This is a genomic window from Pectobacterium aroidearum, from assembly GCF_041228105.1.
Taxonomy (GTDB): domain Bacteria; phylum Pseudomonadota; class Gammaproteobacteria; order Enterobacterales; family Enterobacteriaceae; genus Pectobacterium; species Pectobacterium aroidearum.
The window spans coordinates 2,536,790-2,594,460 of record NZ_CP166097.1 but is presented as its reverse complement, the minus strand read 5'-3'; the positions used below and the strand labels follow the sequence as shown (position 1 = coordinate 2,594,460).

The following is a 57,671-nucleotide window of genomic DNA, read 5'->3' as shown; positions in this document are numbered from 1 at the left end:
TCGGGGAAGAGAGGTGATTTCAGCAATGGTTTTATATATGGCAGGATTCAGGCGCTTGAATGCTGGAAGCTGATTCTCTCCAGTGAAAATCCTGACAGGTGGGCTGGAAATAGCATGAGTGCCAGCGATTCATTAAATGTCCTGCATCAGTTATTAACGCATATAAATGATTACGACGTTCATGAGGATACTGGAACTTACTTTGTAAAGAATGCCATTCAAACCGCCAGAGATGATTTCAAGTTTAAATTGTATCGGGCGCATAAGATATTTTGCAGTGGGAAGAATATCGCCAGTTATGTCAGTGCGTATGAAAGAGACACCGGTTTTTCTGTAGAAGCTTACGTTAATGTAATTTTCGCTATAGTTCTTCGGATCCGGATGATGCGTAACTCCGAAGACTTCAGGGTACTGGAATTTTCAGAGTGGGTTATAGATCTGCACCAGTTCAGTCATGACACGGGCGTTGAGCTTAGTTTACTGACATCCATCATGGAGTCGGTATCCTTCGACCTTCGGGAAGGGGCTGAATTTTCTGTCTCCACTCTCAATAACCTGAATGACTATAGTCTTTTCAGAAATAAACCTTTTCTGAGGCTTTCGCCAACAGAATATTTACCCGTTGAAGGGCGCCTTGTTGAAGAACTGGTTTTCGATAATCTCTTTCATAAGGTTCATCTTCACTCAGGGAAAAACGAAGGGTTCATGAAGGACTTCGGGGCTGATTTTGAACATTACGTTCAGGGATTATGTAGAGATGCCTGCGCTATAAAAGGGGATGGTCGGTATGAATACATTCCTGAGTTTTCGTATGGTAAATCTAAATCAAAATCACCGGATGCAATGATCCTGTGTCCTAAGAATAAAACGCTTCTTGCCCTTGAGGTGAAATCGGCAAGATATTTAGATGTAATACTTACTGGTGATAATCAAACTGAAGCTATAGAGAAAAGTTTAGATAAACTATTATTTACACCGTGGGAGCAAGTTTATAAATCTATAGGCAAGATAGTAAAGCAAAAGCGTCATCCTAAAATAACACAAGGCAATGCCTATATGTTTGCCATCATAACAATGAATGAAATCCCGCTGTCTTACATAACGCCTAGAATGATTTTTAATAGTGTAGATAGTAGTAGAAGCTTTTATTCTCTTGGCATTCATACCTTTGAGTTGCTTTTAGCAATTTTGACTCAGTCGCACGATTATAATATATATGATCTTTTACTTTACGCTTACGATCAAAGGTTCAAAGATAAAGAGAAAGTATCCATAAAAACAACGTTATTGAGAATTTACAGATCTTATGACGACTCAAGCTTACTTGACGCTGCTGTTGCAAAGTTTATAGTCGAAAAACAAGAAGAATTTTTTGACAGCTACAGGCCATAAGGGTTCTGTTGCATTAAGGCTTCGTCTGGTGCCACTGCTGGACGAGCGTCACCGCTTCGCGGTTCCGGGGGTTTGCATGTCCCGAGCCCGACTTTATACTCTGCGGCATGTATATTCCCCGCCCTGCCAAACTGCTCTTCACCGTCGATGACGGCTGGAACAGGTATCTCGGTTCGAATGGCGACAGCATAACGCCCTGGACCCGACTCTGCGTAGAGCGCATGCTCGCCTGCGGCACCGCCGCCATGGGCGTTCGCCGCTACTGCTGCGCATCGGCAGACTGCACCCACTCCCGCTTTTTCTGCCAGAGCTGCAAGTCAAAGGCCTGCAGCTCCTGCGGCTTCAAAGCCACGGAGCAGTGGGTGTCGCAGCAGAGCCACATCCTCCCCGACTGCGACTGGCAGCACATTACCTTTACCATGCCCCATCTGCTATGGCCGTTTTTTAACAACCACTGGCCCCTGCTCAACCAGCTTTTTCAGGCCGCCACCCGGGCCATGCTCCGCTGGGCACGTAAGCAGGGCGTGGAAGTCGGCATCTTCTGCGCCCTGCATACCTACGGCCGCCAGCTCAACCAGCATCCGCACATTCATGTCTCCGTCACACGCGGCGGACTTGATGTAAAACACGGCGTCTGGCGAGACCTCTTCTTTAAAAAGCATGCCGTGGAGGAGATCTGGCGCGGTGCCGTCATCCGCCTGCTGCGGGAAAGTTATGACCAGATCAACCCCGCCAGCCTGCCCGGCTATGGTCACCTCCGGGATGAAAAACAGTGGCGCCGCTATCTGGATGCGCAGTACGGGCGCTACTGGAAGGTCCACTTCGCGAAAAAGACCCGGGGTGCCTGGCGGAGCGTCAAATATCTCGGGCGGTATCTGAAGCGGCCACCGGTATCGGCGGCGAAGCTGAGACACTACAGCGGCGGCGCCGTGGTGCACCACTATTACGATCACCGCACGCAGCAGCACCGGAAACAGACGCTGACCCAGGAAGAGATGCTCAGGCGCTACATCAGCCACGTGCCGGCGAAGCATTTTAAAATGGTGCGCTACTACGGCTTTTTGTCCAACCGGAAACGGGGCGAGCTGCTGCCGAAGGTGTATGACGCCCTGCAGATGGAAGCGCGGGAAAAACCAGAGCAGCCGGGCTTCGCCGCGCTGATGAAGGAATTTCTGCGCACAGATCCCTACAAATGCATTCTGTGCGGTAACCGGCTGCGCTTCAGCGGCGCAGAGGCTGGTAGGCATGCGACCGAATTAGTGGCAGAAAGGCTGCACGGCATCGACCGGAAACGATGGCTTCTGGCACAGGCTGCAGGATAAGTGCGCCTGAAAAATGGGTGTCAGGTCAAAAAGTCACCGAAAACCGCATTTTATCGCCATAAGTGGCATTATCGCCCGCTATCACTGCTCTCCAGAATACTATGTTCATGGTCAGGATATTTTTAAAACGCTTTTCCAGTCTCCTAACCATGGACCGATGAAACACTGGGTTGGATTGGCGTTAAGGTATGATTAAAGCCCAGTTCCCCATACTTGGCTGGTATTCTCTCAAAGTTTTATTTGTCGATTTTTTATTTAGGGGGGCGTGATTACCCGCCCCAAATTTTTAAGTGATAAAGCCTGATTTTTGTTGTTGCCGGTTAATGCAATTGAACGTAGTGATTATTATCGCATAAAGAACTCAGTGATTGATCCTTACTCAGTATACAGTTGCAGCAACATGAAAGGCTTTTAAAGCCTAACCCAACCACCGCCGTAACTTGGCCCAAATGGTGGTCGGCTTGCCCTTCGTCCCCGCAGACTCCTTAGTAGAATCTGTCTTCAACTCTCCAGGATCTGTGGTCGGTTCAGTTTGTGAGTAGTAACGCGCCTTAGCTGCCTTGTCGCGACGCTTCTCCGCCTCGATCTTAGCTTTGTCCCAAGGCCCAGCGGCTATCACCCTGTTACCTTGAATAACATAGTGAGATCGACAGGGCAAATTCCAATTGCCGACCGATGGCCAAAGCGAAATTGTCTCGCCGTCAAAGGTTAGTTTCCAGTCTGTTGGAGTCAGTGGTGTCACTACTTCAAGGCCACAGCCGCAACAACAACTATGGACCACGGTGCCGTACTCCATTGAAACATACAAAATACCAGGTTCAAGTTCACGCGGAATCCCCTTTACGAAGCGAGGAGTAAGCTGGTTATGACGTATCATAGCGAATCACCATTCAGCAGCATATTTCCGTCAGTCGTATAGGAACAGTGGTGCTCATTTTCAAGGTCACGATAAAAACCAAGGAGTTTCTTCCATTTAATTACGGCAAGTGCCGCATTCATCATATTTAATTCAGCGACTTGGATATTTGATGCATAAATATTTTCTGCGCCCCCCCCTTCGAAAGACACTCGCTTACGAATGTGATCACGCTTGTTTGGGGTACTAACCGTCACACGAAGGATGCCACCAAGCGAACCGTTTACTAGTTCGAGGCCCATTCCCACATCCACAAAGGACACTCCCATATCTTCTAGCTTCTGTACCACCAAGCGCTTCGACTCACCAGAGTCCATGCAAAGGAAGGCGAAGGTGATTCCGTCCAGAAGGTTGAGATTACCAGCGTCGATTTGCACTGCATGAGGCACGATATGACGGTGCATCTTACCGTAGATGCCTGCCAAGTAATCTACTTTCTTAGGTACCTCGCGGAGAATGTCGATTGAAGGTGCTCCTGGGGCGCGGAAAGCGTTATGTTGAAGAAAATCATCACCGTCAATTAGACGTATCTCGCTCACTGGTGTTTTCGCCACCTGGTCCAGAACATAGGAACCGGTGCCACCAACACCGAGGATAGCGATGCGCTGACCTTCAAGCCGTGCGGTCAACGCACCAATGCCTACTCGGTCCGATGCAGTTTCCAGATAGTTGAATACGCAGCCCTCTTCATCGTCGGGATTTTTAAATACTCGCGGAGTAACGCCAGGTTTGAGGGTAGCCGCGTGGCCAGAAATGATTGTCGCATACGTAGTCATCTTCTGGTGGTAATCGCGGTAACCCTCTGGCCCAGGTTTGCTGGAGAACATGTGCTGAGCACTCAGCCCATGTCCCAGATTCACCGCTAAGCTCTGATTAGCAATAGCCTGGATGGGTGCACCTTGGGCTGTGCACGGAAAATCTCCATCGAAGTGAATCGTGTGCGGCTCGGGCTTTTGCGTAACGTTTCCAGACATGCAAAGGCTCGATATGAGCGTGCCAGTCTTAACCTCCAACTGTGCGTTAACGTACGGCACTTCACGCATAACCAAGAAACCCCCTACGATTTGTACGTAGTACCCTTCCTCGCGCAAGCGCTTAAGATCACTATTAAGACTGAATGGTGCGGCTGACATTGATCACGCTCCCATTCTTTACTTCAACAAAGGCACCAGTAGCCAATTCACCACTGTGTGGTTTTGAGCTCACCCCGCGATACGTAATTGAGTACACGATCTCAGGTGTTGGAGCTTCCCCCGGGTAAGCGATAGCGACTAACTGATCGAATGTTTGGTGACTATCACATACCTGGACTTCGCGACCATTGACTACGATGTCAATTTTCGGTTTGCGCTTTGGTGCAGTGATGAAGTGCTCAACCCCCGGGGCGGTAAGATCTACGGCTTCGTTCAGTTCAATCTGACGATCGTTTCCACCACGAATAACCATGAAAACGGCATCTCCGTCACTGGGTTTCGCCAGGTCGTATAACGCGGAACCTGAAATTGCGGGCTTACCCCATGATACTTGGCTCTCATTGATAGTCAGTTTGAAATCGCGATCGGTCTGGAAGGCTACAAAGCGCTCTGCGCCTCGACCGCGTAAATCGAAGGGTTCATCAAGGCGCAAGTCTTCGAAATCCCCCGTTTCAAGAATAGCAAACAGGCTATAATCATCATTTGCACGTAGGCCAGCAGCAATCAGGATCTGACGACCCAGTGGTACAGGATCATTGACTTCGATTGCGCGAAAATCCAGGTTTTCCTGTGCGAAGAGGATTCGGAATGCGCGTGCCGAACGCAGATCGCGGCCTTCGCGAATTGCCTCTCCTACATCGTCAATATCGTTTATATTTTCAGTATTCATTTTGCATCACCTTTTGAGTTTGGCCAGACGATGTCTGGCTCTACTACTCAATCGATGCAGGTCAATCAAACCGGTAAATTTTTTTTAGATTTTTTTTAGCACGCCTGAAGGAGTCAATCCGCAGACGAAAAATGCCGGACAGGAGGGACATACTCGAGATGATGGCTCTGCTGGAAAGGCTCCTTTAACTATTGAGTCAAGGGTGTTAAGGATTTTTTTATGCCTATTATCCAACTGCTTAGCGGACAGGACGATTGGGGTCACAGTTTGGTCAGAAAGGTGTACTAACTCCACTATTGCATCTGGAAAAGCCTGTCGTGCTGCGAGTACAAAGGCCGCCGCGCCTAAGTCAGATTCTTCTTTATCTCTTTTATGTCCTGTTCTAACCCGGCGAAATGTTTTGCGTCCATCTGGATGAACCAATACATCGTCAGGCTGTACGGTGATAGACGTTTCCCCAAGCTTCATTGTAAAGGCACAAGTTGCTTCAGAGTTGTGGCCTTCCCTAATCGAAGCGAAATAACTAACCATACCAATAGCTAGTGACTTAAATTCAGGAGCGTAACCGTGTTCAGCTAGGCCTTCGACAGCAAATGCCTGCGTGACCCTATCTTCTATGTCCGTTATTTGTACGGGCACAGTGTTGGCCAACTCCTGGAATACATTGCGAACAGCATCGTGCATCTTTAGGAATGGCGTTGGAGTACGCCGTCCTCCAATTTGGAGAATGTGCGTATAGAAGAAACGGCGAGGGCAGGACTCATACAGGGAAATCTGAGCACCACTTAGAACTAGGTCTCCGCTGATAACCCAATCCACAGGTAATGACTCGGGCTTTTCGATTACCGCATGTAGAGGCTTTACGTTATTTTGAACTAAGCTGGACCCTATACGGTTTAAAAAGTCAGATAACTTTCGGGTGCTGCCAGCAGCATTCCGCGTAGTAGCATAGAGAAATAGCCGATCTTCAGCTCTGGACAAGGCAACGTAGAATAAGCATTCTCTCTCCGCCTTATACTCCAGATTAAATTGCTCCTTGGCGTTGGACCCACCCCCTGCAATCATGCCATTGGGTGGTGGGCAAACCTGCTTCTGCGGATTACCTGGTAAAGTATCTGCGTTCATGCCGGGTAAGTGAATCACGGGGAATTCGAGTCCCTTTGCCCCATGAATGGTCATGAGACGCACTGCATCAATGCTTTGTGCTGCCGTCGGAAGCTGCCGAAGATCGCGATCATCCCCTAGCCGAACCAAACGGCGGATGCGATCTAATGTGCGAGTGATAAATACCCCTTCCCCGCTAAGGGGTTGTGCTCGTAAAAAATTGAGCAACTGCCAAGTTGCGATACATTGGGAGCGGACACTGCAGTCTGTTGATGTTGCCATACGGGCCGTGATTCGTGTCCTGTCTAAAAGTACAGTTGCCAGCACGCTCCAGGGGGAGTCATTTGCACTAAAACCGCTAAGTGTTTTAACAAGCTGATTTAAGGCTGTGCGCCCATTGTCTGAGATCTGAAAGTCATCGATTTTGGTTTTCCAATCACTTCCGGTTTCATCTTCACGCAGATGTGTAAGGATACTGCCAACATCATCCAGTGACATCGTAAACTCAGGCAGGCAAGCTATTCGCACCAAGCCCATTGCACGACGATCTACTAAGAGGGAGAGCAGTGTCAGCCAATCCTTAATCTCGGGGCGCTCAAATACACTACCCAAGTAAAGTACAGGGATGCCTAAGAGCTCGAGTTGTTGCCCGATTTCTGAAAGCTTCTCATTGCCTGTGCACAGGATTGCCTGATCACTGTATTTGTAACCGGAGTTCTGCATCTCCTTTATCGCGTCCGCAATAGAGGGCGCTTGAAGAAATCCTTGATCTACGCAACGCAGCTCAGGTTTCTGGGCATCACTTGTCCGTTCTGCGTTTAAACCACTGTCAGCATCCCCTACAGCCATATTCAGCGCAAAATTTGAAAATGCCGACACTATTTCGGGTACGGACCGGTAGTTCGTTTTTAAACGATATCGCAACCCGCCGGGGAAATCCTCATTCCCAAAACGAGTCATGTTGAACGACGAAGCGCCTCTGAAGCGATAGATTGACTGCTTAGCGTCTCCAACCACCCACAAGTTTTCGCCATCGCCACAAAGGGCTTTTAGCAGTCGTACGCTACTATGGTTCACATCCTGATATTCATCGACTAGAACGTGCTCATAAGTGGATTGGATGTGAGATCGAATGGCTTCATTTTCTTCAAGAAGCGTCACTGGCAATGAAACCAAGTCCCCAAAGTCAATGCATCGAGCCTGCTTTTTGATGGTTTCGTAAGTGGCGTATACTTTGGCGACTTCAATGGCTTTTTCTGCCGTTGCTATATCTTCAATACCAACAGCTCTATCGCGCATGGCCTGTGCCAACGCGAGGTAGGTATTTGCATCGACTACCTCGTCCTTGGCACGAGAGATGCCGGTGAGGATGTCAGCAATCATCCGGGTTGGATCGTAAAGATTGCGATAATGAACCAGATCTAATACAGGAAACTCATGTTCCAGCAGTTCTACTGCTTCCGTCCGGTCCAGCAGTCGAGGGTCGAGCGGCAAATTCAGTTCGTCGTGAAATCGACGAATCAGATCGAGGCCGAATGAGTGGAAAGTGCCAATCCACATTGCAGCTGCAGCTTGCGTGTCAACGCGAGCGATCCTTTCAGCCATTTCTCCCGCAGCTTTGTTAGAGAACGTCAGCAAAAGAATTTTTCGTGGATCTACGCCATCGGAAAGCAATCCTTTTACCCGTCCCACTAGAGTCTGAGTCTTGCCCGTACCAGGCCCGGCCTCAAGCAGAAAGGCCGGGCCTCGATGGGCGGCGGCTTTATCCTGCTCTGCGTTCAATGGGTATTCAATCGCGGGCTCTATATCTTCAGGTAAAGGTGGGGGTAGTAACAATGCATCAAAGATCTGTTGAGCAACCACATCGAATGGAGCACCAAGCTTCTCTGCAATACTTAACGCACTCATCCCATCCAGATAAAGCGCTTTTACTACATGCCGGGGAAGCAGAAACTCACGAGCAAATAGATCCATTTGGACCTCTCGACGCTGCCTGCGACTATAGTCTACAACCCGCTCAACTCCCATCGGAGAAGCTTCTGAGGTTCTTGTTGGGTCTATAATATAGCCTTGGTCATCCTCTTCAATGCCGTCGCCAAGTTCAGCGTGACCAATTTCATGGGCAACTAGGAACGCTTGTTCAAAAAGGGTTGTGCATTTTTCGTGGAGAATGAACTTCTCATTTGGGAAAAAACGTGCTCGCGCGCCTCTCAGACTAGGTGAGCCTTTATTTGTGCTCTCTACGTCAAAGCCCCGCCTCTTTGCCTCAGCAACAGCAAATTCGTAGGAGGTCCACGGGTCATGTCCAGCAGCAACAGCCTGGTCATGTAGGGCAGCAGCGGCCTTACGGGCCAATTCCACTGCTTGCACGTTAGATGTCCCCGTCCATTAAGATCGTGATTTCTTCCTCAGACAAATCAGCATCTCGGAGGAGTTGTTCGAAAGTAATCTTCTCTACATCACCCGGTTTAAAGTCGGACTTATAACTTCCTGAGACCGCCATGGCTGGCTGTTCAAGTGAGGCAAAGAGTTGCTGCACGCTGGTCTGCAGCAATTCAGCAAACCTAATCAGAAGTCGCTGGGGAACGGATTCGGCAACTACGTTTCGCTCCTTAAATGCCATGATCACCTGTCGAGGCAGGTTCAGATCTTTTGAGATATCGCGCATTTTTTGAACCGACAGATCAGCGAATGGATCTGCAATCGTTTTTCCCGGTGCAATTTGAATGCGTGTGACGGCCGAGTTGATTAAACGTCGATCAGACTCTGAGAGCGGGGTTTCATCCTCGGTTAATGTTCTGGACATTTCGCGAGATAGATCAATAATATCAGAGGAAAATGCTGGATAGGCCAGAAGGTACTTTTGCAGAGTGGCTTTACCCACGTCATGCTCTATCGAAAATGACTCCAGTACCTCTTCCAGGGATGCCTGAGGTGAAAGTCCCGTCATCATATTCCCCCTTGAAGTAATATACGAAGATGTGAGAGTGCCTTCTTTTTATGATTACGAATAGTCTTTTCAGCCTTATCGAGTGCCTTAGAAATGGTTATCTCATTCGGGTCCGTCGAGTCTATTGGAATATCTAACCGGGTCATCTCAATGATTCTCTGCTGCAGTTCGGGTAGAGACTCAATCGCCGCATCTAGATTACAACGGTAACGATAATTATCGAATGCTGTTTTTTCAAAAGGATCATAACCTTCTAACGCAGCCTCAACCTCTGGTGCAATGTCTGCCGAATCATCGTCAAACCCCAAATCAGTATTTCTGTTCTCGGATCGATAAGACCTCTTTAGAGCGTCGTTTTTTAAACTCAACAAAGCCAGATCAAAACGTATTTCGAACATGTCCAACCGCTCCTCGTAGCCTGCTTTGTCAAGCATAAGCATCTCAACGAAGCGGTCAAACACCCCCTCTCGAATGTCGCTATTCGTCATTGATATAGTATTTCTGCCTAGACTTTCGGCTCTAGGAAGCGTCCTAAGCACTCGTTCCGACAGAACCCTGAAGAGCTGTTCAAAAAGAGATGGGTTAGTTGATACGCTTCGTCGAACGAAATAAAGAAGACATTCGCTGGGTATGTATTGAGAATGTGTCCTACTCTGCTTACACAGAGCTACCAGATCTCTGTCAGTAAGAATACTAAGTTCCGATAATCTGGATTCATTTATAGGTATGCGTGTGTACGGCTTTCCAGCCTCGGTTTTTTTTTGAAGAGGAACGATCAATGCAACCTCCATCAGATTATTCGAGCATAGAGTAGGTGCCTTGTACTTGCATTAGCACAGCTGAGCTCAACCATTTTCAATGCTATGAGTACATTAGCGCCATCAATGTGCGTACGCAAAAAAGTGCCGAAAAGCTACCACTGCATCTGGTTTAGGTTTTTGATGAATCGAGACATCACATTTTTATGTGGCTTTGGTCACAAGATCATCTCCACACTATTGACAACGATGTCTGCTTTGGCACTGGCTATGTGAAAAACCTGACCAAGAACTGAAATGCATGTGTAATATGTAAAATCTGAAATTGATCGACTGGTTAGGCACCGGATTTTACGCATGGGCGCGGTTATCAGCACTATTTTATTTGTGGCAGTATCCGTGACAAAAAAGATTTCATACAGCCTAGGCACTGAGCCGACTGCCAACCCTACTCAAATGCAGAGTAACCACAATTTATGGCCCACGTCTAAATCAATAGATTTATCAAACCGCAAGACGAAGATGAGCAAACTTCTTACGAATTGCCTCAAGTGAGGCTTCAATTTTGGTCGAGGACTGACCTGTCTCTACCGCTGTTGAGGTAGCGACTGAACGGGCAATATCAGCGCGGGAAGGCTTAGCATAAGAAACTCGCGTTTTTTTGTCGTTGCTCATCATGGCTCCTGAAAGTCTGAATTTTTAGGCTCAAAACCACCCTGTAAACATTATACCAAGTTTTCCGCGCAACTTCACATAATCAAACGAGTAGATACCCTACTAATGGCTTATAGTGCCAGCCCTTTTAGCAAGACATCCAGTACGAAACACTCTGCTGAATACACAGCATTATAGGCGGCTGGTTGCCTCCCCGTGCCCAGCCGCCCTATTCACGAAAGAGTCTTTAGTGCTTCTTAGTCAATTCAAGATAAGGATGCTTCCATTTTATCGGTTTACTGCTCACCATCCCATCATGCTCAATCGAACCACAAACGCCGGGATTAGCCAAAATTGCCTCATAGACGGCTTTGCTTTCAACGCCCTGAATCATGTGGGACAAGATGCGCCGACGCACGGCCGCAGTGATCTTCTCAGGTTTCACCATATAAGTCTGGCGAACGGCATTACGTATGGCCCAACCACGGCCAGGGCAGTTAACATGCTCGTTCAAATAACGGTTCACTAACCGCTTAAGCGCCCTTCTCACTGGCCGGACAAATGCAACCCATTCATCGGCCTTAACAACCGCTTGATCATATCCATAAATCTCACACAATGCTTTGAATGCATTGCTGTCCTGATGCTTGCGAAACTCGCCAAGCGAGTAGATTAGCGTATAGATAAACAGTTTGGCGGTTTTATCATCAACATTGAATCGGCTCATGATTTTCTTTTTGGTGATCTTCGTCAGGCGTTTGCAACTGATACCATATCGCTCAAGTTCATGCCGGATAATGGTTAGCTGACTACTTTTGATATCGTAGTTATACCCCTCAAACACAGCCCATTTGATGACGGATTTTAGCGCCTGAAAACCCCCATTCTTCTCGAAGGAACGTGTCCCCCGGTTTGCTAGCTTATACTCAGGAAAATACTCGACGACCAGCGGAACGCTGGAAACCATTCGACATCCGCGATCGACAAGATGATGCAGGAAATGAGTCTTTTGCAGCACTTCCCTTTCGTTCTTTGGCTGATACGCTTGTAGCTTATCCAGATTAATACGCAAACCGCCCATATTGGCATAAACCTGGCGCATATAGTCGTGAGTTTCGCGCGATGCATGCCGGGTAGCATGCCTGGGCTTTTTACAGTGAGACAGCGCCTGTTGTATCAGTTGCTCTTCTGACATGAGTTTAGTGTCTCGCTGGCGTTTTCCTGTAGACAGGTAAATATAACGATCGTCTCGCTGTTTATACTCACGCGGAGACACATTAAACCAGCGTTTGAGATGGGCTTTAGATAAAGAAAACGTACGGCACTTATGTTTTTCGAATGAGTGCGGATTAATATCAATAATCCCCGCATCTTTAAGTAACTCAAGCGCTCTGTTACAACACAGATTTCTTGATTGCTCAAATACAAAAGGCAGTTTCTTTTTCCCTAATACACTGGGTATTGGCGAGTATTGCGTCCATGGGGTATCCGCAGGCGTTTCTTTCGCATAAAGGAAGTTATTGCAAATCAAGTGTTGAAGGATTCTTTGTATATCCAAATAGAATGATGGCGATTGCCTTTTATCTTGTCCCTGAAAGGGAATGGTATATACATCTTCAATGAATCTGTCGTAGGTTTGCTGTGTAACTAGAATACCACGCTTAATGATGTAGCCCATAATACCGCCTCGTAGTTTGACCGTTGCATAACACAGAAAGCACTAGTGTTTTTTTACAACTTCAATTACGACGGCTAATTTTTTGTCTCATGCTACTCAATACTCATTTTACTAACGCTCCGCTCCTCCCCGCTCTATTTCGCTCTTTCGCATATCACTATTAATATGGTAAGTCATACACACACTATATACTGGTAAATACAACGTTAGACCGTCAAACAACTTCACGGCCGTTAGTAACTTACTCTTTTGGTAGAATAGCGGTCAGCAAGTAGGAATAACAATTCTGTGTTATGTGTGAAAAGCTTATTCCCTGATACCTGAGCAACAAACAGGGCAATGAATTAACATGGCTTCCCTGCCATGAGACTCTGTTTTTTTATTTCCTGCGTGATTCAAGCCATTTCCGGCGATGGTCGCGCTCCCAGTACTTTGGCTGAGCCAGAATACCGAGCTTTTTCAATACCTGCGGCAGGTAAGCCCAAACAGCATTCGCGTCGATCAACTCCACACGATACTCTTTCATGACTTTATCCACGCGTTTCTTTGCCGCCTTTTTGCTTGGACTAACAGCCTTCCCGTTCAATGTATCGGCTGGCAAGAACGTTGCTCGGGCCTTTGGAACCGGCATATGTTTCAGACGTTGCACAAAGTCAGGGTCCAGCCTGCAATCCTGTAGCAGTTTCCTGTCATAGAACGCTAATCGGGATACAAGATTATCCAACTGTGACAGGCTTCTCAGCATTAGTTCCTGTTTACCCGGAGATAAACGCAGCTCCATACGTAGAAAATCTTCAAATTGGTGTTTTTTCAACACTATCTGCGCAGTTGCATACCGTTTCTTGTCACTCAGCGTAGGCGCGTTTGCTTTCTCGTAGGCGGAGAGAACCAGAGTTGTTGAACCCAGCCGCAGACCCTCCTGCTCTCCATGCAGATCATTGAATTTGCCATCATGTACCTTCGAAAGGCTGATTAGGTAGTCATGCAGCTTCAACCCAATGACATCCAGCGCATAATGAATGGTCGTGACCCATGCGCCTCGTAATCCTTTGTAGAGATATTCTCCCAACCGTCCTTCACGTCCCAACCAAATGAATAGGTCTGTAATCTCAGTGGCTGCGCAGTGCTGAGGACTGAGCTCCATGCGAACAACACCGCGATCCTTGCCCGTCGGAGCAAAGTGAATTACCAACATCAACGGATGATTGGCCACTTTATTCGCAAGGCGGATCTCTACAACGGAGCGATACAGTCCACCACACTCCTCACGACCAGCAGGACGGCACTTAACCGTGTATTTACTACTGGACTGGAGCCCGAATAAGCATTCAACCAACTTTTTATTTTGTCGACGGCTGTGCAGGTCAATGACCAGTGCCAGTTTATCCAAACGAGCTAAGCAGGAATGACCGATACAGCTATGCCCCAGAGAAACTGAATGAGTCAGGTTGTCCACACGTTCACGATTAAATATTTTTTTCATTGCCAACTCCCGGTATTTCAATGACCGGCTGATAGGCAATAGCAGTTACCCACGGATAAGGGGATTATCACCACTATTGCTCTGTGAATACGTAGCCTCATATAGCTTCTTTACCCAGGGGCTATATGAGGCTTACAGATGCAAGTTAGTGGCGATCAGATAGCGCTACTTTTTGCAGGTTATCGATGCGTTCCTGGATCTCATCCATGCGCCAAGCGACACGACGGGCACCAATCTGCACGGGTTCAGGAAAGAACCCTGCTTTGATCTGGCGATACAGTGTTGCTCGTGATACCGGATAGATTTCCAAAACCATTTTTAGGGGAATAAGTTGTACGTTTTTCATATCGATAAGTGTCTTTGGTTACGTGCGAAGCGTGCACGTAGCGCCTTTACAACTTTCGTTTTCTTATTCACTTCCGGCGTTTTAGCGGCACATTCGACCTAAAATTGGTATTTCTCTGATGGTATGACGGTCATAACAATCAAAAGCGTCTTTTCCCAGATATAGACATGTGTTATGACGGTCATAGATATGTTTTTGAAACCACATTTATGACGGTCATAAAACCTCATGAGGAACACTATCGAGAAACGTATGAATAAATCTGATGACAAGAAAAAAAAACGACCTGACAACGCAATGGTCAAGCGTAAGAGCCGAAGTAGCCTTTCAGGGGAGTTTGGCCCCAGGCTTGCATTCAACATGCATGAAGATGATCAAGGCAGGCTGCTTGAAATCGCTCAATGGCTAGATGAGAGCGACTACCGCACTATTAAGCGTGGGAAAGGGAAAATCTATCGTGAAGCGGTGAGTCACCTTATCAATATGTTCTATATAGACACTATCTGTTCCCCGAGGACAAAAGCAGCCAAAAAACTGGCAGAGTTATATCGAGAGCACTATAAGCTTCACAGGCTAGATAACATGACCAAAATGAAACGAAAGGCACAATTATCTAAACTATTCCCGACTCCTGATGCGATTGCTAAAGGCAAACTCACAGTAAATACGGCCCAATGGAACACTAAGCACCTTGACCAATTATCGGATTACTGTTGGGTTGCTAATACTTTGGTGCAACTTGATAAATCCAAGAAATAGTGGGTACGCTAACTTGTCCCACATGACGTCATAGCCGAATCGTTGACGATATCCGCGCTATCAAATGTGATGGACGTCTGTCATACAGCACCGTCGTGCTGATATCACTATGCCCCGCCAACTGGCGCACAATGTTGATATCAGCGCCCTGCTCCAGTAAGCGAGTAATGAACGTCCGACGAAGGTCGTGAGGGGTAAAACCGTTGATGCCAGCGCTCCCCCCTAATTGCTGAAGTATGCTGGTCAATCCCGCAGTGGTCAGTAAATGGGGCTCCGGTTTACCAGTGCGATGTATCCGCGTGAACAGTGTTTCACCATTCCCCTTAACGGCGATCCATGCCTGAATAGCTTTAGCGACTACCGGAGCCAGGGCGATTTGCCGGAACTTGCGCCCTTTTCCCTGCCGGACAGTCAGTGTCCGGCTAGCGGCATCATAGTCTAGGGAGTTTAGCGCCACTAACTCACCGGCACGTAATCCTGCGCCACACAGCGTCAGGAGAATAGCTCGGTCCCGTTTTTGGCGAGTTGCGTACCGGTGCTGTTTTGCGGCAGCGAGCAGCAATTTGATCTCTTCCCGGCTGAGAGCCCTTCCTTTGTTACAACTATCGCCCCGGACACGTTTTACCGTTTTGATACGTGCAAGGGCGTCCGCGTCTAATAATTGCAAGTTGAAGGCGGTTTGGCCCACGCCCTTCAATGCCGCCAGTGCCATGTTGATCGTCGCCACCGCATACCCATTATCCAGCAGGGAAGCCCGGACCTTCGCAACGTGAAGATAGCGCAGCCCTGCCCAGTCATAATGTTCGGCCTCAACACCACATTTAAGGATGCCCGCACTCAAATTCAGTAATGAGCGCATACTGCGCCGCCCACTGGGTGCCAAACTGCCTAACCAGACATTCAGCACCGTAGCGGATGAAAGCACTTCCGGCTGACGTGCGCTTAACGTTCCTGATTTCTTATTCTGACCCATAACAGCCTCATTAATGCACATTAACACAAGCCAGCATTACAGCAGGCCCCGTTCAGCCATCGAGACAGTGCAGTCTCCTGCAACGATAAAGTGATCCAGTACCCGCACATCAACCAGCGCCAGCGCCTGCTGGAGCGATTGCGTGATCTTGATATCCTGCTGGCTGACTTCGGTGCTGCCCGATGGGTGGTTATGCACCAAGATGACTGCTGCGGCGTTATGATATAGAGCCTGTTTTACCACCTCACGCGGATAGACCGGAGTATGGCTTATCGTGCCCTGGAACAGCTCACGCCACAGCAATACGCGATTCTGGTTATCCAGCAGCACCACACCAAAAACCTCCTGTTCGCGTAGTGCCAGCGTAAATAATAGAAAGTCTCTAACCGCATCCGGTGACGTTAATTGGCGTCCACGGCGCACCGTTGCGCTGAGCAGCTTTCTTGCTTGTTCAATCAGCGAGCGTTCAGCAGTCGTCATTGTGCGGTTCCTCCCGTGTGATGAAGAAAATAGCGTCGAGGAACAATTGGTGCATACCTGCCCGTTCTCGCAGAGAACAGCGTCTGCGGCGGATACGAGTGTAAGTACTGCTATCGAAGAAATACAGCCATTCGTCATCGATATGGATCAGCACCGTCCAATGATATTGGTCGCTGATCAAGATCACGCGTCCGGGGTGTTGAGATAGCCACCGTTGACACCGTACCAACGTAGACCGTGCTGTACGTGCAGGTTTATGTATAAAGGGACGCTGAACAGTAATGGGATAGCGCCGATAGCGACTGGATTGCAGGAAACGCAGCATTGAGACTATCGCAGGGGTTTCCATGCCATAAGCCAGGTAATCCACTACATCATGGCGTTGATGGAGGTGATCAACGAGTGCCCTAAATAGCGGAGTCCGTTTGATTCGAGGTCCATAAAGCCAGTACAGCGAATTAACAACACTGTATATTCCGCATAAGCTGTCTAGTGTTCCTTGCACAGCGGGAGTGAGTTTTTTGAATTGTTTCATTTTAAGAGCCACATTATTGTTGCTCATGACGTCATGAATATATTTTTTGCGCGCGCGTTATTAACTTGGAAATTAGCGTTTTTGATGAACAGAAACCGTGTAAATTTTCATTTTCCAATAGCGGATAAAGTTACGTTGCCAGAGTTCAAATAGCGCGCCGCCCTCCTCTACATCAATATCGCCCATTAAATAGTGCCAGACATAAGACTGACTCCAGCTAATATCCAATTCCTTTTCCAGTTCAGGCCATGGCCCCCCCATATAACTAAAATCTGTCAGATAGTCAAAATGCCATCCATTCGGTCGGGAATACAGACGAATCTCTATGGGGTGAAAGCCGCCCTGTTCCGCCGTATATTGGGGATCATGAAAATGAATAATAGTTGCTGAAGGAATATCTGGATACGTCGGTAATACGTCGCACATGATATTAAGAAATGCCTGGCTAACAGGCAAGCGTAGCCCTGACTGGTGTATTGTCATTTTCCGTTTCATCATTAATTCCGAATTCTCTATTACAATATAAACGGCACACATCATCCGCCCGGATAGCAGGGAATAAATAAAACATGGATGCTGGTGGTGTATGTTAGCCCATACATATATATGAGCCAGTGTTGGTATTATATCAAAATTGTAGTTTCAAGTAAAATAATCGCAACATGAAACTATTTATTAATCAGATGGTTACGACCACATCACTCATCATCAACTGCATTCGGTTGAGTCGTTGCCAAATCCTCTGCCACTTGGTTCAATGCCTGTTGCAGCAATTTGTCACGTGATGACGGACTCATGGTTTTGAAAAGTTGTATCCAAAGATTCAGCTTTTCATCCACTGTCAACTGAACAGCCTCACGCTCACTTTTCAGCGACATTCCCGCCGCACTAATATGGTACACGAACCCCTTTCCCCGGGTCCGTTTGCGTTTGATTTCGGGATGCAGATCAGCCAGTTTTTCCAGGCGCAGACGAGCACCTTTAGCCGTTCCTGGCATACCTTCCATACCGACGAACTCTTCTGCTGTCAGCCATGCCTGCCCGTCATTCACCTGCTCTGCGGGTAGCTGGGATTCCGAGTTACTGATCATGTTTTTAGTCATAAAAATCTCACCAGATATCAATGCGTTGTAAAAAAGAACAAAAAACCAATTAAAAGGAACTTGATAAGTCCTCTTTATTCGCTTTTAATATCCATGTACTGATTCAATGGAGTTAATACAGTGAATAACTCATCAGCATCGCAAAAAAAGCGAAGCAAGGGAAGTCCACAGGACTGGCACCGTGCCGATATCGTGGCAGCGCTGCATAAACGTGGTCTGACACTTTCGCAGCTTTCCCGTGAACAGGGGCTTGCGGCGCGAACACTCAATAACGCCTTTGAACGGCACTATCCACGTGCTGAAGGATTGATTGCCCAAGCATTAGGCATGAGGCCGGAAGAACTCTGGCCGAGCCGTTACCTTGATAAAAAGTCAAAAGGGAAGCAGGAATGAGTACTACGGTGACTCAGGTGGTTGAGAGTTTTGAATACCTGTTCTCGTCACTCTACCGGAAGGATTTTGTCAGGACATTACGCCTGAACGAATGCAGCGAAAGGGAATTATTACCACTGGTACGTTGCTACCTACTTGGGTGGTTTGCCGATCAGGTAACGCCGGAAGTTAAAAGCAAGTTGCCGGGCACGGTGCGCGGCAATGGTTACATTGATTTCATCATCGACGATGTGGCGGTGGAATTTGCAGTAAGACGCCCCACTGCTGCTCGGTCAGTGATCTCGGCGACCGTGAACAGCACAGAAATCAAGAAATTGATGAAGTATGACGGTAAGTCACTGCTGGTGCTGTTTGATTTCTCCAGCACGCCATGGACCGAAGAACAACTGGACTCATTTCGTGACTGGCCCTCACTGGGTAAAGGGAACCATAAAAAGTCGGCGTTTAATGTGGCCTATTTCTACACCACGAGACGACCACTGACGTTTCACAAAATCACTAAAAATATCCGGGTGCAGTAGCCGCTAAAGCTAGCACCCAGTTCCATCATGGCCGCGCAAATAACGTCCATGACGCTTTGATATCACGATTAATATAAAGGAGCTTCGTTTATGAAACCTCTGCTATTGGCTGCTGCCTTGTTCTCACCGCTGGCAATGTCTACCACGTTCCATCTGGCCAGCAAAACCGCCACCATGACCATTGAAATGAGCGATCAGTCAAAGTCGCCAATTAAATTTGGAATCATGGGTAACGGACCTGCTATTAACGGTATGCCCGGAGTCTGTGAAATCAGTGGTGAAGCCACATTTTGGGCAGGAACTGACTCTGGTTTAGCGTGGATGTATCTGTCGCAAGATAAAAAGACCATGGTGCTGATTAAAGGCCGTTCAGACGACAATTGGGCGGTACTCAGTCTGCTCCCACTCGGGTTTTGTGGCGTAGGCGCAGAGAACTCTATTGATGGCGTTTATACCGCCAGAAAAAAATAAAACAGCACCCTTTATGCTCAAGGTGAGGATTGGATATGGCACAGATCACGACATGGCAACACTGCCAGAAAAAACAACATGTCGCCAAACTCTTTAAACCGACGCCGCTATGCAGAAACTTTACGGCCAACGCAGGGAAAATCTCAATGTCTTCTGTACACAAAATGCTTATTGCCATGACTACCGGAATACTTCTGACTGGATGCAACACCGGAACGCCAGAATGCAACAGCGATGATGCCAAAAATCTGGTGGTCAGCATCGCAACGGAACAACTGGCAAAACAAACCGCGATGCTGAAAAAATCACAATTATCTGGTTTAGCCCCCAAGAATATCGAACAGATTAGATTCTCGGTGAACACCGTCAGGACAATGCAACACCAAAAATCACCGGAAATTTATGAGTGCGCGGCAAATTTACTGATGACGGGGCCGGAACAATCAACAACACTCCCTATCACCTACACTGTGCAACAAACTGATGACCGCAAACAGTTTCTCGTCAACGTTGTCGGCTTATAACCATTATTCACACAGGGACACGGCACACCAATAAAATAGAACTCCACTGGATAATCCATGCGAAAAAATACACCTAACAAGCGCTCTGCATTCTTTGCGTATCTTGATGCGAAAGGTATCCAGTGGAAAAGAAACGGAAAAACGACAGCAGTTTTCGGTAGTCTTCATTTACACCAACACCAGGGCAATCGCTTCAAGGTTCCTACCAACCTCTGTGTTCACGGCGATGTTCACTTTGCTGAATACAGCAAAATCCCGAAAAACATCGAGGTAACGGGAAGCCTGTATATTCATGGCTCCCCACTTTGCCGTTATAACTCGAAAATCACTATACCGGCATCATTGAAAGTCGGTTCAAACGTATACCTGTACCACTACAACGGGCGGTGGCCGATCAATATCAGCGCCATTAATGGGCATTTTTTCTGGATATACTCAGACATCAAAAGCCTTCCTGAGATCTTCGTAGTTAAAGGGGTAATGGATGTTACCGGTTCAATACTTAGAACCCCACCGTCAGATCTGACGGTGGGTGGTGATTTGAAAATGCTGGGCACTCGGGCAACTCACTTGCCAGAGCGGATGATACTGGGGGGAATATTGAATCTTGCGTTTTCGAATATTCCGTATTTTCAGGCAGGACCGGTTAAATCCAATAATGACTAAAATGGGTATAGATTTACATATCACATAATTCCTCTTTTAAAGTCTTTATATCATTTCCATATTTTTTCCCTAGCCATACGAATCGCCACGGATAATCTAGGCAGTTTCGAGCCGTTAATGACTCTAAGGTGTCTGTTAAATCTGTGGCGATTCACGCCACGATGCAAATTAAACCTTTTAAGTCAAGGTCTTACAAGATGTACAAGAGGGGAAATCACTAGTTTTATAATTCTTTTGAGCCATATCAATGGAAAAGAAAGGATTTTTTATTATGCTGGTATTCATCAGCGTACTGCAAAGAGTAAAATCAAGGGATTAAATATCACCATTCAAGGTTGAGCTTATGAGATTCCATTCCGAAGGCCCTGCCATACCGGACATCCTTTTAGAACGCTGTGATGCTGGACGAGTAGTATTCCTGTGTGGTGCTGGGGTTTCGTTACCTTCAGGGATGCCAACCTTTGTAGACCTTACTCGGTACGTAATTGAATACTTTGACCCACCACACGACTCAGAAATCATGGCTGCATTTCACCCATGGCTTCATGATCAATCTTCAGCGAATGTCCCTCTCGACCAAATTTTCAACCTTCTTCATCTGGAATATGGCAAAGATGAGGTAAATGCTTTGGTTACAAAGCGTCTGGAGGCTTCAAGGACTGACATAGAGATTGGGCGTGAGCATGCCCTGATTAAAAGAATTTCCTCAAATCAGAGTGGAATTCCACAGATTGTCACGACGAACTTTGACCGACTGTTCGAGGTTAACCAAGAGCAAGATAGCCTAACTCGATATGTGCCGCCTGCTTTCCCCAATCTGAATTTCGGTTCGACAATTGAGGGAATTACTTATCTTCACGGTCGTTTGGTCGACGAGAACGCTGTAAACCATCCTTATGTGCTGAGCAGTGCTGACTTTGGACGAGCTTACCTTTCAGATGGATGGGCGACCAACTTTATCAAGCTTCTTCTGGAACGATACATCGTTGTTTTGGTCGGTTACCAGGCAGAAGACCCTCCAGTTAAATACCTCCTTCAAGGTCTCAATCATGATGGCCAGTATGATCGTTCCAGACTTTATGCATTTGATCGTGGCCTTGCCGAGGATATCGAAGCCAAATGGCGTGACAAAGGAGTCACTGCAATAGCCTATTCAGATCATCCGGTCCTTTGGAAGAGTTTGGAAGCATGGGCTGAGCGAGCAGATGATCCGCGTCGATGGCGAGCTTCTGTTATCGCTAAAAGCCAGCAAGACCCGAAAGCTCTAGCTCCGTATGAACGTGGTCAAGTTGCCCATATACTTCGCACTGTACAAGGCGCGAAATTGTTCTCTGAAGCTATTCCCCACCCCCATCCAGAATGGCTTTGTGTAATGGATGCGAATATTCGGTCAGCCAAACAGAAGAAAAGGTATTACGAGCTTAATGACAGCAATACAGAGACCTTCAATCCGCAAGAAGTTTATGGACTTGATGACGATCAACAAGATATCTCTGACGATGAACGTAAACGTGGGGTGAGTAACGATAATCTCCTTGAATGGCGTAACAAAGATGATAATCCGTCAGATTACCATCGCTTGGCTGGGGGGATTGAGCAACCAAACAAGAAAACCGCAGAAGTCTCTGCATCTGAGTTGGCTCATATTGCTGAACGAATGCACGATCAGCTACTTTCGTTGGATGAGGAAGTTACCCTCAAATGGAAAGCTGGACATATCCTACATCGCCAGATCACCAATATATTGCATGCCTTACTTGTCACAACGTCGGGTAGTACTGGCCGACTGGCTTCACCGAAATCTTCGGACCGTCCATTGGGAGAAGCACTGAAGCGTGCGGCGGAAAGAGAGGCTTGTGCTTTTCATCCTCTCGCCGCAATCGTACTTTCATGCCCCCTAGTTTGGGCTTTCCTGAATCCAAAAGAGGATTACAAAGCCAGTGGATCTACCGTCGAAAAACTACGTACTCAGGCGGAAGAAGCCCTCAATGTATTCCAAGCCAAATACGGGACAGAAGAAGCGTGTTTCGATGTTGCATGGTTAAATCCACCTGAGCTATCCATCGTAGTAGGACGCTTAAATGTTGCAAACCCACGAACAGTCAAACAAGAAGGCTTTTTTGACCTACTTAACGTTGTTCCTCGATACTATCCTAATTCCGGTAGTACAAAATGATGGAGGAAACTACAGAAGAGCGATTTCAGATTCGTGCTCAAGTGGCGCTTGTAAAGGCCATTTTCACAAATATAGATCTGCTATCTCATCTAGAACTAGCAGCAACTAATAGTTCTGCAGACCTGCATCTAAAGATGCTCTATGGTACTACTGAAGGTCGAGCCTCAATCGTAAACGCCTATGTCACCGGTCGATTTCTGCAGTTTCGTAAGTTGTTTCCCTATCTTACTGATGAAGCGCTGGAAAATAAGATTGCCTGGAGTTTGACTGGTGCAAACCAACAACTATCGGAACAAGAAAAGAAAAACCTGGATGATCCTTCACGTTGTCTTGTACTTTTACTTACTCGCCTTGCGGAGGCTTTTCTATGCGAGGCTAATGATGGCTCATTGCGCGTAAAGTCGCGATTTTTAGATGAATGGCAGGACCTTATTCTTGTCATTCCGCCAATGCTAGTTTCCACTGCCTGGATAGCTGCCCAATCGAACATAGAGAGGAAAACTGTCTCAGAACGCAGATATTTTCAACGGAAAGTTCAGAGCTGGCTTTGCGACAGCACGTTGCCTGTAGACGATGATCCACTGCTCGATCAACTTTGTAGAGTAGAGGGATTAGATGAAACTCATATGCATCTCAACGGAACCACAGAGGCTGAAAAAGTTTGGATAGATGCTCTTAGAAATACGTCTCAGGTGGTGGGAGCAATCAGCGGAGTTATCAAGCGCGAAGATGGGATTCATGCTGCGATTGGGAACGGTGTCAACCGACTCTTGCGTCAGGAAGAGTCGACACTAACACCAAAAATCCTGAAAGAGAGGGTTGAGAAAGCCGTTGTACTAAAAACTTTCTTGCTTGAAGCCTGTAACCAAACTGGATTACATGTTTCAAGGGATCTAAGCTTGGAAGAACGATATGCTATCGCGGTTCGAAGCAGACCTGCAGAGAGTGGGTTATCCGTGATTACTGCCGAAGCGCTGCAATTAGTTGATATAATCACTAACCTAAGAGACTGCCATGGTGGTGGTATTCAAGGAGTAGCTTTCCTCTGGTACGCACTTATCCGAGCCCAATTCTGTAGGCTTTTGGTTCAGCAGGTCGGCCAAACGGGTTTTGATCAATTCCAGTACATCACCTTCAACGAGTTGCGAGAGACAACAGAGAAAGACTTTGCAGAACGTTTCCGACAGATCGATCGTGGAACTCAGCAACCAGTGGACTTTCTTGAGGGCCGTTTTGCACCTAAGGCTACGCCTGATGGAAATGCATACAGACTAATTCAGATCCTGCGAGGTTATCTCAAGTTTTTAGATGAAGAACCGAGCGGTAAATCGCGCGGTGAGCTCGCAAAGATATTTTCCAATCCGGATATACCTCATTTTTCACTTTCAGAACTCTTGCTCTTAGTGCGCTCACTCGAAGAAGGGAAGTTTGAAAATGGTAGCGAAATAGTGCCACGAAGTTTACGCCGACTTCGGCTCGGACTTGTTGTGCACTTTATCAAACGAACTGATCTGTCAGAACGCAAACGCTTCAAAGAAGGTGGATATCTTGCACCGGTGTGCAGGGATAGTAAGGCTCGGCGGGAAGCTGACCAAGCCGCTCGAGCGATGGTTGCGCTGATGAATAAAACAACTGGGCTTTCCGAGATAATACGAGGCGTCGATGCAGCCAGCAACGAGCGGCATGCTGGTCCAGAAGTCTTTGCCCAAGTATTTAGAAGGATGCGACGGGCGGGTATCAAGCGTTTTACTTATCACGCCGGCGAAGATTTTGTGCATATTGCTTCGGGTCTTCGGGCGATCAACGAGGCAGTTCGGTTTCTGGAATTATCGGCTGGTTGTCGCATTGGGCATGGTACAGCTGCGGGGTTGATTCCTGCCAAATGGTGGTCATCCATCGGTGGAACGGTGCTCCAGACGCTTGAGGATAGGCTCGATGATTTAGTTTTTGCTTGGGGGGCTTTGGTACAGAAAGGCATTTTGCTCGACAGACTACCTCGGCTCGATTTAGAGATAAGGCGATTGTCCATGCAAATTTGGCAAGACCCTTTGCTGACACCAGAGCTTCTTTTAAGAGCTTGGCATATGCGACATATAGATCCGATTGTTCGCAATTATGGAAGCCATGATGTTGATCGGGACCGTGACTGCGAGATCAAAATGTACGAGGACTGCAAGCTTCGAGAACCTGATGCCCATATGCAGTTTCTTCGTCGCCATGGCGTTGCTGTGTCCAGAGACGCCATATTGAGGAGTGGGAAGCATATCTTGATTACTCGTGATACTGATATTTTAGATCTTGAGGTTCTGGAAGCTCTACAATTGGCAACGCTAGAGTTATTACAGGAACGGCGTATTGCTATCGAAACCCTACCTAGTAGTAATGTGCGGATCAGTATCCATCAATCTTACGATGATCATCATGCTATAGGTTGGTTAGGATATGGGCGAAACTTCGGCCCAACCTCTGTTGTTCTAGGATCAGATGATCCTGGTATTTTCGCAACAAGTCTAAGAGGAGAATACGCGCACATACTTCGTGCATTGGAGGCCAATGGAGCGGGCCATGAGGCAATGGAGATCCTTGAGCGCATTAACAAAACATCCAAACGCTTCCGCTTCTAACCCTTTGAACGTGCAATGCTTAAATTGCGATTATAATAAAAAATACACACTTATATCTTTTGGCACTTCAGTTTATTCTAATAACAACTATCTAAGCTGAAGTGCCTGTAGACCATAAATATGGCGGTAAGTAGTCAAGATCTCGCCAGTTAACGTTAATGGCTCAAGCTTGGCGAGCTCTTCCTCCAGTCGCGCACAAGCGCAACGGGCGAAGAGACGAAGTTGTGAGCTGTTCGTAAATATCTTGGGGAAGTAAGGTATCTCGATCCTTAAGAACCGCAGACCTCCCGCTGTCTAATGGTATGTATATTGTGTTCACAATAATCCCTTTGCGGTCATTTTTGGTGTGAGAACAGATTGCGAAAATATGAATTTTCATTCATGGAGATAAGAAATGGTGCTACCCAATCCGGATGTACAAGAATTGATTGGGAACAGTGATGACTAGTCTCAAATACTAACATCAACAAAAATGAGTACAGAGATGATGACCTGCCCCCAGTATTAAACACAATAATCAGTTAGTAATGTCGGTTGATTTACTCCCGTATTCTCCGTTTCGCCATCCCGCTGCAAACTCTGAAGGGGTCTGATAATTCAACGAAGAATGAGGCCGACATTCGTTATAGTCCTGCCGCCATGCGCTTATAATTTCTTTTGCATGAACAACATCGTGGAACCAGTGCTCATTCAGGCATTCATCGCGAAAACGACCATTAAAACTCTCGATAAAGCCATTCTGTGTCGGCTTGCCCGGCTGAATAAGCCGCAGCTCAACATTATGTTCAAAGGCCCACTGATCCAGCGCACGGCAGGTAAACTCAGGCCCCTGATCTGTTCTTATCGTCGCCGGATAGCCACGAAACAGCGCAACGCTGTCCAGAATGCGTGATACCTGAACGCCTGTAATCCCGAAAGCAACGCTGATCGTCAGACACTCCTTCGTGAAATCATCAACGCAGGTCAGGCATTTAATCCGGCGACCACTGGCCAGCGCATCCATGACAAAATCCATTGACCACGTCAGGTTGGGACCTGCCGGACGCAACAGCGGAAGCCGCTCAGTTGCCAGCCCCTTACGGCGCCGTCTGCGTTTTACGCCCAGGCCATTGAGATGATAAATGCGGTAGACCCGTTTGTGGTTAACGCAAAGGCCTTCACGACGCAGAAGCTGCCAGATACGCCGGTAACCGAAACGTCGGCGTTCCATTGCCAGTTCGGTGATACGTGCAGACAGATACGCATCAGTAGCCGGGCGGTGCGCATCATAACGGCAGGTCGACAGAGACAAACCTGTCAGCCTGCAGGCACGCCGTTGCGACAGACCTATTGCTTTGCACATCACTGTCACGGCTTCCCGCTTCTGGTCTGTCGTCAGTACTTTCGGCCCAGAGCCACCTGTAGTGCCTCTTTATCCAGCATGGCTTCGGCGAGCAGCTTCTTGAGGCGGGCGTTCTCTTCTTCAAGTGACTTAAGCCTTTTTATTTCAGGTACTTCCATGCCACCAAACTTCTTACGCCACGTATAAAACGTGGCGTCGGAGATGGCGTGCTTACGGCAAAGTTCGCGGGCGGAAACACCCGCCTCGGCTTCGCGAAGAATATTGATGATCTGTTCGTCGGAAAAACGCTTCTTCATGGGGTTGTCCTCATGTTGCTGATGAAGACATTACTAACATCGTCGTGTGTTAATCAATGGGGAGCAGGTCAATGAGTATTAAATAATACTTAAAATAAAAAAAACATTATATAACAAACAAATAATGCAAAAATCACAATTCAACGTCTAAATAGCTTCTATTGTCTCATGCGATCTCACAGCATCACATGAAGACTAATAAACATTTTAAAATCCACGCAATTGCGTGGATTTTTGTTTTCATGACTCTCATTTCATCTCATAAATGTCCCGTAATGAATCAACGCCGCTTTTCCGCGTTTCGTCTCCCTAGTGCAAAGCACATCATGGGCAGAGGGAGCGTGACAATAAGCAGCATCCATAACAGCGTATACACGGCATCCACCCCGTCATTTTGTAGATTGGTGTACAGCTTGACGGGAATTCCTTGAGGGAAGTAAGCGAAGATCATCACAATACCAAACTCACCGACAGCGCGAACCCATGCCAGGGTTACGGCGGAGGCCAAGCCGGGAAAGGCGATGGGCAGAGCTAGATAGCGAAAGCGGTTCCACGCTGATGCGCCAAGAGTTTGACCGGCCTCGAGGATATCTTTCGGCACCGTGGCAAATGCGGAGCGTGCCACCACAATGAAATAAGGTAGTGAGCCGTATATTTGCGCCAACACAAAAGCCGCCGGGTTGTTGACCAGCGTAATTCCAATTTTTGATACCCACGATCCGAACAGCCCGTATGGCCCCAGCGCGGAAACCAGCAGGATCCCCATCGCCAGTGGTGGCGTGAGCAGTGGGATCATGACTAGCAACTCACCTATCAACCTATATTTTCCGGTGGCCTGCGACAGCCACCAGGAAACGGGTAAGCCGATAGCGACCGTAATGCAGAGCGCTAGTCCGCCTAGCCCCATCGACACGGCAATCGCGTTATCATCTCGCCATGCCAACTGTAAATTGTGCCACGGAGTTACGCTAAGCAGAGTAATAAACGGAAGGCTCAATAGGAGAATAGCAGGCAGGGAAAGCCAGCCAGCTATTCTGCCTGGACGACTTAACGAGCGTATAGGTTGTCCCCTTTAGGCTCCGCGTAGCCGTATTGTTTAAATAGAGCCTGCCCCTGAGCGCTCTGCATAAATTTGACGAATTTCTCCCCCTGCTCAACGCCGTTAGGCGCATTTTTCAGCACGGCAGCGTAGAACACCATTGGTTGAGTATGCAGAACCAGATCTTTGCCTTGGCTGTCTTTGATGGTGAAGCTCACAGTGTCATACCACTGCTTCGCCATCGCCGGATTGCTCAGGTTAATTTCATCCGGCAGCGTCACGTATGGCTGGTGTGCGGAGCGAATTTCGCTTTCATAGCCAGCGGCGGCATCAACCTGCCCGCTTTCAAGACGCGATATCAGACCACCTTCCTGGTGGGTCTGCTGTGGGTTTTGCAGGCTGCCGAGGATCTTCATCGCGATGCCAGGCTGCTGATAATATTTTTCTGCCAACATCAGAGTAAAGACGATGTTCTGGCCTTTTGGATCGACGTACGGGTCGGTACGCCCGAAACTGATATCTTTCTTCGCCAGCAGGTTTAGCCATGAGCCATCGTTTTTCTTGCTGGCTTCGGCAAACTGCTCGCCATATTTGCCTTTCGGGTTGTAGGCAAGCACCATGCTGGTACTGGCAACGGGAACCGCCTCGTCAATCAGCCCAGCATCTTTCAGGATCTGCATTGGACCTGGGTTGATAGAAACAAATACATCTGCCTCAATTTTGTGGCTGGCTAACAGACGAGCCATACCGTAAGCTCCCTGCCCTTGGCCTTGATATTCGCCGCTCTCAGCCTTACTAAAGGCTGGACCGAGACCTTGATCCATCACTTTACCCATTGAGCCAGCATAAGTGACGCGGATATCTTTTGCGAATACTGTTGGTGTGCAAACCATCAGTGCCAAAATCCCGTACTTCATTTTTCCTGAAACCATCGAACTGCCTCATTATGTATTTTTTTACATAACGATTTTTCATCAAAACGAGAGGACGAACAACTCCGGCGAGACGGCCGTTGAGCTTAAGTTGAAAAAATACTCACAGCGAGGTAGTCATGTCATCCCTGTCTGGGCAATCGGTGGGGTTGTTTCTGTCTTACTGACTAAGAAGCTTAAGCGCTTATCATTAGTCTCTTTGGCCAGGAGCGCCCATACAGTCCTCGCATGCTTATTCATCATCCCAAGATTCTGAAGCATGCCGAAATCATTTCAGGCAATCGGGAGGAATATTCATATGCGGCAACACCGATTTCAGAATATCGCCAAAAATAGGCGCCGCTACAGAACCACCAAAGTGGGCTCCGGCCGTAGGGTTGTTTACCAACACCACTAACGCCAGTGTTGGGTGATCCACAGGAACAACGCCGGCCATGTAGTTAACATACCCACCGTCGTATTTCCCCTTCTCCCCGAGTTTTTCCGCCGTTCCTGTTTTTGTTGCCATGCAGTAACCTGGAATTGCAGCCTTGACCCCAGTCCCCCCGGGAAGGACATCACTTTCCATCATGTGAACGACGGTCTTGACGGTATCAGGATCGGCCACCTGAACCCCGGTTACCGGCGGAGTCACTTTGGTGATTGACAGATTTCGATAAAAACCAAAAGCCCCGAGCGTTGCATATTCTCGCGCTATTTGCAGGGGAGTCACGCGCAGCCCATATCCAAACGAAAACGTTGCTCGTTCAATATCGCTCCAGCGTTGTCGGTGAAGAGGAAAGTAACCCACACTTTCTCCGGTCAGACCAAGATTTGTCGATTTGCCGAGACCAAAGTCATGATACAGATTGACCAGTACTGACGCTGGCATGGCCAGAGCGATGTGAGAAACCCCTATATCACTCGATTTTTGCAGGATCCCGGTGATCGTCAGGCGGGGCCAGGCGCCTACGTCACGGATTAAATGCCCGTTAATCTGGTAAGGTGAAGTATTCAGCAACGTGTTAGGTTGAATGATGTGATGTTCCAGACCCGCCAATACCACAAGGGGTTTGACCGTTGATCCCGGCTCAAAGCTGTCATTAATGGCAACATTTCGCATTTCTACAGGCGTTGCCGTGGCAAAATTATTGGGATTAAACGATGGGTAGGATGCCATAGCCAGTATTTCGCCGGTCTCGATTTTAACCAATACGGCGGTGCCAGACTCGGCCTTGTTCAGTAATACGCCCTTTTTCAGGGCAGTATACACGGCGTATTGTTCAAAATTGTCGATACTGAGCTGCACTTGTGGGGTGATCGGTGGCTCATCATCATTACTGACAGAAATCTGGTTCCCCAAAGAATCCTGACGGTAGGTTTTCTTCCCTGAGGCACCTTGCAAGATAGCGTTGTAACTACGCTCAATTCCTTCGACACCATCATTTTCAGCCCCCACAATACCGATCAATGGCGCGGCAGCTTCGCTCGCTGGGTAAAACCGTTTTTCATCATCTTCTTCACTGATGCCAGAAAGATGAAGATTGCTTATGCCTGATGATGTCTCCAGGTCAACATTCTTCTTAATAAAGAGAAAATGCCGTTTGGGATGCTCCAGAATGTCATGATAGATCTCGTCAGGTGTCGTATTCAGCACGGAGGCGAGGTATTGCCATTTGGGGTTTTTAATATCTGGCGATGATTCAATAACCCTGGCAGGGTCGGCAATAATATCCTTGGAAGGGACACTCACCGCTAAAGGATTTCCATTCCGATCGGTGATTGTCCCCCGGTTGGCCGTGACAACGGTGGTGCGCAGAGAGCGTAAATCGGCTTCGTGCTCAAGCATTTTGCTTTTTACTATTTGTAAATCGGCTGTCCTTACAAGCAAAGTCACTAAAAAAACCGCGATACCAGCACACACTAATTGGTATCGGTAAGGATTAAAGTATGTACGAGCATTTTTATTCACATTCTTTTTGTTAACAACAGCCATTAATACAGTCCGATTAAATCCTGTTCAATACTATCCACAGCGTGGATTTAGCCATGTATGCACCTAACATGGCTCTTTTTGCTATAACAACACGAGGGTTGGAGAGGTTTTCACGGCGAAACCCAGTCAACATTGTTCCCGGATAACTGCGCTTCTCCATCCTGAACATCCACCGCCACCTGCTTTTGCCAACCCGATACATAACGGCTCTGTAACCCCGATTTCGCCGTAATATGTACCGATTCCAGATGGATATTCTTTAACGGTGCCTCCGGTAATCCACTTATAATCCCAGCATGGGTTGCACCGCTTGCCTCAATATGTTGAAGGGTAACATCGTGAATGTTGGGAGTGGTGGCGGTCAGCGTCTGGTATTTTATCGGGCTAACGCTGTCAGACGAGTACCCCCCATTGCCACCATAACTGTCGGTGATCACCAGTGGTGTTTTAACCTGCTGCATCGTGACATTACGGATAATCACCGGGCCGATATTTGCGCCACGATCGCGCCCGGACTTAATGCGCACACCGTTTTCGGTACCCGTAAAATGCAGGTCCTGTAGGGTGACCTTGCCAATACCATTAATGGTTTCACTGCCAATTGAGATGCCGTGTCCATTTTCCGACTGAATATGGTCAATAGTGATATCACGGCTTTCTGCATCATCAGCCCGTTTTGCCAGACCCGACTTAACCGAAATGTTGTCATCACCGGTGGAGATATTCAGATGGTGGAGGTGGACCTGACGAGAGGAAATAATATCGATGCCATCGGTATTGGGTGAATCGGACGGATTGGTGATGGTGCTGTTAGTAACTTCTATATGGTGACTGTCGCGGATGACCAGATTCCACATGGGGGAGTTTTCTATCCCGATACCGGAGATTTTCCCCTGTGACACATTGGCAAATTCAATCAGCCATGGGCGTGGCATGCCATTGGCCGTCGGAATGCCTGGATAATGTTGGGTAAACCAGTTGGTATCCCCATGCTTAAGGTGATTACGCGCCTCGGTGGCAAGCGGCCACCAACGCTGCTGCCCCTGACCATCAATGACACCGGGCCCTGCAATCGCAATGTTGTTTACATCTTTCGCCAGAATAAACGCTTCACCTTCATGCGCCGGCGCCGAAATGAACCCCGGTTTAAACGCATCGCCCTGATAACTGGCTGTCAACCGGCTTCCCGCCGCCAGATACAATTCTACATTATCTTTTAATAACAACGGTCCACTTTGCCATACCCCAGCAGAAAGCTCGACGCGGCCACCGCCAGCTTGTGAACATTGGTCAATCGCATGCTGAATAGCCGATGTTGCGAGGGCGTTCCCTTCGCTAACAACCGGAGGGCGGCATACCTGCACGGATGCCTGAGCATCCAATGATAAGAAAGCGAAACTGATACATACAGGCAATAAAGATAACGTCGTTCTCATTGTTTCCACGTTTTCGGGTCAGTAAATTTTCAGGCAACACCATAGAACGTTGATGATTTTCAAAACGTTATTATTCGCAAATAAATATTTTCATTAATGCGACGCTCATAGGAAACGTAGATGAGTATGGTTAGCTTGCCGATCCGACGTTCCTATGTCACTACACTGTGCGTTAAGGCAGAGAGGGAAAATATTCTTCATATGAGTGGATAACATTAAAACGCGCTATTGCCCCTGGAGGAATTTGTCCTGCAAGGTCCAGATGATAGGACGCAATGCACCGACAACCGGATAACCTCCGGTCTGCGGATGATCTGCCAGAAAAAGCACGGGCTGACCACTCGGAGGGACCTGGACAGAACCGGGTACGACGCCTTCACTGGGAAGCTCATGAACAATGGTCCTTTTGATTGGTTGATCAACTGTCAGGCGCATTACAACGCAGTTTGGTTTCGGTGAAACCTTCCAGTTCTTATTTTGCAGTAAATGCGGTGCTTCTGTCGTAAACCAGTCAGTACGCGGACCGAGAACAATATCGAGGACGACTTCATCTCCTGATGCAGGCAAGTTATCAGGAGGAAGTGCAGAGTCAGCAACGGAAGTGAGATGTGTGACGCGCACATGAAGCTTCTGTTGTCTCATGCGATCTCACAGCATCGCATGAAGACTGACAAACCTCAAAAAACCCACGCAACTGCGTGGATTTTTCTTTTCATGGCGTCTCATTTTATCTCATGGCAGTGCAGTCAAAAATGAGACGCGGCTGGTGACTTCACACTCGTTGCGACAGTGACTCAGGGACGTTGACGGGAGTGGGACTTATCACCCGCTTGTGGTAACGGATATGATGATTGTTTTTTGCACTCCCTCCTCGGTCACCTCGAACGAAGAGGAATATAGCGTACCCAGTTTGTTGGCGCTGAGAATAGCCTGGATGTCTATACCTCGACTCGCAAGTTCACTCATTGCAGACGCTGGCAAAATCTGAGCAAGCATGTTTACGGCGAATGCGGGCACACCAAAACTGTTTTCCAGACTTCCAGCAGCGAATTTTTCCACGTTGATTTTTGACACAAGATACTCCTTATGAGAGTGAATAGGCTAACGGCTGAGTAACGAAACAACTCAAATCGCCTCACGACATGGCGAAAACACATCCAGTTCGGGTTGGTATACGCGGCTGTGAACACCAAATAAGCCCAGCATGGAGTGATAAAAATTGTCGTGACTGTAATCTTTGTTGTCCGCGTTATTACGCAGGCAGGCAAGATTGAAACCAGCATCTTGCACAAATTTCGGTGAGAACCACATCACCATGGGCACCTGCGTTTGCTCTTTAGGCGCAATCAGGTATGGAGTGCCATGCAGGTAGATCCCGCGCTCACCTAAGGACTCACCGTGATCGGAAAGGTAGATCATGGCTACATCACGTTGCCCCGAATAGCGTTGCAACAAATCGATGGTTTTACCCAACATCCGATCGGTGTAGACCAGCGTATTGTCGTAAGTGTTGGTCAGCGCTTCGTTGCTGCACTTCTGAATCTGGTTGCTATCACAGGTGGGGCTGAAGATTTTTTCCTGCGCCGGATAACGTTCGAAATAGGTTGGCCCATGACTGCCCAACTGGTGCAGCACGATTAATGCGTCGCCCGACATGGCATCAATGCGTGAACTGAGTTGGTGCAGTAGTACGTCGTCATAACAGGTACCGTCCTTGTTGACGCATTGTTCAGTAATTTTCAGTATCGGCATGTCATCGGTGGGCACGCGCTCGCACACGCCTTTACAACCGCCATTATTGTTGTTTCGCCAAAGTATTTGCACACCGGTGCGTCGCAGGATATCGAGCAGGTTCTCTTCCGTCGCTGCACGTACTTCATCGTATTGCGTACGAGTCATACGGGAGAACATACAGGGCAGTGAAATGGCCGTAGCCGTGCCACAGGATGAGACGTTTTTGAAACTGATGATGTTTTCACGCTGCGACAGAGATGGATTGGTCGCTCGCGGATAACCATTAAGCTGAAAGTTCTGTGCCCGCGCGGTTTCCCCCACCACGGCAATCACGAGTTTGGGCCGCTCCCCGGTCTCAGGGCGCGTGGCATCTTCTGCCACAGTTCGCAACAGCTGAGATGTCGTGCGTTTCAGGTAGCGTTTCAGGTAGCCGTTGGTGTTACGCACAAAATTGAAGGGTAGCACTTGATCCCTGATTTGCAGGTTGTTGCGCAGCAACGAGGCGTAGTCCTTGTAGAACAGCATCGTCACCGCAGCCAGCACGACGAATGTCACCAGTACATTGCCCAGCCACCATAGCGCGTTTTGCAAGGGATGCTCAGTCTGTTTGGTGGGTAAACAAACCATCACCGCCGCAGGTAGCACACCCAGTACAAGAATGGTGAGCAGCAAGGGAATTGAAAAGTACGAGGCGAGTTCTGCCTGATTGGTCTCGAAGACGTTCTGCACCATGCTGCGATCGATCAGCACGTTATAGTTGAACATGAAGTAACTGCAGCTGGCGCTGATGACGACCAATAGTGCCAATAGCGGCTTGCGCACGTAAGGTAATGCCAGAACGGGCGTAAGCAACAGGTTGATAAGACAGAAAAAGAAAACCGGTAGGCTGATGAAAAACAGCAAGCTGTGCAGGCTGTTAATCTCCACTTTGGACCATAGCATTTGCCACAGTCCAACGTTGCCAATGGTGGTAAAGAACAGAGCGGCTACCCAAGTCAGTTGTATCGGGTTGAGCCGCAAGGATGACAGACGTTGAAACACGCGCAATCCCCAATGAGTTGAAAGTGCGCGTAGTATCAAAAAGCGTATGTCAGGAAGTTGTTAGGATATCGATTATCTATTTATAATTTCGATTATTTATCTATAAGTCTGCTTACTATGACACGTCTGCTCATCATCGAAGACAACCCGGAGTTGGTGGCCAACCTATACGAATTTTTCGAGCCGCTGGGCTATGTGCTGGATGATGCACGCGATGGTGCCACTGGTCTGCGTATGGCCACGCAAAATGATTACGACGCCATTTTGTTGGACCTGATGCTACCGCGACTGGACGGCATGACGCTGTGCCGAAAACTCCGCCAGGAATTTCAAAACCCGGTACCGGTGTTGATGCTGACCGCACGCGATCCGATAGATGACCGCGTGCAGGGCCTTGCCCTGGGCGCTGACGATTATCTGGTGAAACCCTTTTCACTCAAGGAACTGGACGCGCGTATCAAGGCACTGGTGCGCCGCTCCCAAGGCCGACAGGTGCAAGGCACGCTAGTCTGGGAAGATCTACAGGTGGACACCCGTGCCCCACAGGCCCAGCGACAGGGCCACACTATCAACCTGACCCCTACCACGCATAAATTGCTGCTGTGCCTGATACGATCCGCACCTGATGTCGTTAAAAAACAGGAGATGGAGTACTTACTTTGGGGCGACGAACCACCTGACAGTGGCGCTTTGCGCACACACATTCATGACTTGCGTCAGCGGATTGACAAAAACTTCACATCTGCGCTGATAGAAACGGTGCATGGCGTAGGTTTACGCCTGCATAAGCCTGAAAAGGCTGCACCGGAATAATCATATAAAGGGCAGAGTAATCATCATGAAATCCATTTACCAACAGGTGACGCTCAAGACGCGCATTATGGTTTCCTTCGTGCTGCTGATGGTAGCCGTTATGGCATTTGTGGTTGTCGCGGATCAACTCGACTACGATGAATTGAGAGCCTATGTGATCTCGGAGAATCTGCGCAACGAGGTGCAGCCTCGGCTGGAGGCTGATATTACCAAAGGCATCACCCCTATCATGCCTGAAGGTAATCTGCTCTATGATGCGCAGAGCGCGCCCGATGTTCTGCGTCAGTACGCACCGGGCTACCACCGCATGGAAAAACCCGCTGGCTGGCACCTGCTTGTGTTTGAACTCAACGATCGGCGCTACTACCTGTTGCAGGATGGTAAGGATTACGAGTATCTGGAGTACATGATTGACGGCTTCGCGCCGCTGGTCATCTTGCTGTGCATTCTGTGTGCGTTCTGGATTGGACGACTGACTTCAGCACGCGTTACCGTTCCCATCACACGCTTGGCCGACGTCGTGCAACGCAAGCAAAAACCCTTCCCTTTTCAGGATTCTAGTGACGAAATCGGCGTGCTCGCGCGCGCATTTGCGCAACACAGCGATGAGCTGGAGCGGTTTCTGCAGCGAGAGCGATGCTTTGTGAGCGATGCCAGCCATGAATTGCGCACACCGCTGGCCATCATTGGCGGTGCGGCGGAAACCATCGTGCACCAATTGCCTACCGGTAGTCACCTGATGCCTAGTGCTGAGCGCATCGTGCGCACTACGCAGGAAATGCAACGCCAGTTGACTTGCCTGTTGCTGCTTTCGCGCGATCCGCAAACCTTACCTCTCGCCGACGTGCCTCTACGTCCATTGTTCGAGGAATGCATCACGCGTTGCCACCCCTGGCTGGCGAAAAAGCCGGTGGCACTCACACTGGATGTCCCGCAAAACGTCCATGTGCACACCAATGCCGAACTGGCGCGCAGTGTGGTCTGGAATCTACTGCGCAATGCCTGCCAGTACACGGATGAAGGCGAAGTGCGCATTGCCCTGCATGGCACAACTCTGATCATTTCTGACACCGGGCCAGGCCTGCCGCCCAGCATCGACCCGCAGCAATTTCAACGTTTTCTGCCTAGCTCACGTGAAAGTGGCGAAGGGCTTGGCTTATCCATTGTGCAGCGCATCGTGGAGCATCTGGGGTGGAACATGGCGGTCGAAAGCTCAGAAAAAGGCTGCCGCTTTACGCTGGAAATGCGCTGCGCGGCATAATCGGGAATGGCGGTATTTATCAAAAGTGGTCTGTTTCCACCTATCTCAACGTCTATCCAGACGGGTGGGAGCAGCCATTCTGTTTGTCACTCAACACGGGTCATTTCATTAATAACCCCGAATAACGCCTACGTATTATGTTTGCAGCACAGTGATTCCCGCTCATACGAACCTTAGTGCTACCACCACTGACTAAACGACTGCTGCGGGTTATCAACCTGAACACGTTCACCAATGCGCGGCGTCATCAGCCGCCAGTCCTGATTTTCACTCGCCTGCGAAATACGCTCCAACGGATCGTTCCAGCGGTGGTGCGCCAACTTAAATTTGCTGTTATGGCTCGGTAGTACCGCTTTAGCCCGCAAATCATTGGCAGCCAGTGCGCTCTCTTCCGGCGTCATGTGCACATGAGGCCAGTCCCGATCGTATTGTCCGCATTCCAGTATCGCGATATCGAACCCGCCCAGACGCGCGGCGATCTCTTTGTAGTGTGCGCCATAGCCGCTGTCCCCGCCGAGATACAACCGATGCTGTCGCGTGATCAACGCAAACGATCCCCACAGCGTTTGGTTATGCTTGAGGAGTCGGCCGGAAAAATGCTGTGTCGGCAGCACATGAATTTCTATCCCGTTCTCTTTCAGGTTGCTGAACCAGCCACCTTCCGTAATATCTTTCTGTGGGAAACCCCACTTTACAAAATAGGAACCCACACCGGTTGGCGTGACGATGCGGCGTATTTTTCCGCGTAGCGCATTCAGAGTGGGGTAATCCAGATGATCCCAGTGATCGTGGGTAATCAACAGATAGTCGATTTCGGGAACGTCTTCCGGTGAATACACATTGCTGCCTTTGAAGGCGATATTAGTACGCGGCACTGGTGAAGCGTTGTCGCTAAATACCGGATCCAGCAGGAAAGTTTTCCCTTCCAGTTGAATAAAATAGCTGGAATGTCCCATCCAAATAATGACGTTTTCCGTTTTACTTAACTGATGCAGATCGGTCTTTTCCGACGGCAGGCGGGTATCGGGCAATGCACCAGCATCTTTCTCAAAAAGAAAGCGGTACAGCAGAGCCCAGCGGTTCTGACTCGCCACCGTTGGGCGGGCGACCGGGTTATGAAACGCACCATCGCGAAAGAGTGGGTTTTCCGGTTGGGGTTCTACCTCTGGTGACACATATTGTGGCTGCTTTAACCAGCCGTAAACGACCACTGCAATCACAGCCAAAACGAGTAACAAAAGCATAAGGTTTATCCGGTGTCGTTTCGTGATGAAAATTGTTTGTAATGCGTACGTTTTCGTAATGATAATTTCAGGTATCGGCTCTCTGGCTCCGGCAGTTATGCATGAACGCCAGGAATCTGGCAAGAGCGTATCAAGGGATTTTTGGTGCAAAAAAAGCGAAGGCGCGCTCGTCTTCGCTTTTAGGGTCTGATGAGTCTGTCACCGTGACGCCCGTTCTGGTGCGTCAGGCCTGATTATTTTTTCAGCGCCAGCAGCGTTTTTCCCATCCCGATAACGAACTCATTCTGCTGTCCGATAACCTTATGCAGCCCGGCTTCATCCTGAATATTTTCGACCGTATTGATGGCCTGCACTTCCAGCACGCGCCCTTTAATCAGCGTCGAACACAGCGAATGCAGGACCTTATTGTTCAGAATCGTTTGTAAGCAGCGAAAAGGCGTCGCATCGTCAATGTTCCCCGCGCGCTGATCGGGTTTGATAAGCTGGCGCAGCATCTCTTTTTCCGTGCTGGCGATTACCGCATCCAGATCGCTGGGCGTCGAAGCGATGGGAATCGTGCCCTTGCTGTTTGGCGGTAGCATATACAGTGAAACCAGCGCCTTATTGCCTGTCGTAGGATCGACATATTCGGTCTGCACCATGTGGTTTGCCGCATCGACCACTTTTTCTCGCTGAATCATGTTCAGCAGTTGCGCAGGTAATGCATCGGTCAAATCCTGCGTGGTGTAGCCGACGAACAAATCGGGATCTTTTGTCTCTGCGACACCGTACAACGGCAGCGCCAGTAACAGTCCCACAATCCCTTTCTTTATCACACTGATTTTCATTATATTCCTCGACGATTCATTGTGTGCATTCCCCTATCCCACCACGCGTTATTCTTAGTACGCTAACGCGGATAACCTCTGGCCTTTTTACCACGTTTACGCACAGCAACGCATTCTACAACTACAGGAAAGAATAGCATTTTTTATACAAAAACTTGTTGTCGGAGGATTCCTTCGCTAGAATCGCGCCGTTTACTCATCCTCAATGCATTACTTGGAGCCCCAAAGTGCCCTGTACGTCAGCCTCCCACTAACCGCCGACGACTGCATTAAGCAGCCTCGATTCGGCGCAGTCTGCGCCAGCGTTGGCTGCGGTACGAGTTCCCTTCTTTCCCCGCTATTGTGCGGAGCAGAGAATGAATCTCCCGCTTCCTCCCCCGCGACTCTGACCTCTGGAATGCCAGCGGCCAGCTATTGACTCGCGCCAGAACACGTTCGTCGGCCCTCTTTTTTACCGTAGATGGGCCTGGCTGCGCCAATAACGCAGCAGGCGAAAAATATGAATTTACATTCAATACCGTTATTAAAGTATCCGCGTACCCCTCATCTGGAAGGTTCGCGCTTACAGCCCGGCGATGATGCGTCGGACCAAATCGCACTGAAAGCGCTGGCAGGCCGTTACGTCGTGATCGAAGAAAAGATCGACGGCGCAAACAGCGGCGTGTCCTTTAATGAAACGGCTGAACTCTTGCTTCAGTCGCGTGGCCACTATCTGGCTGGCGGCTCGCGGGAACGGCAATTCAACCAGTTCAAGATCTGGGCCACCGCGCACGAAATGCGGTTTCTTGAGCTACTGGAAGACCGCTTCGTGATGTACGGCGAATGGGCTTACAGCAAGCATTCCGTGTTTTATGACCGTTTACCGCACTACTTTCATGAGTTTGATATTTACGATCGTCGTGACGGCATTTTTTTATCGACGGCCCGCCGACACGCAATGCTAGCCGGCTCGCCTGTGTTGTCCGTTCCGGTGCTCTATGCCGGGGAGATGCCAACAAATCCGGCATTGCTGTGGAAGCTGGTGTTCCGCTCTCTGGCAAAAAGCCAGGACTGGAAGACCGTCTTTGAATCCACCGTGCAGCGTGAAAGTTTGCCGCTCGCGCTGTGCTGGCAGCAAACCGATAAATCGGATCGTTCGGAAGGCCTGTATCTGAAGGTGGAAGATGATGAACAGGTACTGGCGCGCTACAAGCTGGTACGCCATGACTTCATCCAGACCATTCTGGACAGCGGCTCGCACCATTCCCGACGCCCTATTTTGCCGAACCAACTGGCTGAAGGCGTTGATTTGTACGCACCTTGTCCAACCGTATCCTGGGAAATACTGGGGCTGAATACGCTGCGTTCTTTGGATGCACTCGCCGCCGCCATGCCCGATAAATAAGGAGTATGACAATCATGGATTGGAATACCATCAGGGGATTGGTCCCCGCTTCTGGCGCAGAGCCAGATTTTGCTGATTGTCTGGACGCGTTTCCGGTGCTTCAACGCGCCAAAGAAACGCCGCAGGAGCCGCGCTACCACGGTGAAGGCGATGTCTGGACACATACTATGATGGTGATCGCATCGCTATTGCAGCTTCCCGATTACCAGACGGCCACTCGCGAGCAGCAGGAAATCTTGTTTATTGCCGCATTGCTGCATGACGTTGCGAAATACCGCACGACAGTGATTGACCCAGTGACAGGGCAAATTGGTCAACCGGGACATTCACGCAAAGGCGCCATCGATGCTCGGGTGCTGCTGTGGGATGCCGGCGTTCCGTTTGCAATTCGGGAAGCGATTTGTCGCTTAATTTCGGTGCATCAGGTGCCGTTTTACTGCCTTGAAGATGAGCGGCGTCGGATGTCGCCACTCTTTACGATTCGCGAATTATCGTGGCAGTTAAGCATTCCGCTGCTGGCAACGCTGGCGGAAGCCGATATGCGTGGGCGCATCTGTCAGGATCAGTCACGAGTGCTCGACAGTATTGAGCTGTTCCGCGAGCTGGCGCGGGAAGAAGGCTGTTACGGCCAGCCGAGATCGTTTGTCGATGCCCACACGCGCCTGAGCTATTTTCGCGGTGCTGATGTGCATCCAGACTATCCGTTGTTTCAGGAGCCGGGATCGAAAGTCACCGTGATGTGCGGTTTGCCCGCTGCGGGAAAAGACACTTGGGTACGATCGCATCGGCGCGATTTACCTGTGGTTTCGTTCGACGATGCGCGAACAGAACTGGGGTTGAAACACGGCGAGAATGAAGGAAAAGCGGTGCACTGGGCAACCGATAAAGCACGTTCACTGCTGCGAACGCATGAACCGTTCGTGTGGAATGCCACGCATCTGAGCCAGCAAATGCGCACCCGCACGTTGGATCTGTGCTATGCCTACGGCGCAGAAGTGGAGATCGTGTATCTAGAGCGCCCGCGTCAGGAATTACTGCGTCGCAACGGTAAACGGGACACCACGTTGAGCAATAAAACACTGCAAGGTATGCTAACCAAATGGGAGCTTCCCGCACCGACGGAAGCACATGTTGTTCGCTATGAAAGCTAAGCAATTAATCTAAGGAGAGAAAAATGGCACGTGCTTCAGAAAGTAATAACATCGTCTCGCCGTTGCTTTCACCGAACGATATCACGTGTCTTTTACAGCCCGTGGCACAGTGTATTTCTGATGAATATCCTTGGGTAAGCAATGATGAAGAGGCAATCGACAAATATTTTAAAGGGGTTTGCGCGCAGGTCATGCGCCTGACCAACACCAAATCGAGGATAGAATGGAATCACTACGGTTCTGGCTATGCCTCTTTTGTCGACGCCTGGTTTTATAAGAACACGCCGGATTTCAATGCTAAACGCCCAGTTCGCTATGGTGAAGAACACACCGGATTAACTGTTCTATTGAGCCGCCTGTCACCCTATTTCGTTTTTATGGAAAGCGAGAAACAATGGGATGTTCACGGCGGCGGTTATCAGGCGCTTCCGGAACTGGAAATGCTAGATAGGTTGGAGACACCCGCAGTTATTGCATTAAGCCAACAGATTCAATCAGAACTGGAGAAGCGTGGGCTTCTGCGCGCTTATAAGGAACAATTGACATCGCTGCTACCCACCGGCACTCGCGTGCCGACGGTGCTCACAGATCGTGGCTTCACACAGTTCGATGCGCTGTTCCATTGGGAAGATTGAGAGTTTAACCCAGCCTCAGCGCACTCCAGCGAGGAAGCGCGGTAAACGAAGCCTCGTATTCGGTAATACTGCGTCTTTCTGCACCAAAATACTGTTTTTCATAGATCAATTTATCGTCCTCGAAACGCACGGGGACGATAAATCCCCCACCATCTGAAAAATCAGATCTTTTCTAGATTCCCCACGCTTTATGACGCAAACCAGGGCTCTATCGGGTCCGGATAATCTAACCACACCGCCAGACCTTCTGCCATTTCTTTGTCCGTCAGCAGCGCGGTTTCCAGACGGGCTCGCAACGTGAGTTCATCCATATCGATACCGATAAACACCAGTTCCTGCCGCGCATCACCCACGCCATCCACCCATATGGAACGAATGTAATTGAGCGATTCACTATCTGTCGGCCACTTTGCTTTTGGCACGCTGACCCACCATGAACCAGCCAGCCCCTGACGCGCCACGCCGCCTGCCTGAGACCACGAGCCGGCATATTCCGGGCGGCTTGCTAACCAAAAATAGCCTTTGGATCTGACAACCCCGGTGAGCGAATTTTCCATGACCTGCGCGAAGCGGGCAGGATGAAATGGTCGACGCGCGCGAAAAACAAAACTGGCGATGCCATACTCCTCAGTTTCAGGCGTATGTTCACCGCGTAATTCTTTCAACCATCCGGGGGCCTGCGCCGCTTTGTCAAAATCAAATAATCCTGTGTTGAGCACCTCGTTCAACGGCACAGCTCCGAATTGTGCATGAAGTATTTTCGCACCTGGATTCAGTGAACGGATAATCGCAACCAGCTTCTGCTGTTGCGCCACATCAATAAGGTCGATTTTGTTGAGAATAACCACATTGCAGAACTCGATCTGATCGATCAGCAGATCCACCACGCTGCGCTCATCACCCTCTCCTAACGATTCTCCACGAGAGCGGATACTGTCCACTGAAGCGTAATCTTTTAAAAAATTATATCCGTCAACAACGGTCACCATCGTATCCAGCCGCGCCACTTCAGAAAGGCTTTCTCCATCATCACCCGCAAACGTGAACGTTTCTGCGACAGGAAGCGGCTCCGCGATACCGGTTGATTCAATGACCAACTGATCAAAACGCCCTTCTTTCGCCAGCCGATTAACCTCGATCAGTAGATCTTCACGCAACGTGCAGCAGATACAGCCGTTACTCATCTCCACCAACTTTTCGTCCGTCCGTGAAAGTTCAGCGCCACCCTCCCTCACCAGTGCAGCATCAATATTCACTTCTGACATGTCGTTGACGATCACCGCGACGCGGAGACCAGCGCGATTATTCAGAATATGGTTAAGTAACGTGGTCTTTCCCGCACCGAGAAAGCCAGATAGTACGGTCACAGGTAATCTTGCATCTGCGCTCTGTCGAGCTACTACGTCAGCCATATTTCACACTCTCTGATGATTTAAAGTCGTTTGCAGTTTTACTTTTTCGCTGCGGGATGATTCAGCACCATGAATATTTCGCTTTTAAACACTCGCCGCGATAATCACCCGCGCTTGATTTGTTATGTTATAACATAACAAATAAGACATGAAAAATCATTGAGCGTTTGATTTTGTTTAATCATATTAAGAAATAGGCTGGAGACACCCGCTGTTATTGCATTGAGCCAGCAGGTTCAGTCAGAACTAGAGAAGGGGGGCTTGTTTGCGCTTATAAGGAGCAGTTGACAGCGTTGCTGCCCACCGACACTCACGTGCCGACGATGCTCACCGATCGTGACGTCACACAGTTCGATGAGCTATTCCAGTGGGAAGATTGAGAGTTCACCCCAACCGCAGCGCACTCCAGCGCGAAAGCGCGGTAAATGGGATCTCGTATTCTGTGGTACCGTTCCTTTCTGCACCAAAATACTGTTTTTCATAGATCAACGTATCGTCCTCGAAACGTATGGGGACGATAAATCCTCCCGCCGCCTGAGAAATCTGGCACTGCCTTTCTTCGATCACATCAATACAGAGTAAAGCCGTTTGCGGGCCATCGCGTTCCGCCGTGGAGAGCCACTCTTGCACTGCCAGATAGCGTGAATCCGGCGACCACAGTAGTTCCTTGCCAAAAACGCGCCCTTCCAGAGCGTTACCGTCAATCGAGAGTGAAAAATAAGGCGGACCAAACCGAATTTCACCGACGTAAATCAGCATCGCGGTATGTTGTTGATCGAATGAGGACAGTTTGTGCAGCATACGGAAGGGTTCCGGATCAGTCTGAGGTTATCTCGATTAGATTACCATCAGGATCGCTGACGATTGCCTCATAAAAACCGTCTCCCGTCATGCGCGGTGGGGCAACCAAAATGCCGCGCTCCGCCGCTTTGCTGGCTAATGCCTCGACATCCGCCTTGCTTCCGACAGAAATCGCCACGTGCGCCCAGCCGCAGCTTTCTTTATTGGTTAACGCTTCCGCCAACACCGGCAGCGTCATCAACTCAATCGATGCCCCTTCACTCAGTTGAACGAAATGCGATTCAAACCCAGGACGATTCCGGCTCACATATTTTTCTCCGACCTGAGCGGCGAAAAATTCCTGCCAAAATGCTGCCTGCGCGGCCAAGTCGGCCGTCCATAACGCAACGTGTGCCACTTTCATCATGATTCCTTCTTAAGCGTTGTCTTTCACATCATCGGGGTAAGTGATACAAAACGGCGGCTATGACCGCGTTCCGTTCAGAATGGCTAAAACCTGCTGATGCAGCGCTGGGTTACCAGTCGCAACTACCGTGCCACCCGCCTCCGCTCGCTGCCCGTTGAGATCGGTGATGATACCGCCCGCCTGTTCAATAATCGGGATCAACGCGACAATGTCGTAGGGCTGCAATGCAAATTCCACGCAGATGTCAATCTGGCCTGCCGCCAGCATCGCCATGGCGTAACATTCTCCGCCATAGCGCGTCATCAACGTGCATTCGGTGAGTGCAGTAAAGCGAACGGTCGGGTGCATGCTCAGCGCTTCTGGCGCAGTTGTGTGCAAAATCGCCTGTTCGAGCGACACACCTTTGCGCGTGCTTAAACGCACTTCCCCATTGCGGTCGCTACGCCAGGCCTGTGAACCATCAGCCCAGAAACACTCTCCGGTAAACGGCTGGCTCATCATCCCCATTACGGCACGTTCATGGTGCAGCAGACCGATAAGCGTTCCCCACACGGGTAGCCCACACAAGAAAGGTCGGGTGCCATCAACCGGATCCAAAACCCAACGCACTGGGCCTTCCCCACTCAGGCCAAATTCTTCCCCCATGATCGCGTGTTCGGGATAATGGCGCGTGATGTGCTCACGGATGACCCGCTCAGCTTCCCGATCGGCTTCCGTCACCGGATCAAAACGAAAACCCTCTTTTGGCTTGGTTTCAATTTGATTGGCGGTAAGAGAACGAAAACGCGGTAACGTTTCCTGACTGGCCAGCCTGGCGAGTTCATGAAAGAAGGCAATATCGGGAAGCAACTGACTCATGGTGTTTACCTTCCTGCGCGTTTATATGACGGTATTATTGGACATTGATAATAAACCACAATGCTCACTATTGCTCGATTATGAGACATTATCATAATTAATATTACTAAACATGCAAAATCAAGCAAAAGACTACAATTCATATTCCCTGTATCTGGGCAAAAAATGTCTGGGTAAAAAATAGCCCCCAAACGTTACCGTTAGAGGGCTATAACAAGAATAGCTAAACGAGACTACTTCATTCAGCTCAGATCGGCGCCGTTGCTGGCAATCACTTTCTTATACCAGTAGAACGATTTCTTTTTCTTTCTGGCTAATGTGCCTTCGCCGCGGTCATCGCGATCAACATAGATGAACCCATAGCGTTTACTCATTTCACCGGTGGAAGCCGCAACCAGATCGATACAGCCCCATGAGGTATAGCCGATGACCGGAATTCCGTCGCCGATGGCATCCGCCATCGCGCTGATGTGCTCACGCAGGTAGCTGATGCGATAGTCATCATCAATCTCGCCCTGTGCGTTAATCTCATCCTTCGCACCTAGCCCGTTCTCTACCAGAAACAGCGGCTTTTGATAGCGGTCATACATCATATTCATGGTGATCCGCAGGCCCAGCGGGTCGATTCCCCAACCCCATTCACTCGCCTTGATGTGCGGGTTCTTTAACGATTTAACGATGTTCGCCGCGCTGCTGTTGTGCTCGTTCATGTCTGCCGAGGCGCAGCGAGAGGCGTAATAGCTAAAGGACACAAAATCTACCGTGTTCTTGAGAATCTCATCATCGCCCGGCTCTGACGCAATCGTGATGCCCTTCTCTTTAAACAGCCGGCCAGTATATGCCGGATAGGTGCCGCGCGCCTGCACGTCGATAAAGAACAGGTTCTCACGATCTTTATTCAGCGCCGCCCAGACATCTTCCGGTTTGCACGACCACGGATAGAAATTACCGCCAGCCAACATACAGCCGACCTGATTTTCCGGGTTAACCTCATGCGCAATCTTCGTCGCCAGCGCGCTCGCCACCAGTTCATGGTGCGCAGCCTGATATTTCACCTGCTCCTGATTTTCACCATCGGCAAAGACCAGACCCGCGCCGGAAAATGGACTATGCAGCAAGATATTGATTTCATTGAACGTTAGCCAGTATTTCACCAGCCCGTCAAAGGCTTCAAAACAGGTTCGGGCGTAACGAGCGAAGAACTCCACCATTTTCCGGTTACGCCATGAGCCGTATTCAGTGACCAGATGCATTGGCACATCGAAATGGCACAGCGTCACCAGCGGCTCGATGTTGTATTTCTTGCACTCGGCAAACATATCGCGATAAAAGGCGATGCCTTCCGCGTTGGGCGTCAGCTCATCCCCGTTCGGGTAAAGTCGGCTCCAGGCGATGGAGGTACGGAACACCGTGAACCCCATTTCCGCCATCAGCGCGATATCTTCCTTATAGCGATGATAGAAATCGATCGCCTGATGGCTGGGATAAAATTCATCCTCGCGCAGCGCGAAACGCGGTTCTTGCCCCAGTTTCACCGGCAAACGATTCACGCCGTGGGGAATCATATCTACCGTCGTCAGCCCTTTACCGCCTTCAAGGTACGCGCCTTCTGCCTGATTGGCCGCAATCGCGCCCCCCCATAAAAACCCATTGGGAAATGTTGATGCAGACATACGCTATTCTCCTTCGTATTAGTGCTTCATTTAATTCGTGTTCGTGGCGCGTTGCGGCGCGGAAAAATCATCACCCTGCACGCGTTTCTCTTCCGGCTTTTCTTCTACCGGAATGTCTTCAAAGCCCAGCAGCAAGGTGACGAAGAAAGAAATCACGACAGACAGAATCATGACGCCGAACACCCAGGCAATGCTCATCGGATTCGCGGGATCGAAGAATTGCACGCTGGTAAACAGCCCCGGCGATGCCATTGAATGACTGGCCAGCCCGCCGATACCGGCAACGGCGCCACAGATGAAACCGGTAATTAGACAGGCGATCAGCGGACGCTTCAGGCGCAAAGCTACACCGTACAGTGCGGGTTCAGAAATCCCGGCAACAATCGCCGAGGCGGCCGCGGCCAGCGCCGTCTGGCGCAGTTCCGGGTTTTTGGTGCGCCAGGCGACCGCCAGTGAAGAACCGCCAAGCGACAGGTTCGCGCCAATTTCAGACGGCATCACCATGCCTTCTTTTCCCGTTTCGGCGATGGTTTGAATAATAGTCGGGGTAAACACGCGGTGCATACCGGTCATCACCAGCAGCGGCCAAATGGCACCCATGATGGCAACGGACAGCCAGCCCAGATAATCATGCACGGTGTAGACGACAGCAGAAATACCGCTACCGATCCAGATTCCAATCGGGCCAATAAGCATGATGGCAATCGGGGAGGCAATCAGCACGATTAACATCGGCTTCAGGAAGTTTTTGGTCACCGCAGGCGTAATGCGATCTACCCATTTTTCAATGTAAGACAGAATCCAGGTCATACACAGCGCCGGAATCACAGTGTAGGTGTACTTCACCGCGGTAACGGACAGCCCCATAAACACCACTTGCTGCCCCTGTGCCGCTTTTGCCATCAAATCGATAAACGTCGGATGCACCAGCACCCCAGCGATAGCAATCGCCAGCGACATATTGGTTTTGAATTTTACCGCCGCAGATGCTGCCACCATGATCGGCAGGAAGAAGAATGCACCGTCGCCAATCACGTTCAGAATCGTCAGCGTGGAAGATCCCTTCTCAAATATGCCGGTCATATCCAGGATCATGGCGAGCAATTTCACCATCGATCCGCCGATAATCGCCGGAATGAGCGGCGACATCGTACCAATCAACGCATCCAGAATGCCCGCACCAATGCGTCGCAGCGTAATTTTATTGTTCACCGGCACCGCTTTTTCCGCCGCCGCGCCTTCCGGCAGCAGCTTCACCACCTCGGCATAGGCCTGAGAAACGGTGTTGCCGATAATGACCTGGCACTGGTTATCGTTTTTTACGACGCCCAACACGCCGCTTATCGCCTTCAATTCAGCCACATTCGCTGCATCGTTATCTTTCAGCACGAAGCGCAGGCGGGTCATACAGTGTGTCACGGCCGCGATGTTATCAGCACCACCGATGGCATCGACGATCGAACGGGATACAGCCGCATAATTCTTTGACATGGATAGACAATCTCTCGTAATCGCGCACGCTCTCCCTGAATCAACAAACGGCTTAACGCGTTCGAAACGGGGACATTACCTGATGCACGCACATTTATTATTCAGTTTCATACAGTTATGAAAGTATTCATGCCGGTATTCCTGCTCCCTATAACGTGATGAAACGCTAATGGGTAACCGGTTCCACATGATAGTGTTTATATGTGGATTCAATTTCAATAGATTTGTTATGAATATTTTACTTATGTGATAACGATCGTCGTGAATAGCCTCTTCCTTTACCCGCTAGCCTCGCTTCTGCGCTCATCACCCTGCTGCCAGTCCATATCCTAAATAATTCGAGTTTCAGGCAGGCGGCAAGAGAAGGCATCCCGATGAGCTTACTCAAGTAAGTGATTCGGGTGACTAAACGCAGCCAACGCACATGCAACTTGAAGTATGACGGATATAAAGTGTGTAAAATGATACAGGTGTTCAACGTCCCAGGATGTCCCATGTCGACAATGCAGGAAGTGGCGAAGAAAGCAGGCGTATCAAAAGCGACGGTATCGCGCGTGCTATCGGGCAAAGGCTATACCAGTGAAGAAACCAAAGCGCTGGTTTATCAGGCCATTGAGGAGACGGGATATCGGCCCAATTTACTGGCACGGAATCTGGCGACCAGCAAATCCGCTTGTATTGGTTTGGTAGTGACTAACACGCTCTATAACGGCAGCTATTTTAACGAGCTGCTGTCACTGGCCGCCAAGAAACTGGAGGATAATGGGCGTCAGTTGATTCTGGTTGATGGCAAACACAGCGCCGATGAAGAGCGAGCCGCGATTCAATTCCTGCTGGGGCTGCGCTGTGATGCGATTATCATCTATCCCCGTTTTCTTAGCGTGGATGAAATGGATGACATCATCGAGAAACACAAGCAGCCGATCATGGTGGTCAACCGTAAACTGCGTAAGCACCAGAGCCACTGCATCTGTTGCGATCACAAAGGTTCCAGCTATAACGCCACGCAGCATTTGATCGCACGCGGCCATAGAGATATTGCCTTTATCACCGGTTCGCTGGATTCGCCGACCGCGATCGAACGCCTTTCCGGCTATAAAGAGGCACTGACGGCGGCGAATATCACGGTACGGGATGAATTGATTGTGAAAGGAAAATGGACGCCGCGCTGCGGATCGCTCGCCATTACCACGCTGCGCGATAATCGGGTCTCGTTCAGCGCCGTTCTCGCCAGCAATGACGACATGGCAATTGGCGCGATAAAAGCGCTGGATGACGCTGGCATTGCCGTACCGCACGACGTTTCTGTCGTCGGGTTCGATGATATTCCCACCGCCCCGTTTTTAAAGCCGTCACTCTCCAGCGTCAAAGATCCGGTAAGCGATATGATCAACGAAGTGATTAACCGCCTGATCGCGATGCTGGACGGCGGCTATTTCTCGAAAGACAATCTGTTCTTGTCCGAACTCCGGGTCAGAGATTCCATTCAGAACGGGCCGTACTTGTAACCAACCCGTCTGAATGCGATGCGGGGTCGTTTCAGACCCCGTTTAACGCCGAATGTCCCTTTCAGCAGCTAAGTCCGCTCTTCACAGCAACAGGCTTAGAATTGCCACTGCACGCCTACGCTATAGCGCGTTTGATCGCCATCCCGATGACCGAAACGGCTACCGACCTCGGAATACAGATTCAGATTTTCTGCCGCAAGCCACTGCACACCAACGGTTGCGCGACCGAAGTTCTTATCCTGCTCCCCAACCGCAATACGGCGGTTTGCACCATCGACGTGATCTTTCACCGTAAAGCTGGAATCGAGCCCATCGGCTAATTCACGCACCCACGCCACCGTAGCATAAGGTTGCAGAGACGCTTTGTTGCTGAATTCCACCTTGCCACGTACGCGCCAGCCCAGACTGGCTTCCAGCGAATCGACATCTTGTTTTTCATACCGCACGCCAGTTCGCAGGTTACCTTTATCATCAAACGCATTGATGCGATAACGCGCATAATCCAACCCGGCAACCGGACCAGTCCGCAGTCCGCCTAACGGAAAATCATAGCCGCCAGTTACGCGAGCACCGACAAATTGCGCTTCGGTATTGCCATCCAGCGTGTTGTCCAACAGCACCGGACCGCCCGCAGATTGCAGATACACCGAGCGGCGTGACGCAATCGCTGCCCGGCCCACCGTTACGTCGCTACCCAACCAGGCTGGGCCTCCCTGATTCAGCAAACCATATACGCCAGCTTGCCAGGTATCACTTTCAATATGTCCATTACGCTCAAGCTTATCCTTGCTACGCAGCAGGCTCAGACTGCCACCAACAGTGACACTGTCACTTAATTGATAATCGACCAGCGCATAAGCCATCGCCTGACGAGAACGCTGCTGCGGTGCGCGGTCAAAGCCATTTGACGGAGTCACATCGCCTTCAATCCCGACTGCCGTATCCAGCATACCTGCACTACGAGTGGTATTTTGCAGCAGCAGCCAGCGCTGATTATGCAAATCACTCAATGATTGGCGCTGACGCTTTAGGCTCTCCTCCATTGCCTGTTGCATCGCAGCGGCGGAATAGGCCGAATGCAGCAAATCGGTATTGGAAATTTCCAGTAGCAGCCGTGTCACCAACCGTGAAACGTCACGCAGGCGCTGGTCAATGCGTTCCTGACCCAGCACGCTGGTAAGAAAGGCTTCGTTATCAACCGTAGGGTCATGCCATGTCGCGCCCCCCGGTACCGCAGGGTTCGTGGTTTGCTCATAGCCGTCCTGATCGCCGATATCCCAGTTGGTGGCCTCCATATAGAGTACGGGAATATCAAACGCGGCGTTGAAGCTATCGCCGTCACTGCAACAGCCAGTTCCTGTCGGATAACTCGCATTTAACCCTGGGTTGGTAAACAGTTCGATGCCCAGTTCGTTCGCGATACGCAACGTCTGTTCACGCAGGCTTGCCAGCGCAGGATTCGCTACGCTGTTATCGCCAGCATGCGCGTAGAGTTTGTCGCCGGTAATCATACTGTCCATGTTAATCATGGCCGTAAGGCCGTCAGCAGTTCCTTGCGCAATCAGATCGTTAACCATAGCACGCGAACCGCGTAGCCCCTCTTCTTCTGCCCCGAAGGCCGCAAAGACCAGCGTTTTCTCCGTTTGAATACCGCTAAAATTACGCGCCACTTCTGTCAGGATCGATGCACCGGATGCGTTGTCATCCAACCCTTGCAGCGTCGGCCGCCCGAAGAAGGTATCAAAGTGCGCGCCGGTAATAATGTATTCGCTGCTCAGCCCGACATTAGAGGCCAGCACATTCTGTGACGAACGCGTCGTACCGCCTGCCGTCCAGGAGAAATCCTGCCTGACAGTGGTATAACCGGGCGCCATCCGCTGCGTCATCCAGTCCGCCGCACCGGCAAAATTTGCCGTACCGCGATAGCGCCCCGGATAATCATTAATGAGCGTATCTACGGTCTCGCGCGCATAATCACCGTAATCATAAGCCCATGCTGGTACAGATAAACACGCCATCCCTACCGCAACTGCGACTTGCTTGAACATGAACACCACTCCCTTTTCTCGTTATAAATCGAATCTTATCGTTATCAACACGGGTCATTCTTAACCGCGTTACCAGAGGAACCTTATTCAGGTCATGTCGTTGTTAAAGAAAGGAAAATAACAGCAATATTCATTCCAAGGCTATGGAACAAAAGAAAATGTGATGAAATATGTCAAGATGCGGCAAATCGAAAGGAAATCGTCAGGATTGTGTAATGCTGATTAATCATAGGGTTAAGCGTGGATGACATCGGGGATGGTCAAGTGACTAGCAGAGAAGAAAAAAGAATGGAAACGCGGCGGAGATGGTGGCAATACCCGGATGAAGATGCTTTTTGAAAATAAAACGAAAACAAAGAGAGCAAGCACGCACCGAAAACGATCGTTTACAGCACGCGATTGCCCATCTTACCCGTTTGATACCATCCTAAACATAAACGTTAAGCTGGTTAGTTTCCGTTGGGCGGTTAATCCCATCCGCTATGGGCGGCTTAAAGATTGAAGCACTATTTTCGTACGTTGTCCGGGTTCGGGTAGAAGCATCAGGCTGAGGGTAACCAGACAGCTGCGACGAGCGGGAAATACCCTGAACATGATCAGGTTTGTCCGGCCTGGCGTAATATGACACTGGAGAAACAAGGTTGAGACCAATCATTTTTCTTCCCCCTCTTCATCTCATCTGTCAGTAAAAATTACCTTGCTTATTACTGAGTATAGAACAATCAAGGAGGGGGAATATGTAAGGTTTTGTCTGAAAAAACGCCGCTAACGCGCCGGCACGCAGGAAAATAAGACCAAAGAATCAGCCCTCTATTTTCTATTTATTATCATGATGTTGCTTGCTTTTCTCCCTCGCACGTAGGCGTCCTGCCGCATTTTTATAAGGCGAAGCGGTGTTGAATTGAATCATCCGACCCCGCGTCCACTTACCGTACCAGCATTCACCGTAGAGCTGTGCATCGGTATAACGCTCAACCAGCGCAATGAGCTCCCGTTTATTCGCGACAAGCTGCGCGACCAGATCAGACCATTCGGTAATGTGGGCGAAGTCCTGATAGAATTTTTGCGCCAGCAAACCGAGCTGATTCCACTGGTAACCCGTTTCAGGGAAATCAATCTGCTTGCCCTGCTCTTCATTTTTATGCCATTTCAGCACCAGATTGCCCCAGCCCAGCAAATACGCCACCAGATTTGCTGGGCTCATCTGCGTTCCCTGCGCATGCCCAGCCAGTTCCGGCACGAATGCACGATCGGCGGGAACGGCTTCGATGCGTTTCATTAACAGCGCAAACTGACTATTGATTGCCTTGATCAAGGCATCCTTGTTCTCCGGCACCGCCATTATTTTCCCCGATTATGTTGCTATAGACAAAATCAGGTTACTGCCCACAATGCGACACCACCTTGTCATCGCTCACGTTTTTCGCTATTGCTCAGCGCGATGCCAGCAGGCGGATCGATGCCTCACGCTCGCGGGGGGACGTCACGGGCGTATGGATGATGAACTCATCTACGCCAAAGCGCTGATGATAACGTTCCAGTTGCTGGTGAATGTGCGCTGGCGTGCCGTAAAGCACATTGCGCGGCTCCTGCACGATGCGAAAATCCGTTGCCCCCGCCTGCCGAACAAAATTGTCGGCCTGTTCCTGACTTCCTACCGTCAGCGGCGGCTTGTTCTCAATATAAACCTTGTAGTTATGCTGCGTACTGGCTAGCGCCTCCGCATCCTCATGACGTTCAGCGGCAATCACCGACAGCGACAGCAGCGTCTGGGCGCTGGCGGGCTTCAATTCCCGGTAGCTCAGAAGTGATTCCGTCAGCAACGTCTCACTGGCGTTAATGAACCCGGCGAAGACAAAGTTCCAGCCCAGCGATGCGGCTAATCGCGCACTCTCCTGACTGGCTCCCAGCAGAAAGCGCTGTGGCGTGTGTTCCGGTAACGGCGTGGCATTCAGGCGCTCTGCCGTTTCGTCATGGCTATCGAGAAAACGGTTGAGCTGCTGTAATTTCTCTGTGAAGGAAACGCGCTCTGCCTCGCCGATTTCCTGCTGTAGCGCCCGCGTGGCCAGCGGCAGTCCACCCGGCGCTTTACCGATCCCCAAATCCACCCGACCACCCGCCAGCGCGCCGATCACATGGAAGTTCTCTGCAACTTTATACGGGCTATAGTGCTGTAACATCACCCCGCCGGAACCGATGCGCAGCGTTGTCGTGTGCGCCAACAGCCAGGTGATTAATACCTCGGGAGAGGACCCCGCCAACTCATCAGAGTTATGATGCTCGGAAACCCAAAAGCGGTAATAGCCAAGCGCTTCTGCCACTTTCGCCAGCGATACGGTTTGCGCCAACGCCTGTTCCACGCTCATTCCTTTGGCGATGGGGCTTTGATCTAATAAACTGAGCTTATATCCCACGATGTTTCCTTATTTTCAGTGATTATTCGTCAGCATTGTTTATTAAAAGTAACGGCTTATTTCAAAATCACTCGATACAACTATATTCACCCAAGTCTCTTATTCTAAATAGAGCCTCGCGATAAAATCCATCCAGATAAAAAACAGAATAAGAAGCATGTTGTATAACGGCGTGAAATATAAATATCAATAACGGATTTTGTTAGCAGAAATATTCATAATAAATGAATGCAAATTCGACCGCATAAAAAGACATGAAATATAACCAGACGGTATTTATCCATAGCGCGGCTATCAGCTACCTTTACGATGTATAAGTTTTGTTAAGGAGGTGTATTGATATGGCTGAATCTATCCCCTGTTGTGATACGTCATTTGAGCAGCAGCTTATTCACTGGCGACGGCACTTGCATCAGTACCCGGAACTGTCCAATCAGGAACACCAAACCACCGCGCACATCACCCGCTGGCTACAAGAGAAAAACATCCGCCTGTTGCCTCTGACGCTAACGACTGGCGTCGTTGCCGAGATCGGTCACGGTAGCGGTCCGACGATTGCGCTGAGAGCGGATATTGATGCGCTACCGATAGAAGAACTGGTGGATGTCCCCTTTCGCTCTCAGCACGCGGGCGTCATGCATGCCTGCGGACACGACTTCCACACCGCAGTGATGCTGGGTGCCGCCTGTTTGCTGAAAAAACGCGAATCTGTCTTACCGGGTAAAATCAGGGTGTTTTTCCAACCCGCAGAAGAAGTTTCTACCGGCGCCAAACAGTTCATTCGTGCCGGTGCGCTTGCCGATGTGGCTGCCGTTTTTGGCCTGCATAACGCGCCCGAGCTCCCCGCTGGCACCTTCGCCACCCGCAGTGGCCCGTTTTATGCCAACGTCGATCGCTTCTCTATTCACATTACGGGCAAAGGTGCGCATGCCGCCAAACCCGAACAGGGTATCGACAGCATCGTCACCGCCTGCAATATCGTCAATGCGCTGCAAACCCTGCCCAGCCGTAGTTTCAGTTCACTGGAATCGCTGGTCATCAGCGTCACGCGCATTCAGGGTGGCAACACCTGGAACGTACTGCCGCAAACGGTAGAACTGGAAGGTACGGTACGCACCTACAATGCCGCGATTCGTGCAGAAATACCGGCGCGAATTGAGCAGTTGATCGGCGGTATTGCCGTTGCATTGGGCGCCAAAGCAGAACTGAAGTGGTATCCCGGCCCGCCTGCGGTCGTGAACACCAACGAATGGGCAGACTTCAGCAAGCAAATTGCCCGAGACGCAGGCTATCAGGTAGAAAACGCTGAACTGCAAATGAGCGGTGAGGATTTTGCGCTTTACCTTCAGGACGTGCCGGGCACGTTCGTCAGCATTGGCTCAAACAGCGAATTTGGCCTGCACCATCCTCAATTCAACCCGGATGAAAGCGCGATTGCGCCAGCCTCACGCTATTTCGCACAGCTGGCGGAGGCTGCGCTGCATCGTCTGCGTACCACGAAAGTTACCCCACCACAGGCGGTAATGCCGATCGTTTGACGAGCGAGATATCCGGAGCAACCACGGGGTGAGGCATCCCTGCGGGAACCTCATCCCCGTGTCTCTCCTAATATCGAACTGACGTAATCAACTCATCACCTCCGCCAGATTGACCTGACGGAGGCAGCAATTTTTATAAATCAATTAATTACGATGAGGGCATTAGGTGAGAAAGTTATAAATATTAACCCCGAACAGCATGATAACGGCGGGAAAAATACACCAGACCATCCGTACCTTCGCCCTGCTTAATCGCTAATACCCGGCAAATAAAGATATCGTGCGTCGCCGCGCTCACGACTTCCTCAACCCGGCAGTCAAACGCGACCAGCGCATCCCGCAACACCGGTGAGCCCGAATGCAACACATCCCACTCCGCCGCCGCAAACCGTTCTTCGGTTGATGACGGGCTGCCAAACAGCGTCGACAGCGCTTCATGATGAGCGGCCAGCGTATTGATACACAAATGCGTATTCGCCTGAAACGTGGGATATACCGACGAACCGCGATTCAGGCACACCAGCAGCGTGCCGGGCGTATCACTGACGCTGGACACAGCAGATGCCGTAAATCCAGCCTTACCTGCCGGGCCATCCGTCGTAACGACATTGACCGCTGCGCTCAGCTTTGCCATCGCATCGCGAAACGCCTGCCGGTCAACCGTAACAGTCGCCGCAGAAAGCGTTGCGTCATTCGCGGTTACGTGTCGTTCAACTATCAG

The 57,671-nt window shown here is 49.6% G+C and carries 53 protein-coding genes (2 of these 53 running past the window's edge); 18 read left to right on the top strand and 35 right to left on the bottom strand.

Translation table 11 applies throughout. From position 1 onward, the window contains the following. Window positions 1–1,392: the 3' portion of a hypothetical protein gene (locus AB8809_RS11870; protein WP_349855914.1), read on the top strand. Its footprint begins 240 nt before the window's first position; 1,392 of the gene's 1,632 nt are visible here — the last part of the coding sequence; its start codon lies off the left edge, out of view; it ends in the stop codon at window positions 1,390–1,392. 107 nt (window positions 1,393–1,499) lie between these two features. Beyond that, window positions 1,500–2,714, top strand: a complete 1,215-nt coding sequence (locus AB8809_RS11865) for an IS91 family transposase (RefSeq protein WP_349855913.1) — start codon at window positions 1,500–1,502, stop codon at window positions 2,712–2,714. Between the two features lie 418 nt (window positions 2,715–3,132). On the opposite strand, the gene AB8809_RS11860 is transcribed toward AB8809_RS11865, so the two are convergent. From AB8809_RS11860 to AB8809_RS11815, 10 genes are all read right to left on the bottom strand, one after another. Next, window positions 3,133–3,510 (bottom strand): DUF6527 family protein, encoded by a 378-nt coding sequence (locus AB8809_RS11860; protein ID WP_349855953.1) that lies wholly within the window; start codon window positions 3,508–3,510, stop codon window positions 3,133–3,135. A 77-nt stretch (window positions 3,511–3,587) separates the two neighbouring features. Then, window positions 3,588–4,763, bottom strand: coding sequence for a ThiF family adenylyltransferase (locus AB8809_RS11855; RefSeq protein WP_349855912.1), 1,176 nt, complete (start codon window positions 4,761–4,763; stop codon window positions 3,588–3,590). After that, the gene (locus tag AB8809_RS11850) at window positions 4,738–5,493 is read right to left on the bottom strand and encodes a multiubiquitin domain-containing protein (protein ID WP_349855911.1); all 756 of its coding nucleotides are present in this window, start codon (window positions 5,491–5,493) and stop codon (window positions 4,738–4,740) included. Before AB8809_RS11850 ends, AB8809_RS11855 begins: the two co-directional genes overlap by 26 nt. An 84-nt stretch (window positions 5,494–5,577) precedes the next feature. Continuing rightward, a complete protein-coding gene (locus AB8809_RS11845) occupies window positions 5,578–8,967 on the bottom strand; it encodes a UvrD-helicase domain-containing protein (RefSeq protein ID WP_349855910.1) in 3,390 nt (1,129 codons plus the stop codon). Window position 8,968: 1 nt separating this feature from the next. After that, a complete protein-coding gene (locus tag AB8809_RS11840; RefSeq protein ID WP_349855909.1) occupies window positions 8,969–9,550 on the bottom strand; it encodes a hypothetical protein in 582 nt (193 codons plus the stop codon). After that, a complete protein-coding gene (locus AB8809_RS11835) occupies window positions 9,547–10,035 on the bottom strand; it encodes a hypothetical protein (protein WP_349855908.1) in 489 nt (162 codons plus the stop codon). Before AB8809_RS11835 ends, AB8809_RS11840 begins: the two co-directional genes overlap by 4 nt. Before the next feature lie 774 nt (window positions 10,036–10,809). Then, window positions 10,810–10,980, bottom strand: a complete 171-nt coding sequence (locus tag AB8809_RS11830) for a hypothetical protein (RefSeq protein ID WP_349855907.1) — start codon at window positions 10,978–10,980, stop codon at window positions 10,810–10,812. Between the two features lie 226 nt (window positions 10,981–11,206). Then, window positions 11,207–12,637 carry a hypothetical protein gene (locus AB8809_RS11825; protein ID WP_349855906.1) on the bottom strand — a complete coding sequence of 477 codons (1,431 nt, stop codon included), beginning with the start codon at window positions 12,635–12,637 and terminating at the stop codon, window positions 11,207–11,209. Between the two features lie 379 nt (window positions 12,638–13,016). Further along, on the bottom strand, window positions 13,017–14,120 hold the full coding sequence (locus AB8809_RS11820) for a hypothetical protein (RefSeq protein ID WP_349855905.1): 1,104 nt from the start codon (window positions 14,118–14,120) through the stop codon (window positions 13,017–13,019). Window positions 14,121–14,265: 145 nt separating this feature from the next. Further along, window positions 14,266–14,466 (bottom strand): AlpA family transcriptional regulator, encoded by a 201-nt coding sequence (locus tag AB8809_RS11815; RefSeq protein WP_181846788.1) that lies wholly within the window; start codon window positions 14,464–14,466, stop codon window positions 14,266–14,268. 252 nt (window positions 14,467–14,718) lie between these two features. Here AB8809_RS11815 and AB8809_RS11810 point away from each other — a divergent pair, with 252 nt between their 5' ends. Further along, window positions 14,719–15,225 carry a hypothetical protein gene (locus AB8809_RS11810; protein WP_349855904.1) on the top strand — a complete coding sequence of 169 codons (507 nt, stop codon included), beginning with the start codon at window positions 14,719–14,721 and terminating at the stop codon, window positions 15,223–15,225. Between the two features lie 28 nt (window positions 15,226–15,253). On the opposite strand, the gene AB8809_RS11805 is transcribed toward AB8809_RS11810, so the two are convergent. The 5 genes from AB8809_RS11805 to AB8809_RS11785 form a co-directional block, all read right to left on the bottom strand. Beyond that, window positions 15,254–16,198 (bottom strand): tyrosine-type recombinase/integrase, encoded by a 945-nt coding sequence (locus tag AB8809_RS11805; protein WP_349855903.1) that lies wholly within the window; start codon window positions 16,196–16,198, stop codon window positions 15,254–15,256. Window positions 16,199–16,234: 36 nt separating this feature from the next. Next, window positions 16,235–16,678 (bottom strand): DNA repair protein RadC, encoded by a 444-nt coding sequence (radC, locus tag AB8809_RS11800; RefSeq protein WP_349855902.1) that lies wholly within the window; start codon window positions 16,676–16,678, stop codon window positions 16,235–16,237. Further along, window positions 16,665–17,027, bottom strand: a complete 363-nt coding sequence (locus AB8809_RS11795) for a hypothetical protein (protein WP_349855901.1) — start codon at window positions 17,025–17,027, stop codon at window positions 16,665–16,667. Before AB8809_RS11795 ends, radC begins: the two co-directional genes overlap by 14 nt. Window positions 17,028–17,285: 258 nt before the next feature. After that, on the bottom strand, window positions 17,286–17,696 hold the full coding sequence (locus AB8809_RS11790; RefSeq protein WP_349855900.1) for a DUF2787 family protein: 411 nt from the start codon (window positions 17,694–17,696) through the stop codon (window positions 17,286–17,288). Between the two features lie 215 nt (window positions 17,697–17,911). After that, window positions 17,912–18,316: a hypothetical protein gene (locus AB8809_RS11785; RefSeq protein WP_014915450.1), complete on the bottom strand. Its 405-nt coding sequence runs from the start codon at window positions 18,314–18,316 to the stop codon at window positions 17,912–17,914. 120 nt (window positions 18,317–18,436) lie between these two features. On the opposite strand from AB8809_RS11785, the gene AB8809_RS11780 reads away from it, so the two are divergent. From AB8809_RS11780 to AB8809_RS11750, 7 genes are all read left to right on the top strand, one after another. Further along, window positions 18,437–18,709, top strand: a complete 273-nt coding sequence (locus AB8809_RS11780; RefSeq protein ID WP_014915451.1) for a helix-turn-helix transcriptional regulator — start codon at window positions 18,437–18,439, stop codon at window positions 18,707–18,709. Continuing rightward, window positions 18,706–19,230 (top strand): hypothetical protein, encoded by a 525-nt coding sequence (locus AB8809_RS11775; protein WP_349855899.1) that lies wholly within the window; start codon window positions 18,706–18,708, stop codon window positions 19,228–19,230. The genes AB8809_RS11780 and AB8809_RS11775 overlap by 4 nt, the downstream gene beginning before the upstream one ends. A 90-nt stretch (window positions 19,231–19,320) precedes the next feature. Further along, window positions 19,321–19,701, top strand: coding sequence for a hypothetical protein (locus tag AB8809_RS11770; RefSeq protein WP_349855898.1), 381 nt, complete (start codon window positions 19,321–19,323; stop codon window positions 19,699–19,701). A 35-nt stretch (window positions 19,702–19,736) separates the two neighbouring features. Next, entirely contained in the window at window positions 19,737–20,225 is a 489-nt protein-coding gene (locus AB8809_RS11765) for a hypothetical protein (RefSeq protein ID WP_349855897.1), read from the top strand. A gap of 57 nt (window positions 20,226–20,282) precedes the next feature. After that, on the top strand, window positions 20,283–20,891 hold the full coding sequence (locus AB8809_RS11760) for a hypothetical protein (protein ID WP_349855896.1): 609 nt from the start codon (window positions 20,283–20,285) through the stop codon (window positions 20,889–20,891). Window positions 20,892–21,411: 520 nt separating this feature from the next. Continuing rightward, window positions 21,412–23,067, top strand: coding sequence for an SIR2 family protein (locus tag AB8809_RS11755; protein WP_349855895.1), 1,656 nt, complete (start codon window positions 21,412–21,414; stop codon window positions 23,065–23,067). Next, window positions 23,064–25,691 carry a hypothetical protein gene (locus AB8809_RS11750; protein ID WP_349855894.1) on the top strand — a complete coding sequence of 876 codons (2,628 nt, stop codon included), beginning with the start codon at window positions 23,064–23,066 and terminating at the stop codon, window positions 25,689–25,691. Before AB8809_RS11755 ends, AB8809_RS11750 begins: the two co-directional genes overlap by 4 nt. 517 nt (window positions 25,692–26,208) lie before the next feature. Here AB8809_RS11750 and AB8809_RS11745 read toward each other — a convergent pair. The 8 genes from AB8809_RS11745 to AB8809_RS11710 form a co-directional block, all read right to left on the bottom strand. After that, a protein-coding gene (locus AB8809_RS11745; protein WP_349855655.1) for an IS3 family transposase occupies window positions 26,209–27,329 on the bottom strand; the annotation gives its coding sequence in 2 pieces (ribosomal slippage) (window positions 26,209–27,071 and window positions 27,071–27,329; 1,122 coding nt in all). A 280-nt stretch (window positions 27,330–27,609) separates the two neighbouring features. Next, window positions 27,610–28,362 carry an ABC transporter permease subunit gene (locus AB8809_RS11740; RefSeq protein ID WP_349856471.1) on the bottom strand — a complete coding sequence of 251 codons (753 nt, stop codon included), beginning with the start codon at window positions 28,360–28,362 and terminating at the stop codon, window positions 27,610–27,612. Window positions 28,363–28,376: 14 nt separating this feature from the next. Then, a complete protein-coding gene (locus tag AB8809_RS11735; RefSeq protein ID WP_349856472.1) occupies window positions 28,377–29,285 on the bottom strand; it encodes an extracellular solute-binding protein in 909 nt (302 codons plus the stop codon). Window positions 29,286–29,568: 283 nt separating this feature from the next. Next, window positions 29,569–31,275, bottom strand: a complete 1,707-nt coding sequence (locus AB8809_RS11730) for a penicillin-binding transpeptidase domain-containing protein (protein WP_349856438.1) — start codon at window positions 31,273–31,275, stop codon at window positions 29,569–29,571. Window positions 31,276–31,385: 110 nt separating this feature from the next. Continuing rightward, window positions 31,386–32,711, bottom strand: a complete 1,326-nt coding sequence (locus AB8809_RS11725) for a glycosyl hydrolase family 28 protein (RefSeq protein ID WP_349856439.1) — start codon at window positions 32,709–32,711, stop codon at window positions 31,386–31,388. 225 nt (window positions 32,712–32,936) lie between these two features. Then, window positions 32,937–33,353 (bottom strand): hypothetical protein, encoded by a 417-nt coding sequence (locus tag AB8809_RS11720; protein ID WP_349856440.1) that lies wholly within the window; start codon window positions 33,351–33,353, stop codon window positions 32,937–32,939. Between the two features lie 180 nt (window positions 33,354–33,533). Then, window positions 33,534–33,785 (bottom strand): hypothetical protein, encoded by a 252-nt coding sequence (locus AB8809_RS11715; protein WP_015840356.1) that lies wholly within the window; start codon window positions 33,783–33,785, stop codon window positions 33,534–33,536. A gap of 51 nt (window positions 33,786–33,836) precedes the next feature. Further along, window positions 33,837–35,486: a phosphoethanolamine--lipid A transferase gene (locus AB8809_RS11710; RefSeq protein WP_349856441.1), complete on the bottom strand. Its 1,650-nt coding sequence runs from the start codon at window positions 35,484–35,486 to the stop codon at window positions 33,837–33,839. A gap of 117 nt (window positions 35,487–35,603) precedes the next feature. On the opposite strand from AB8809_RS11710, the gene AB8809_RS11705 reads away from it, so the two are divergent. Beyond that, on the top strand, window positions 35,604–36,299 hold the full coding sequence (locus tag AB8809_RS11705) for a response regulator transcription factor (RefSeq protein WP_180778987.1): 696 nt from the start codon (window positions 35,604–35,606) through the stop codon (window positions 36,297–36,299). Between the two features lie 25 nt (window positions 36,300–36,324). Then, the gene (locus AB8809_RS11700; RefSeq protein WP_349856442.1) at window positions 36,325–37,560 is read left to right on the top strand and encodes a HAMP domain-containing sensor histidine kinase; all 1,236 of its coding nucleotides are present in this window, start codon (window positions 36,325–36,327) and stop codon (window positions 37,558–37,560) included. 179 nt (window positions 37,561–37,739) lie between these two features. On the opposite strand, the gene AB8809_RS11695 is transcribed toward AB8809_RS11700, so the two are convergent. Next, window positions 37,740–38,804 carry an MBL fold metallo-hydrolase gene (locus tag AB8809_RS11695; RefSeq protein WP_349856443.1) on the bottom strand — a complete coding sequence of 355 codons (1,065 nt, stop codon included), beginning with the start codon at window positions 38,802–38,804 and terminating at the stop codon, window positions 37,740–37,742. Window positions 38,805–38,905: 101 nt separating this feature from the next. Here AB8809_RS11695 and AB8809_RS11690 point away from each other — a divergent pair, with 101 nt between their 5' ends. Continuing rightward, window positions 38,906–39,037, top strand: a complete 132-nt coding sequence (locus AB8809_RS11690) for a hypothetical protein (RefSeq protein ID WP_349856444.1) — start codon at window positions 38,906–38,908, stop codon at window positions 39,035–39,037. Here the strand turns inward: AB8809_RS11690 and AB8809_RS11685 are convergent, their stop codons facing one another. Further along, entirely contained in the window at window positions 39,038–39,631 is a 594-nt protein-coding gene (locus tag AB8809_RS11685) for a hypothetical protein (protein ID WP_349856445.1), read from the bottom strand. A gap of 499 nt (window positions 39,632–40,130) precedes the next feature. On the opposite strand from AB8809_RS11685, the gene AB8809_RS11680 reads away from it, so the two are divergent. Genes AB8809_RS11680 through AB8809_RS11670 form a run of 3 tightly spaced genes read left to right on the top strand, consistent with a single transcriptional unit; the run spans window position 40,131 to window position 42,801 of the window. Beyond that, entirely contained in the window at window positions 40,131–41,015 is an 885-nt protein-coding gene (locus AB8809_RS11680; RefSeq protein ID WP_180778991.1) for an RNA ligase family protein, read from the top strand. 5 nt (window positions 41,016–41,020) lie between these two features. Next, a complete protein-coding gene (locus AB8809_RS11675; protein WP_349856446.1) occupies window positions 41,021–42,166 on the top strand; it encodes an AAA family ATPase in 1,146 nt (381 codons plus the stop codon). A 23-nt stretch (window positions 42,167–42,189) separates the two neighbouring features. Continuing rightward, complete coding sequence (locus tag AB8809_RS11670; RefSeq protein ID WP_349856447.1) at window positions 42,190–42,801, top strand: hypothetical protein; 612 nt, start codon at window positions 42,190–42,192, stop codon at window positions 42,799–42,801. Window positions 42,802–42,989: 188 nt separating this feature from the next. Here the strand turns inward: AB8809_RS11670 and zigA are convergent, their stop codons facing one another. The 6 genes from zigA to ascF form a co-directional block, all read right to left on the bottom strand. Beyond that, window positions 42,990–44,213, bottom strand: coding sequence for a zinc metallochaperone GTPase ZigA (zigA, locus tag AB8809_RS11665; RefSeq protein WP_349856448.1), 1,224 nt, complete (start codon window positions 44,211–44,213; stop codon window positions 42,990–42,992). Window positions 44,214–44,597: 384 nt separating this feature from the next. Further along, a complete protein-coding gene (locus AB8809_RS11660; protein WP_181846807.1) occupies window positions 44,598–45,014 on the bottom strand; it encodes a hypothetical protein in 417 nt (138 codons plus the stop codon). Window positions 45,015–45,030: 16 nt separating this feature from the next. Then, a complete protein-coding gene (locus AB8809_RS11655; protein ID WP_180779027.1) occupies window positions 45,031–45,417 on the bottom strand; it encodes a VOC family protein in 387 nt (128 codons plus the stop codon). A gap of 60 nt (window positions 45,418–45,477) precedes the next feature. Then, on the bottom strand, window positions 45,478–46,278 hold the full coding sequence (hisN, locus tag AB8809_RS11650) for a histidinol-phosphatase (RefSeq protein WP_181828583.1): 801 nt from the start codon (window positions 46,276–46,278) through the stop codon (window positions 45,478–45,480). Between the two features lie 242 nt (window positions 46,279–46,520). After that, window positions 46,521–47,951 (bottom strand): 6-phospho-beta-glucosidase, encoded by a 1,431-nt coding sequence (locus tag AB8809_RS11645; RefSeq protein ID WP_181828584.1) that lies wholly within the window; start codon window positions 47,949–47,951, stop codon window positions 46,521–46,523. A 30-nt stretch (window positions 47,952–47,981) separates the two neighbouring features. Beyond that, the gene (gene ascF / locus AB8809_RS11640) at window positions 47,982–49,442 is read right to left on the bottom strand and encodes a PTS cellobiose/arbutin/salicin transporter subunit IIBC (protein ID WP_181844934.1); all 1,461 of its coding nucleotides are present in this window, start codon (window positions 49,440–49,442) and stop codon (window positions 47,982–47,984) included. Window positions 49,443–49,936: 494 nt separating this feature from the next. Here ascF and AB8809_RS11635 point away from each other — a divergent pair, with 494 nt between their 5' ends. Next, entirely contained in the window at window positions 49,937–50,950 is a 1,014-nt protein-coding gene (locus AB8809_RS11635; protein ID WP_349856449.1) for a LacI family DNA-binding transcriptional regulator, read from the top strand. 95 nt (window positions 50,951–51,045) lie between these two features. Here the strand turns inward: AB8809_RS11635 and AB8809_RS11630 are convergent, their stop codons facing one another. From AB8809_RS11630 to AB8809_RS11620, 3 genes are all read right to left on the bottom strand, one after another. Next, window positions 51,046–52,998 (bottom strand): autotransporter domain-containing protein, encoded by a 1,953-nt coding sequence (locus tag AB8809_RS11630; protein ID WP_349856450.1) that lies wholly within the window; start codon window positions 52,996–52,998, stop codon window positions 51,046–51,048. Between the two features lie 817 nt (window positions 52,999–53,815). Continuing rightward, window positions 53,816–54,340, bottom strand: a complete 525-nt coding sequence (locus AB8809_RS11625) for a ClbS/DfsB family four-helix bundle protein (RefSeq protein WP_349856451.1) — start codon at window positions 54,338–54,340, stop codon at window positions 53,816–53,818. Between the two features lie 91 nt (window positions 54,341–54,431). Beyond that, entirely contained in the window at window positions 54,432–55,412 is a 981-nt protein-coding gene (locus AB8809_RS11620; protein WP_349856452.1) for an LLM class flavin-dependent oxidoreductase, read from the bottom strand. Window positions 55,413–55,753: 341 nt separating this feature from the next. Between AB8809_RS11620 and AB8809_RS11615 the strand changes: the two genes are divergently transcribed. Next, the gene (locus AB8809_RS11615; protein ID WP_015840376.1) at window positions 55,754–56,950 is read left to right on the top strand and encodes a M20 peptidase aminoacylase family protein; all 1,197 of its coding nucleotides are present in this window, start codon (window positions 55,754–55,756) and stop codon (window positions 56,948–56,950) included. Between the two features lie 184 nt (window positions 56,951–57,134). Here the strand turns inward: AB8809_RS11615 and AB8809_RS11610 are convergent, their stop codons facing one another. After that, window positions 57,135–57,671, bottom strand: partial view of a flavin reductase gene (locus AB8809_RS11610; protein ID WP_349856453.1) — the 3' portion only. It continues 9 nt past the right edge of the window; 537 of the gene's 546 nt are visible here — the last part of the coding sequence; the start codon falls outside the window, past its right edge — the gene reads right to left on this strand; it ends in the stop codon at window positions 57,135–57,137.

Coding starts and splice junctions, on each gene's coding strand:
- AB8809_RS11865 (WP_349855913.1), top strand. CDS start 1,500: ATGTATATTCCCCGCCCTGCCAAACTGCTCTTCACCGTCGATGACGGC.
- AB8809_RS11860 (WP_349855953.1), bottom strand. CDS start 3,510: ATGGAGTACGGCACCGTGGTCCATAGTTGTTGTTGCGGCTGTGGCCTT.
- AB8809_RS11855 (WP_349855912.1), bottom strand. CDS start 4,763: ATGTCAGCCGCACCATTCAGTCTTAATAGTGATCTTAAGCGCTTGCGC.
- AB8809_RS11850 (WP_349855911.1), bottom strand. CDS start 5,493: ATGAATACTGAAAATATAAACGATATTGACGATGTAGGAGAGGCAATT.
- AB8809_RS11840 (WP_349855909.1), bottom strand. CDS start 9,550: ATGATGACGGGACTTTCACCTCAGGCATCCCTGGAAGAGGTACTGGAG.
- AB8809_RS11835 (WP_349855908.1), bottom strand. CDS start 10,035: ATGACGAATAGCGACATTCGAGAGGGGGTGTTTGACCGCTTCGTTGAG.
- AB8809_RS11830 (WP_349855907.1), bottom strand. CDS start 10,980: ATGAGCAACGACAAAAAAACGCGAGTTTCTTATGCTAAGCCTTCCCGC.
- AB8809_RS11825 (WP_349855906.1), bottom strand. CDS start 12,637: ATGGGCTACATCATTAAGCGTGGTATTCTAGTTACACAGCAAACCTAC.
- AB8809_RS11820 (WP_349855905.1), bottom strand. CDS start 14,120: ATGAAAAAAATATTTAATCGTGAACGTGTGGACAACCTGACTCATTCA.
- AB8809_RS11815 (WP_181846788.1), bottom strand. CDS start 14,466: ATGAAAAACGTACAACTTATTCCCCTAAAAATGGTTTTGGAAATCTAT.
- AB8809_RS11810 (WP_349855904.1), top strand. CDS start 14,719: ATGAATAAATCTGATGACAAGAAAAAAAAACGACCTGACAACGCAATG.
- AB8809_RS11805 (WP_349855903.1), bottom strand. CDS start 16,198: ATGGGTCAGAATAAGAAATCAGGAACGTTAAGCGCACGTCAGCCGGAA.
- radC (WP_349855902.1), bottom strand. CDS start 16,678: ATGACGACTGCTGAACGCTCGCTGATTGAACAAGCAAGAAAGCTGCTC.
- AB8809_RS11795 (WP_349855901.1), bottom strand. CDS start 17,027: ATGGAAACCCCTGCGATAGTCTCAATGCTGCGTTTCCTGCAATCCAGT.
- AB8809_RS11790 (WP_349855900.1), bottom strand. CDS start 17,696: ATGACAATACACCAGTCAGGGCTACGCTTGCCTGTTAGCCAGGCATTT.
- AB8809_RS11785 (WP_014915450.1), bottom strand. CDS start 18,316: ATGACTAAAAACATGATCAGTAACTCGGAATCCCAGCTACCCGCAGAG.
- AB8809_RS11775 (WP_349855899.1), top strand. CDS start 18,706: ATGAGTACTACGGTGACTCAGGTGGTTGAGAGTTTTGAATACCTGTTC.
- AB8809_RS11770 (WP_349855898.1), top strand. CDS start 19,321: ATGAAACCTCTGCTATTGGCTGCTGCCTTGTTCTCACCGCTGGCAATG.
- AB8809_RS11765 (WP_349855897.1), top strand. CDS start 19,737: ATGGCACAGATCACGACATGGCAACACTGCCAGAAAAAACAACATGTC.
- AB8809_RS11760 (WP_349855896.1), top strand. CDS start 20,283: ATGCGAAAAAATACACCTAACAAGCGCTCTGCATTCTTTGCGTATCTT.
- AB8809_RS11755 (WP_349855895.1), top strand. CDS start 21,412: ATGGCTGCATTTCACCCATGGCTTCATGATCAATCTTCAGCGAATGTC.
- AB8809_RS11750 (WP_349855894.1), top strand. CDS start 23,064: ATGATGGAGGAAACTACAGAAGAGCGATTTCAGATTCGTGCTCAAGTG.
- AB8809_RS11735 (WP_349856472.1), bottom strand. CDS start 29,285: ATGAAGTACGGGATTTTGGCACTGATGGTTTGCACACCAACAGTATTC.
- AB8809_RS11730 (WP_349856438.1), bottom strand. CDS start 31,275: ATGGCTGTTGTTAACAAAAAGAATGTGAATAAAAATGCTCGTACATAC.
- AB8809_RS11725 (WP_349856439.1), bottom strand. CDS start 32,711: ATGAGAACGACGTTATCTTTATTGCCTGTATGTATCAGTTTCGCTTTC.
- AB8809_RS11720 (WP_349856440.1), bottom strand. CDS start 33,353: ATGAGACAACAGAAGCTTCATGTGCGCGTCACACATCTCACTTCCGTT.
- AB8809_RS11705 (WP_180778987.1), top strand. CDS start 35,604: ATGACACGTCTGCTCATCATCGAAGACAACCCGGAGTTGGTGGCCAAC.
- AB8809_RS11700 (WP_349856442.1), top strand. CDS start 36,325: ATGAAATCCATTTACCAACAGGTGACGCTCAAGACGCGCATTATGGTT.
- AB8809_RS11695 (WP_349856443.1), bottom strand. CDS start 38,804: ATGCTTTTGTTACTCGTTTTGGCTGTGATTGCAGTGGTCGTTTACGGC.
- AB8809_RS11690 (WP_349856444.1), top strand. CDS start 38,906: ATGAACGCCAGGAATCTGGCAAGAGCGTATCAAGGGATTTTTGGTGCA.
- AB8809_RS11685 (WP_349856445.1), bottom strand. CDS start 39,631: ATGAAAATCAGTGTGATAAAGAAAGGGATTGTGGGACTGTTACTGGCG.
- AB8809_RS11680 (WP_180778991.1), top strand. CDS start 40,131: ATGAATTTACATTCAATACCGTTATTAAAGTATCCGCGTACCCCTCAT.
- AB8809_RS11675 (WP_349856446.1), top strand. CDS start 41,021: ATGACAATCATGGATTGGAATACCATCAGGGGATTGGTCCCCGCTTCT.
- AB8809_RS11670 (WP_349856447.1), top strand. CDS start 42,190: ATGGCACGTGCTTCAGAAAGTAATAACATCGTCTCGCCGTTGCTTTCA.
- zigA (WP_349856448.1), bottom strand. CDS start 44,213: ATGGCTGACGTAGTAGCTCGACAGAGCGCAGATGCAAGATTACCTGTG.
- AB8809_RS11660 (WP_181846807.1), bottom strand. CDS start 45,014: ATGCTGCACAAACTGTCCTCATTCGATCAACAACATACCGCGATGCTG.
- AB8809_RS11655 (WP_180779027.1), bottom strand. CDS start 45,417: ATGAAAGTGGCACACGTTGCGTTATGGACGGCCGACTTGGCCGCGCAG.
- hisN (WP_181828583.1), bottom strand. CDS start 46,278: ATGAGTCAGTTGCTTCCCGATATTGCCTTCTTTCATGAACTCGCCAGG.
- AB8809_RS11645 (WP_181828584.1), bottom strand. CDS start 47,951: ATGTCTGCATCAACATTTCCCAATGGGTTTTTATGGGGGGGCGCGATT.
- ascF (WP_181844934.1), bottom strand. CDS start 49,442: ATGTCAAAGAATTATGCGGCTGTATCCCGTTCGATCGTCGATGCCATC.
- AB8809_RS11635 (WP_349856449.1), top strand. CDS start 49,937: ATGTCGACAATGCAGGAAGTGGCGAAGAAAGCAGGCGTATCAAAAGCG.
- AB8809_RS11630 (WP_349856450.1), bottom strand. CDS start 52,998: ATGTTCAAGCAAGTCGCAGTTGCGGTAGGGATGGCGTGTTTATCTGTA.
- AB8809_RS11625 (WP_349856451.1), bottom strand. CDS start 54,340: ATGGCGGTGCCGGAGAACAAGGATGCCTTGATCAAGGCAATCAATAGT.
- AB8809_RS11615 (WP_015840376.1), top strand. CDS start 55,754: ATGGCTGAATCTATCCCCTGTTGTGATACGTCATTTGAGCAGCAGCTT.